The sequence below is a fragment of the Streptomyces sp. NPDC059852 genome (assembly GCF_042731455.1).
GTDB lineage: Bacteria > Actinomycetota > Actinomycetes > Streptomycetales > Streptomycetaceae > Streptomyces.
Genome location: NZ_JBHWJK010000004.1, coordinates 339,701 through 393,200 on the forward strand (window position 1 = coordinate 339,701; position 53,500 = coordinate 393,200).

Here is a 53,500-nt window from a genome sequence, read left to right on the forward strand (position 1 = left end):
CGGACCGATGGCCCGGTTCACGGCGTCCGTGGACGCGGGGGCGAGGATGAAGCCGATCCCGGCGCCCGCGAGCGCCGCGTACGGCCACTGGTCGTGGATCGACAGGTCGGTCAACTCGCCCGCCCACAGGGCGAACCCGACGGCGCCCAGCACACACCCCAGCTTCAGCGCCGGGCGTGCGCCCTGCTTGTCGAGGATGCGGCCGCCCCACTGCGAGGCGATCGCGAAACCGGCGAAGAAGTACAGCAGGAACAACGCCGCCTGGTTCGGCGAGGCGCTCAGGGACACCTGCGCGTACACCGACGCGAAGAAGAACAGCGGCACGAACGCCAGCATCGCGAAGAACAGCACCGCGGCGTCGACACCGAACGCCTTGTCCCGGAACACCCGCAGGTCGATCAGGGGATTCCGCACCCCGAGTTCATAGCGGACGAACACACCGAGGAGCACCAGGCCGCCCACGATGCAGATCCAGGTGGCCGCGCTGTCCCAGCCCCAGGACCACGCCTGCTGGAAGCCCAGCACGCACAGCCCCATGCCGGCCGCGATCAGCACGGCGCCGGGCACGTCCAGGGTGCCCTCCCGCCGGCGGTCCGCGATCCGGGCGGCGGCGACGAGCGCCAGGGCCACGACGGCGACCGGGACGTTGACCCAGAACACCGCCCGCCAGGTCCAGCTCGTGAGCCAGCCGCCCAGGAGCGGCCCGATGGCGGTCAGCGCGCCGGAGATCCCGAAGAACAGGGCCAGGGCCCGGCCCCGCCGCTCACGCGGGAACACCGCCACCACCACCGCCAGCGCGGCCGGGAACAGCAGCGCCGCGCCGAACCCCTGGGTGGCCCGGAACGCGATCAGCCAGCCCTGGGCCGCGTCCCCCTTCGGGACGCAGCCGCACAGGACCGACGAGACGACGAAGACCAGCGTGCCGACGACGACCACCCGGCGCGGGCCGTACAGGTCCGCGAGACGGCCGCCCAGCGCGAAGAACGCCGCCAGGGCCAGCAGGTAGGCGTTGACGACCCACTGCATACCGGAGGAGGACAGACCCAGTTCCCGGACGATGTCGGGGGCCGCGATCGACACGATGGTCTGGTCGATGAACGTCATCGCGACCGCGAACATCATGGCCGCGAGCGCCACGGTCTGTCGTGGTGCCGTCTGGGAGGAGGCCGTGGACGCGCCACGCCCCGTGTACGAGCCACTCACGCGTCCAGTCTGCGCCCGACCGGGCGACCGCGCATCAGCAGCCCGCGCGCACCGAACTGCCCCCGCCGCGCGGCTCAGACGGCGGCCAGCAGCTTCTCCAGCGGGGCCGGGACACGGTCGGTGTCGAGGGCCTCCACGAGCACCCGGCCGTAGTGGATCTTGCGTCCGCTCGTCGTCCCGAAGAAGCGCCGCAGACGCTGCTGCGCGGTGCGGTCCCGCTGCGCCGGCTGCCGCAGGAACGTCGTCAGGGGGCGCAGGTCCCCTTCCGCACGCACGAGTTCCTCCACGCGCCCGATCCCCAGAGCGCGGATCAGCTCGTCCTCCAGGTCCGCCGCGCAGACGAAGAATTCGGGCCGCGCGACCCCCGCGCGCTGCCAACCGCGGGCGTAGAACGGGCTTTCGCGCTCGTCGCACAGCCCGGCCAGGCGGAGCCCCAGACCGGACGGCCCGAGCAGTTCGGCGAAGCGGCCGACGCTCATGGCACCGCCCATCGGCAGGACGCAGACGCCCTCCGCCGCCAGATCCCGTCCGCGGCGCTCGGCCAGCGCGTCGACCGCGGCCGCGTCACTGGGCCCCTCCAGCAGCACCGCCACCCGCACGGGCAGGCGCGCGGCCAGCTCCCGCGCCCGCCCGCCGTCCCCGCCGGCCGCCCACGCGGTCACGGCCTCCTGGAACGCCCCCATGTCACCCATGGCAGGAGTCTGCGCCGGTACCCCGTGCCACGCCAGTGCTTTTCGCCGCCTCCGGCACCCCTGCTCTCACACGGCGCCGACAGGTCCGTCGCCTACCCTCGTGCCTGAGGACGCCGAAGTGGCGTCCGTACGCTGCGAGGAGGCGAGGGTGCGGGGACGGGGCACGCGGTTGTTCGTGGCCGCCATGATCGTGGCCTGCGTGGTGCTCGTGGGCCCCAGCGCGCCCAGCGGGGCCGTCTTCGCCAGGGCGCTGCCCGTGGACGCGGCCGAGGCCGTCGTGCCGAACCGGGTGATGACGTGGAACCTCTGCAACCCCTGCGGGGTCAGCGACGTCGACCGGGCGGCGGAGATCGCCACCTACGCGCCGCAGGTCGTCGGGGTGCAGGAGGCGTGCGACCGGGACGTCGCCCGGATACGGGACTTCCTTGAGGCCTACTACGGCCTGGAGTACCACGTGGCGTACGGGACGGTGCTCGACAGCCTGAGCCGCTGCGGCGGACCGCCGTGGAACCCGGGCGGCTTCGGGCAGGCGATCCTCTCCGCCGCGCCGATGACGGACGTGGTGCGACGGGAGTACCCCGACGGCGGTTCGGAGGACCGCGGCTATCTGGCGGTCACCACCCTCGTGGACGGCCGGCCGATCCGCGTCTTCAACACCCATCTCGCGCAACGGCGTCAGGAGTCCGTCCGGGCGGAACAGGTCCCCGTGCTCGCCCGCGAGGTCGCCCGCTTCGACCGCGCCGTCGTGCTGGGCGACTTCAACGCCGTGCCGGAGGCGCCCGAACTCGGGCCGATGTGGAAGGTGGCCACCGACGTCGACCCCGAGTGCCGCCCCACACCCACGGGCCCGTGCGAGCCGACCACGGACTGGCAGAGCAAGTTCGACTACGTCTTCCTGCGCGGCGTCGACCCGGTCGAGCACGGGGTGCGGCCCACCGTGTACTCCGACCACCACCCGCTGCTCGCCGAGGTGGACGTGCCCTGACGCGGAAATCGTTCGCGTTCCCGCCGGGCGGGCCACTACCCTCCGCCTGTCCGTGAAGCGGCGTGCCCACAGGGGGACATGACCGCGCGGCGGCGCACCGGCGAAGGGGCCAGGCATGGAGATCGGCGGCATGAGGACGGACCGGCTCGGACTGCTGCTCGACCAGTTCGACCGCGCCCGGGAGATGGCGGAGGTCCGGCTGACCGGGCTCACCGACGAGGAGTACCTGTGGGAGCCGGCGCCCGGCTGCTGGTCGATCCGTCCGCGCGGCGAGGCGACGACCCCCAGGGCGTTCGGGCCGGGGGAGTGGGTGCTCGACCTGGGCGCCGCGGACATCCCGGCGAGCGAGTACGCCGAGGTCGCCCGGCAGGTCGCCGACGGCATGAGCGTCGAGAAGGTCGCCGAGGACTGGAGCGTCTCCGTCGAGCGGGTCGAGGAGGTCCTCGCCCACACCGGCCCCGTCGAGCCCGACCGGACGCCGGTCACCACCATCGCCTGGCGGCTGGGCCATCTGCACTACGGCTTCGCCGGGCACTGGGAGTGGGCCTTCGGCGAACGGCGTCAGGACCCGAAGCGGATGGTCGACTTCAGCCCGTCCGCCGCGATCGCGCTCGAGCGCTTCTGGGAGTCGGTCGACCGCTGGCGCCGCGCCGTCGGCTCGGTGACCCAGGAGCAGCTCGACACGATCGGCTTCTCCCAGTACCCGTACGGCTCCGACCCGGACGAGCCGTACGCGGCCGTGCTCTGGGGCGCCAACCTGGAGTTCATCCACCACATGGCGGAGATAGCCCTCCTCCGCGACCTGTGGCAGGCGCGCTCCGCCTGAGCGGACGGGGTCAGCAGGGGGCATCTCTACGTGACCGGTTCCTGTTCGTCTTCGTCCGTCGCCACCAGAGACTGGTTGAGCGCCGTCCGGGACAGGGCGACGATCCCCACCGCGATCAGCGAGACCCCGAGCACCTGCGGAACGAGCCACCAGCCGGAGCGGACGGTCTCCTCGTACAGGGTGATGCCGAGCGCGAGGCTCACCGCCGCGTCGCCCAGGGTGAGCGCGGGCTGGGAGGCGACCAGGGGCCCGGCCTGCATCGCGTTCTCCAGCAGGAACAGCGCGCACACCCCGGTCACGGCGAAGGCGTACGTCTGCCAGGCGGTGAGGAAGGCGACGATCCCGTCCTCGTCGAGAAGATGCGTGGACGCCTTGAGCAGGGCCGCCGTCATCGCGTAGCTGATCGCGGTGGCGGCCCCCAGGCAGGCTGCCCGGGCGGGCCCGCGTGGGCGTCTGAGCGCCATCACGGTGAGGGCGGCGACCAGGCCCGCGCAGACGGCGAGCGCGGGGATCCACCGTTCCAGGGACACCCGGGTGCGATCGCCGGAGGGCGCGGCGGCGGCGAGGGCGACCCCCAGCCCCACGACCACCACGGTCACCGCCACCCAGCCCGCCCCCGGCAGCCGCCGCCGCATCAGCAGGGCCGCCACGATCAGCGTCAGCGGAAGCTCCAGCACGAACAGCGGCTGCACGATCGTCAGCGGCCCGGTCGCCAGCGCGACCGCCTGGCAGACGGCGGCCCCGATGACCGCGAGGATGCCGAACAGCCAGATCGGCCGGCGCAGCAGATCGAGGATCAGCCCGGCCCGCAGCCCCTGCGAGCTGGGCACGGTGAGCGCCGCCTTGCGCTGGAGCACCGTCGCCACGGCGTTGCTCAGGGCGGCACAGACCGCGAAGACGACAGGGAGCACCGTGCCCAGCGTGGCCACCTCCCGAACGCGCCGGTTTCCTGCTCCCGCCATCCTCACCTGGGGCACGGCAGGAGCGCGATCGGAGCGCGCGGGGCGGTGCGCCCGCCGGTGTGCGTTCACCCCGCGCCTCCGCCTCCTGACGGCGGCCGCGCCCCGGACGGCACACGAGGCGGCCCGCATGCGCGGACCCGGCACAGGCCCCACCCTGGTCCCATGGTCAGCGCACAGCCCATCGTCATCTACCCGGCCGCCGAGGACGGCGGCCGGCGCGTCCGTGTGAACGAGCAGTTCGTGGGGATGGCCTACGGCCTGCTGGACATCGTCGAGTTCCTGCGCCTCGCGGGCCTGGACGACGTGGACGACGACTGGGTGCGGCGGTCGGCGCTGATCGAGTGGCGGGGCGACGGCCCCGACGGGTGGCATCCCGCGCGCGAGTGACCCGGGTGGCCCCGGCGGACCGCACCGCCGCGGTGGGTAAGCTCACGGCCGACAGCAGATCCGTGTCGGTGCGCGAGTGAGAGTGGTCGGATGCCGGAGCGCAACCTCGAGTTCGGCAAGTACGGGGCGCAGGGCCTCAAGGGGCACGAGGCGGTCGCCCGCCGGCTCGACACGCTCGCCGGATTCGTCGCCACGCCGATCACCCAGCGCCGTGGTCTGCTCGCCCGCCTGCACTACCTCACCCGCACCGAGCACGCCCGTCTGGCGGCCCGCGCGGCCGGACTGACCGTCACCGACCGGACGCTGAAGGCGTGGCTGGCGGGCCGGCGCAGCCCGTCGCGCAGGAACCTGGAGAACATCGAGGCGGCGTACCGGTCCGTACGCCGCCACAACGTCGCCCGCTACCTGCTGGCCCGCCTGAACCGTGCGGGCCGCGGCACCCGCGTCGAGTTCCACCCGGTGAACCAGTCCCAGGTGGACCGCCCCAGGCAGCGGGTGGTGGAGTACCGGACGCTGAACGTCCGCCACTGGGACCGGATCGTCGAGGCGTGGGCGCGGGACGACTCCGCCGCCCTGGACGAGGCGTGGGTCAACGACGCGACCGTGGACCTCGGTTCCGAATGGGGCCAGTACGAGTACGTGACCAACATCGGCTTCGCCGCCTGACGCAGGCGTTCCACCCAGAGGCACGTGCCGCGTGGCCCACCTCGCTAGCCGGGCACCTTGTCCTCGAACGTCGTGCCCGCCGCCCGGTAGGCGCCGACCTTGGCCGTGACCTGCGCCGGGGTGAGGACCTGGTCCTTGACGTGCAGGACGTAGTCGACCTGTTCGTCGTAGGAGCGGGGCGTGGTGCTGGTCTGGCCGGCGAGGTCGATCAGCCACTGGTTGAAGTTGATCGACATGGGCCGCTCGGGCAGATAGGCGGCGTCGTGGGTGCCGAACAGCTGCCCGTCGACGTAGTACTTGATGGAGCTGTCGTCGATGGTCAGCACCAGGTCGTGCCAGCCGGCGTAACTCTGCCGGGACTCGCTGTGCTGGTTGACGGCCTGCCAGGGGTCGGGGTTGTACGTCTCCCAGGACGTCGTGTACAGGATGTTGGCGGGCTCGCCCCAGCCGCCGTTGGGCAGGTACTCGAAGTCGTACTCCGCGTAGTCGTCGGCCATCGGGGCCTTGAGGTCGTTGATGGTGAAGAACGTCTGCACCAGGCGGTCCCCGTCCGGCCCGGACACCGGCGCGTCGGAGAACCGGACCCGCGCCGCGTAGGTGCCGTTGCGGAACTTCATGGCCTTGGTGAGGACTTCGGTCTGCTTGGTGCTCTCGGGTGTGCCCGCGGTCGAGGTCCGCAGGTTCATCACGGAGTTGCCGCCGGAGGCGGCGAAGGTGACGTTCTCCGGGGCCCAGGTCGCGCCGGGCACGCCGGGGCCGCCCGCGTTGGAGCGCACGTTCCAGCCGTTCGCCGAGATCCTCGGGTCGCTGGACGAGCTGTAGCTGAAGTCGTCGAACAGGCTCTGTCCGCCCGCCGGGGGGTCGGTGGGCGGGTCGGTCGGGGGATCGGTGGGGTCGTCGCCGACGGGAGAGGTGCCCCAGACGGTGCTGCCCGAGACCGAGGCGGTGACCTTCGTCCAGTCCGCGTACGAGGTCTGGGAGGCGCCGAAGGAGTAGTCGTCGCTCTGCCGCAGCGTCTGCCAGTCCGCCCGGTGGAAGCGCAGTTGCATGTCCCCGGTGTCGGCGCCCGGGGCGAGCGTGCCGGCCCCCGCCGTGAAGCCGATCTCCAGGTAACGGTCGGCGGTGGCCGTCGGGTGGGCCGGTGTCCCGAACGTCCCGGTGATGTTGGCGCAGCCCTTCACCGCCCAGGAACAGGCGAAGCGGTAGGCGGTCCCGGCCGCGTCGGCCTTGAAGTAGTAGCGCAGCTTGACGGAGCTCAGCGGCAGGCCCGAGCTGCCGGTGTTCCTGACCTTCAGCCAGGGTTCCGCCTGGTCCGCGGTGGCGCCCGTGGCGCTGGTCCGGTACTGCACGCTCACGCCCGCGGCGGCGGCGCTCGCGGAGCCGGGCAGGGCGGTGAGACCGGCGGTGCCGAGGGCGGCGGCCACGGCTGCCGCCAGGGCGACCCGCAGTCTGCTCGGTGTGGTTCGGGACGTCATGCCGATTCCTTCCGGACGGGATGTGGGGTTCGTCGTGCTCGGAAATCAGGGCCGTGCTGTGGGGGTGCGGTCTCAGGGGTGGCGGGGCACACCGAGCGCGTCGAGGCGCGCGAGGTGCCGGTCGAGACGTGAGCGGAACTCGGTCCAGGGCGTGGGTCCGCTCCAGGCGCGGTCCGCCAGGGCGCACAACCGGGGGTAGGTGAGGTATTCCAGGCGCGCGGGGGTCGTCGCGTACTCCGTCCACACCTGGGCCTGCGCGCCGAGGACATGGGCGGCGGCCTGAGGGGTGGCCGCCTCGGGGACCGGGTCGTGGGCGTGGACGTCCCGGAGCGTGACGACGGCTCCGGGCTGGGCCGGCAGCTCCTGCGCCCCGGCGCGCTGGGGGTGGTCGAGATAGGTGCGGCGGTGGTCGGCGTTGATGACGTCGAGACCGCGTCGCGCGGCGGCGAGGGCGTGCGCCGGGTCGCGCCAGGCCATCACCGTGAACGTGTCCGGGAGTTCGCCGCCGGTCTCGGCCCAGGCGACCGGGCGGCGTCCGTTGCGGACCAGGAACGCGCCGACGCGGGCGAGGAACCAGCCGTGCAGCGCGCCGGGTCCTTCCAGGCCCTCCTCGCGCACGCGGGCCGCGGCCTCGGCGCTCGCCGCCCACTCGGTGACGGGCACCTCGTCGCCGCCGATGTGGACGTAGGGGGAGGGGAAGACATCCATCACCTCGTCCAGCACGGTGTGGCAGAAGTCGAACACCTCGTCGTGCACGCCGAGGACGGTGTCGCAGACCCCCCACCTGGTCCACACGTCCAGGGTCCGGCCGGGCCGGTTGCCCAGATGCGGGTAGGCGGCCAGGGCGGCCCGGACGTGCCCCGGCATCTCGATCTCGGGTACCACGGTGACGCCGCGGGCCGCCGCGTACGCCACGAGGCCCGTGAGCTCGGCCCGGGTGTAGGCGCCGCCGTGCGGCACCCCGTCGTAGGTGTCCCCGTCGACGCCGACGGGGGAGCGGGACCGGTGGCCGCCGATCTCGGTGAGCTTGGGGTACGCCGGCACCGGCATCCGCCAGCCCTGGTCGTCGGTGAGATGCAGATGGAAGACGTTGATCTTGTGCAGGGCGAGCAGGTCGACGTAGCGGCGGAGGTACTCCACCGGCTGGAAGTGCCGGGCCACGTCGAGCATCGCGCCGCGCCACCGGTGGCGCGGGACATCGGTGATCTCGGCGCACGGCAGCGACCAGCGCACCCCGGCCCGCGAGGACGCCGACAGGGCCTCGACCGGCAGGAGCTGACGGATCGTCTGCACGCCGCGCAGCAGCCCGGTGGGCCGCGCCGCGCGCAGCAGCACCGAGCGGGGTCCCACCGTCAGCCCGTACCCCTCGTCGCCGAGCCCGGTGAGCGCGGGGTCGAGCGTCAGGACGACCGCCCCGTCCTCGGCGTGGTGCAGCGGGAGTCCGGTGGCGGGGCCCAGCAGCTCGCGCAGCAGGCGGGCCGCGGGCTCGGCGCCGTCGCCGACGCGTACGCCGGTGCCGGCGTCCAGGGTGAAACGGCCGCCCCGGGCGTGGGCGCGGGTGGGGCGGGGGAGCAGCGGCAGCGCCGGGGGCATGGGTGCGGGCACGGATGTCTCCCGTCTCGGTGGACCTGTGCCGAGCGACTTGACCAGTGGGCCACTGGTGAGGTGACCTCTCACTGGTCGATGAAGGTGGCATAGACCAATTGAGGCGTCAACCCTCCCCGCAGAAGGCGTTGTTGACCGCAGGAATCCCGTACTGCTCCCACTCGGGGGTGACTTGACGGCTACACTGCGTCTGACCAGTGGGTGAACTGGTCAGGTGTGCTGAGCGAGTGCGGGCTGGGGGCGGCGGCATGAAGGCGGGCGATCCGGGGGCGGTGCTCAAACGGGAGCGCGTCCGCGACCACATCCTCGGGCTCATGGAGTCGCTGCGCCCCGGCGACGCCATCCCGTCGGAGCGGACGCTGTGCGCGGCGCTCCAGGTGTCCCGGCCCACCCTGCGTACCGCCGTGGACGAACTCGTCGCCGCCGGGCTGCTGGTGCGTGAGCACGGGCGCGGCATGTTCGTGGCGCCGGAGAAGATCACCCAGGAACTGGTGCCCGACCACCGCACCATGGCCGTCCCCCGCGCGTCCGGCGTCTGGACCAGCCGCCTGCTGGAGTTCACCACCATCGCCGCCGGTGCCCGCGTCGGCCGCAAGCTGCGCCTGTCACCCGCCGCCGAGGTCGTCTACGTGGCCCGGCTGCGCCTGGTCGACGGCGCCCCCATGGCCATCGAGCACCTGCACATCCCGGCCGGACTGGTGCCCGCGCTCACCGAACGCGAACTGGAGGCCGGCGACCTGTACGAGCATCTGCACGACCGGCACGGGGTTCGCGTGAGCGAGGCGGCGCAGACCATGGAGCCGACCGTGGTCAGCCAGGCGGAGGCGAGGATCCTCGGCGTCCCGCATCTGTCGCCCGCGCTCCTCTTCGAGCGCCTCACCTACGACACGGACGGCCGGGCCGTCGAGTACGTCCACTCCCTCTACCGGGGCGACCGCTACCGCATCGTCACCCGGCTCACCCTGGGCGTGCCCGCCCCCGACGAGCACACGGCCCCGACGGGCCCCATCCCCGGCATGCCGCCCGGCGCCTTCCCGCCGCGCGAGGCCGTCGTCGTCACCGCGCGGGGGGACGTGCACGACGAACGGTGAGGCGGGGACGCGCCGCCCCGCGGCACCGATGAGTTCTCCGGCCCCCGGACGTCCATCAGGGCGACACTCGTCACGACGTACCGAGGAGACGGACATGAGCACCCAGCGGAACACCCCGGCCGACGGCTTCTCCTACACCCTCACCCGCACCCTGGACGCGCCCGTGAAGGCCGTGTGGCAGGCGTGGACGATCGCCGACCAGTACGGCCGGTGGGCGGGCGCCGAGCCCGGCTCGGTCGCGATGGACGTCCGCCCGGGCGGGGCGTGGAAGGCCACGATGGTCACGCCGGACGGCAGCAGGTTCCCCCTCACCGGCTCCTACCTCGACGTGGACCCGGACCGGCGGCTGGTCGTCGGCATGGACGTGCCCGGACGGCCCGATCCGGCCGTGATGACGGTCGAGCTCGCCGCCCGCGACGGCGACCGCACCGAGATCGTCGTTCGCCAGACCAGCCCCACCGCCGAGGAGCGCGACATGTCCGAACAGGGCAGCACGATGCTCCTGGACAGCCTCGGCGCCTTCCTGGCCGGCGCGGCGAGGAGCTGAGCGGACCGCGTGCGCGTGTGAGCCCTGTACGCGCCCCCCTTTCCGGAGATTGTCTTACCGGCGGGGCGGGTGGCCGGAACCAGCCGTCCGTGGTCCCGATCCGGATCTCGAGAGAGGCAGGGTGGTGTCGGTGCTGTTGCGTCTGCCCACGTCTGTGGCCGAAGCACGGGAGTGTCTGGCGGAGGGGGCGGTGCCGATCGGCGGGGCCACGCTGCTGTGGGCCACCTGGCAACGGGACGGATTCCCCGGCACCGCGATGTCGCTGCGGGAGGTCCCCGAGGCCAACGTCCTCACGCGCGACGCCGTCGGCGCCGCCGTGGTCCTCGCGCGGATGGACGACCGCGTCCCGGACGTCCTGCGGCTGGCCGCCGGCGGCGTGGGCACCGGAGCGGTCCGCCGCAGCGCGACCGTCGGCGGCAACGTCGTCGGCAGCACCCTGCGCTGTCTGCTCCCCGCGGCCCTCGTCCTGGACGCCCGGGCGACGGTGCTGGAGACCGACGGCGTCCGCGAGACGGACCTGTCCGAGCTGGTGGCCAAGCGCCCGCTGCTGCTCAGCCTCAGCTGGCGCCCCCCGCTCGCCAGCACCTTCCGGAAACTGGACGGTGCGCCGGGCGGGGAGCCGCCGCTGGTGGTCGCCTCGGCCGCGCACGAGGGGGACGGCGGCCGCGTCGCGCTGCGCGTAGCCGTCCGTGACGGCTACGAGGTGGTCGACGCGCAGGCCACCGCGTCGGACGACCCGGCGGAAACCCTGGACGAGCTGCGGGCCACGGCCCTGGACGACCTCCCGGCCCCGGCGTGGGACGTGATCCGCTCACAGGTCACGGCTCTGACGGGCGGACCGCGCCCCTGACACCGGGACCCCTCAGGGCGCGTCCGCGAACGGCGTGAAGTGGGCGGGCGTGTGATCGATGGGCAGGTCGGGCCGCCAGGCGGTGAGGATCTGGGCGCTGCACTCGAACAGGCCGGGCGGCAGCGCGTCCAGGGGCCACCAGCGCCAGTCGCCGACGGACTCGTCGGGCTGGTCGGCCGGCGTTCCCCGCCACGCGGTGACGACGGCGCCGACGGTCATCCGCACGACCCCGCCGACCTGGTCGACCAGCGTGCCGAGGAGCCGTACGTCGGCCGGGTCGGCGACCAGCCCGGTCTCCTCGGCGAGCTCCCGCACCACGGTCTCCCGCAGCGACTCGCCCGGCTCCACGGTGCCGCCGGGCAGCTCCAGGGTGCCCCGCCGGTGCCGGCCCAGGAGCAGTCCTCGCGAACCCAGCACCACGGCTCCGACCCCGATGGCCGCGTGCGGCACGGGCGGGCGCGTGGTCCGGGGCCGGGAGGTGACGCGGGCCGGCCGGCGGGCCTGGAACAGCAGGGAGGAGGCGTGGTCCGCCTCCTCCGGCGTGTCCAGTTCGGTGACGGACTCCACCTCGAACCCGTACCTCAGCAGCAGCTCCGTCCACACGTCGGTGGTCGGCACCCCCGCCTCGCTACCGGGGTCGTGCCCGGCCGCATCGGTGTGCGGGACGGTGAAGCAGAGCCGGCCGCCGGGCTTGAGAGACCTGGCCAGTTCGGGCAGCAGCCGGTGCGGGTCCATGGAGGGCAGGGTGTCAACGGCGTGGACGACGTCGTACGGGTCCGCCGTCCGCAGGTGCTCCACGGCGTCCGCGCACACCAGGGTGAGCCCGGGCAGATCGCCGTAGCGGGCCCGGGCGCGTTCGATCCCTGAGGGCGAGGAGTCCACGGCGTCCACGCGCGCGCCCCGGTCGCGCACGAGGTGGGCGGCGTGCCGGGCCGTTCCACAGCCGAGGTCGAGGACCCGCAGCCCGCGCAGGTCGCCGAGCGGCGCGTCGACGGGCCACGGTCGGGAGTCGTCCGGGCTGGTGGTCTGCGGCATCGAGAAACCTCCGGTACGGCGAACAAGGTGAGGCGGCGTAAGGGACGCGTCAAAGATCTCCCGGCCGCCGTAAGGGACCCGTCAACGGTGGCCGAATCCGGCCGGCGCGGAGTTTTCCTTTCCTCGTCCGATGTACCGCCGAATCTCATCCAGGAGTTCGCGATGGCCGATGTGGCCTTCGTCGTCACCACGATCGCGGTGTTCGCGCTGGTGGCTCTCATCGCCAAGGGGGTGACGAAGCTGTGACCGCCGAGAACGTCGTCGGCCTGATCGTGGCCGTCGCCCTGCTGGGCTGTCTCGTCCTCGCCCTGATCTTCCCGGAGAGGTTCTGAGAGCCGACATGGGTCCCGTACTCGCCGGCGTGCTCCAACTGCTCGCCCTCACAGCGGCACTGGCGCTCGCCCACCGTCCCCTCGGCGACCACATGGCCAGGGTCTACTCCTCCGACCGGCACTGGCGCGTGGAGAAGTGGATCTACAAGGCCATCGGCGCCGACCCCGGCGCGCAGATGCGCTGGCCCGCCTACCTGCGCGGGGTGCTCGCCTTCTCCGCCGCAGGCGTCCTGTTCCTCTATCTGCTGCAGCGGCTGCAGGGCGTGCTGCCGGGCTCGCTCGGCTTCTCCGCCATCGACCCGGACCAGGCGTTCAACACCGCGGCGTCCTTCGTGTCGAACACCAACTGGCAGTCGTACTACGGCGAGCAGGCCATGGGCCACGTCGTGCAGACCGCCGGACTCGCGGTGCAGAACTTCGTCTCCGCCGCCGTCGGCATGGCCGTCGCCGTGGCGCTCGTACGGGGCTTCGCGCGCTCGCGCAGCGGTGAGCTGGGCAACTTCTGGGCCGACATGGTGCGCGGGGTGACCCGCATCCTGGTGCCCATCGCGGCTGTCGCCGCGATCGTGCTGGTCGCGTGCGGCGTGATCCAGAACTTCTCCGGCATCCACGAGGTCGGCCAGTTCATGGGCGGAGCGCAGCAGTGGAACGGCGGCGCGGTCGCCTCCCAGGAGGCCATCAAGGAGCTCGGCACGAACGGCGGCGGCTACTTCAACGCGAACTCCGCCCACCCCTTCGAGAACCCGAGCCCGTTCTCCAACCTCTTCGAGATCTTCCTGATCCTGGTCATCCCGTTCTCGCTGACCCGGACCTTCGGCCGGATGGTCGGTTCCCCGCGGCAGGGGTACGCGATCCTCGGCACGATGGCCACGATCTGGCTGGGCTTCACCGCGCTGATGATGTGGACCGAGTTCGCCCACCCGGGACCCGCCTTCGACCTGGCGGGCGGCGCCATGGAGGGCAAGGAGGTGCGGCTCGGCGTCGGTGCCTCGTCGATCTGGGCTGTCGCCACGACCCTCACCTCGACCGGTGCGGTCAACTCCGCCCAGTCCTCCTTCACGGGCTTCGGCGGCGGCATCCAACTGCTGGGCATGCAGCTCGGTGAGATAGCACCCGGTGGTGTGGGCTCCGGCCTGTACGGCATGCTGATCATGGCCGTCATCGCGGTGTTCGTCGCGGGTCTGATGGTGGGCCGTACGCCGGAGTACCTGGGCAAGAAGATCGGCACCCGCGAGATCAAGCTGGCCGCCTGCTACATCCTGGTCACCCCGGCCCTGGTGCTCGTCCTCACCGCAGCCGCGATGGCTCTCCCGACGCCGGGCCACTCGATGACCAACTCCGGCGCGCACGGTTTCAGCGAGATCCTCTACGCCTACAGCTCGGGCGCCAACAACAACGGCTCGGCCTTCGCCGGCCTGAACGCGGACACCCAGTGGTTCAACACCACGATCGGCCTCGCGATGCTGCTCGGCCGGTTCCTGCCGATGGTGTTCGTCCTGGCGCTGGCGGGCTCGCTCGCCGGGCAGCGGCCGATCCCGGCGACGCCGGGCACCCTGCGCACCGAGAAGCCCCTGTTCACGGGCCTGCTGGTGGGCACGATCCTGATCATCACCGGTCTGACGTATTTCCCGGCGCTCGCGCTGGGCCCGCTCGCCGAAGGGCTGGCGGCATGACCACGCGTACACAGAAGCAAGAGGACACGATGTCCACAGCCACCACTCCGACCCGGGCGCCGCACAGCGACGCGCCCCCGGAGCACCCGATCCCCCGAGGCCGCGTGGGCGCGGGCCTCTTCGACCCCCGCCGGCTCGTCACCTCCCTGCCGGACGCGTTCCGCAAGCTCGACCCGCGGGTGATGATCAAGTCGCCCGTCATGTTCGTGGTCCTGGTCGGCTCCGTCCTGACCACCGCCTTCTCCTTCACGGACCCCGGTGACTGGTTCGGCTGGACCATCAGTGCCTGGCTGTGGCTGACGGTCGTCTTCGCCAACCTGGCGGAGGCCGTCGCCGAGGGCCGCGGCAAAGCGCAGGCCGACACCCTGCGCAAGGCCAAGACCGGAACGGTGGCCCGGCGGCTCCTCCCGGACGGCTCTCAGGAGCAGGTCCCCGGCACGGATCTGAGGATCGGCGACCGCGTGGTCTGCGAGGCCGGCGACGTCATCCCCGGCGACGGCGACGTCGTCGAGGGCGTCGCGTCCGTCGACGAGTCGGCGGTCACCGGTGAGTCGGCTCCGGTCATCCGCGAGTCCGGCGGCGACCGTTCGGCGGTCACCGGTGGCACCAAGGTCCTCTCCGACCGCATCGTCGTAAAGATCACGACGAAGCCCGGCGAGACCTTCATCGACCGGATGATCAACCTGGTCGAGGGCGCGGCCCGGCAGAAGACGCCGAACGAGATCGCCCTCAACATCCTCCTGGCCTCGCTGACCATCGTCTTCCTGCTGGCCTGTGCCACGTTGCCGCCCCTGGCGGACTACGCGGGCACGCACCTGACGATGGTCGTGCTCGTCGCCCTGCTGGTCTGCCTGATCCCGACCACGATCGGTGCCCTGCTCTCCGCGATCGGCATCGCGGGCATGGACCGCCTGGTCCAGCGCAACGTGCTGGCCATGTCGGGCCGGGCGGTCGAGGCCGCCGGCGACGTCTCCACCCTGCTGCTGGACAAGACCGGCACCATCACGCTGGGCAACCGGCAGGCCGCCGAGTTCGTGCCCGTGCGCGGCACGACCGAGGCACAGGTCGCCGACGCGGCGCAGCTGTCGTCGCTGGCCGACGAGACACCCGAAGGACGCTCCATCGTGGTCCTCGCCAAGGAGAAGTACGGGTTGCGCGAGCGCCACCAGGGCGAGCTGGTGGGTGCCGAGTGGATCGCCTTCACCGCCCAGACCCGCATGTCGGGGGTGGACGTCGACGGGCGCAAGATCCGCAAGGGCGCGGCCGGTTCGGTCGTCTCCTGGGTCCAGGAGCAGGGCGGCACCGTCGCCGAGGACGCCGACGAGATCGCCAACCACATCTCCGAGGCGGGCGGTACGCCCCTGCTCGTCGCGGTCGAGGACGCGCGAGGGGCCCGTGTCCTGGGCGTCGTCCACCTCAAGGACGTCGTCAAGGACGGCATGCGGGAGCGGTTCGAGGAGCTGCGTCGCATGGGCATCAAGACCGTCATGATCACGGGCGACAACCCGCTCACCGCCAAGGCCATCGCCGAGGAGGCGGGCGTCGACGACTTCCTCGCGGAGGCCACCCCCGAGGACAAGATGGCCCTCATCAAGCGGGAGCAGGCGGGCGGCAAGCTCGTCGCGATGACCGGTGACGGCACCAACGACGCCCCGGCACTCGCGCAGGCGGACGTGGGCGTGGCGATGAACACCGGCACGTCGGCCGCCAAGGAGGCCGGCAACATGGTCGACCTCGACTCCGACCCCACCAAGCTCATCGAGATCGTCGAGATCGGCAAACAGCTGCTGATCACACGGGGCGCGTTGACGACGTTCTCCATCGCCAACGACGTGGCCAAGTACTTCGCGATCATCCCCGCGCTGTTCGCGGCCGTCTACCCCGGCCTGGACAAGCTCAACATCATGGGCCTGTCCTCACCGGACTCCGCGATCCTGTCCGCGGTGATCTTCAACGCGCTGATCATCATCGCCCTGGTGCCGCTGTCCCTGAAGGGCGTGCAGTACCGGCCGGTCAGCGCCGACAGGCTGCTGCGGCGCAACCTGACGATCTACGGCCTCGGCGGCCTGGTGGCTCCGTTCATCGGCATCAAGATCATCGATGCGCTCGTCTCCCTCATCCCCGGAATCGGTTGAAGGCCATGAACAACTCCGTATCGAACACCGCCCGGCTGCTCGGAGCGGGCCTGCGCGCCCTCCTCGTGCTGACCCTGGTGACCGGTGTCCTCTATCCGCTGGTCGTCACCGGCATCGCGCAAGGGCTGTTCCACGACCGGGCGAACGGCTCCGAGGCGAAGGCGGACGGCAGAGTCGTCGGCTCGTCCCTCATCGGCCAGGCGTACAACCTGCCGCTGAAGAAGGGCCAGGAAACCCCGGAGCCCGACCTGAAGTGGTTCCAGGGCCGCCCGCAGAACGGCCTCGGCACCAACAGCGTCAACACCCGGTACAAGCTCATCCTGTCCGGCGCGACCAACCGCTCCGGCGACAACGAAGAGCTCATCCAGTGGGTGAAGGACGCCAAGGCCGCCGTCGTCAAGGACAACTCCACGCGCACCTACAAGGTGAAGCCGTCCCAGGTGCCCGCGGACGCGGTCACCTCCTCCGGCTCCGGACTCGACCCGGACATCTCCCCGCAGTACGCGGACATCCAGGTCCACCGGGTCGCCGAGAAGAACGGCCTGTCCAGCGCGCAGGTGCACAAGCTCGTCGACGAGCACACCGAGGGCCGCACGCTCGGCTTCATGGGCGAGCCGCGCGTGAACGTCCTGCAACTCAACATCGCGCTCAGGGAACTCCTGGCGAAGGGCTGACGGGGCCGCCCGGCCCGGCTCCGCCGCACACTGGAGGAGGGTGTCACCACCTCCGCCACCTCCTCACCGTCCGGGGACGGGCCCCCGCCCGAGGCGTGAGCCCGTCCCCCACCCCTGCCGGAACCGCACACGAGAGCCGACGAGAGCAGAGACGAGAACATGGCACGCGGGAAGCTCAGGATCTACCTCGGTGCCGCACCGGGCGTCGGCAAGACGTACGCCATGCTGTCCGAGGCACACCGCCGGACCGAACGCGGCACCGACTGCGTGGTGGCCTTCGTGCAGCACCACGGGCGGCCGCGCACCGAGGTCATGCTGCACGGCCTGGAGGAGATCCCCCGCCGGGAGCTGGAGTACCGCGGCACCCTCTTCACCGAGATGGACGTCGACGCGGTCCTGGCGCGGCGTCCGCGGGTGGCGCTGGTGGACGAGCTCGCCCACACCAACGTGCCCGGTGCGCGCAACGCCAAGCGCTGGCAGGACGTGGAGGAACTGCTGGCGGCCGGTGTCGACGTGATATCGACGGTGAACATCCAGCACCTGGAGTCCCTCGGCGACGTCGTGGAGTCGATCACGGGAGTGCGGCAGCGCGAGACCGTCCCGGACGAAGTGGTCCGGCGCGCGGACGAGATCGAGCTGGTCGACATGTCGCCGCAGGCGCTGCGGCGGCGGATGGCGCACGGCAACGTCTACACGCCGGACAAGGTGGACGCGGCACTTTCCCAGTACTTCCGGCCCGGCAACCTCACCGCCCTGCGGGAGCTGGCCCTGCTGTGGGTGGCCGACCGGGTCGACGAGTACCTGACCCAGTACCGCAACGAGCACCGGGTGTCGAGGATCTGGGGCTCGCGCGAGCGCATCGTGGTCGGTCTGACCGGCGGGCCCGAGGGCCGCACCCTCATCCGACGGGCGGTCCGCCTGGCGGAGAAGGGCGCGGGCGGCGAGGTGCTGGCCGTCTACGTCGCCGGCGGTGACGGGCTGACCGCGGCCTCGCCCAAGGAGCTGGCCGTCCAGCGCACCCTGGTGGAGGACCTGGGCGGCACCTTCCACCACGTGGTGGGTGAGGACGTCCCGGCGGCCCTGCTGGACTTCGCGCGGGGGGTGAACGCGACCCAGATCATGCTGGGTGTCTCGCGCCGCAAGAGCTGGCAGTACGTGTTCGGACCGGGCGTGGGCGCGACGGTGGCCCGGGAGTCGGGTCCCGACCTGGACGTGCACCTGATCACGCACGACGAGGCGGGCAAAGGGCGCGGGCTGCCCGTGGCGCGGGGCGCGCGGCTGGGCAGGACACGGGTCCTGTGGGGCTGGCTCGCCGGAGTCGTGGGACCCGTACTGCTCACCCTGCTGCTCTCGGTGTCCGACGCCGGCCTGGCCAACGACATGCTGCTGTTCCTGACGCTGACCGTGGCGGCGGCCCTGCTCGGCGGCCTGTACCCGGCACTGGCCTCGGCGGTGGTGGGCTCCGCCCTGCTGAACTGGTTCTTCACGCCGCCCTTCCACACGCTCACGATCGCCGACCCGAAGAACATCGTCGCCATAGTGATCTTCGTCGGTGTCGCGGTGTCGGTGGCGTCGGTGGTGGACCTGGCGGCCCGGCGCACCCAGCAGGCCGCCCGGCTGCGTGCCGAGTCGGAGATCCTGTCCTACCTGGCCGGCAGCGTGCTGCGCGGCGAGACCAGCCTGGAGGCGCTGCTGGAGCGCGTCCGGGAGACCTTCGGCATGGAGTCGGCGGCCCTGCTGGAGAGGAGCAGCGACATCGACCCCTGGACCTGTGCGGGCAGTGCGGGGCCGCGTCCCGCCCGGAGCCCCGAGGACGCGGACGTCGACATGCCCGTGGGCGACCACATGGCCCTCGCGCTGTCCGGGCGGGTGCTGCCGGCGTCCGACCGCCGGGTGCTGGCCGCGTTCGCGGCCCAGGCCGCCGTGGTCCTGGACCGCCGGCGGCTGCAGCAGGAGGCGGAGCGGGCCAAGGTCCTGGCCGAGGGCAACCGGATCCGCACCGCGCTGCTGGCAGCCGTCAGCCACGATCTGCGCACCCCGCTCGCCGGGATCAAGGCGTCGGTGTCGTCCCTGCGCTCGGACGACGTGGAGTGGTCCGAGGAGGACCGGGCCGAGCTGCTGGCCGCCATCGAGGAGGGCGCCGACCGGCTCGACCACCTGGTCGGCAACCTCCTCGACATGTCGCGCCTGCAGACCGGCACCGTCACCCCGCTGATCCGTGACATCGACCTGGACGAGGTGGTCCCCGTGGCGATGGGCGGCATACCGGACGCCGGGTCGGCCGTCGTCCTGGACGTGCCGGAGAGTCTGCCCATGGTCGCCACCGACAAGGGCCTGCTCGAGCGGGTCGTCGCCAACGTCGTCGAGAACGCCGTCAAGTACAGTCCGGCGGGCGAGCCCGTCCTGGTCTCGGCCAGCGCCCTGGGCGAGAGGGTGGAGGTCCGGGTGGTGGACCGCGGTCCCGGGGTCCCCGACGAGGCCAAGGAACGCATCTTCGCGCCCTTCCAGCGCCACGGCGACGCCCCGCGCGGCAACGGAGTCGGCCTCGGCCTCGCGGTCGCCCGCGGCTTCACCGAGGCCATGGGCGGCACCCTCACCGCCGAGGACACCCCCGGCGGCGGCCTGACGATGGTCCTCACCCTGCGTGCCGGAGGGACGGGCAGGGGGCGTCCCCAGCCCGTTCCGGCCGGGACCGCACAGGCGCACCACCCCGTACACACCGAGAGGCGGACTCCATGACCCGGGTGCTCGTAGTCGAGGACGAGCCACAGATCGTGCGCGCGCTCGTGATCAATCTCAAGGCGCGCAAGTACGACGTCGACGCGGCCCACGACGGTGCCACCGCCCTTCAGCTCGCCGCCGCCCGCCACCCCGACGTGGTGCTCCTCGACCTGGGACTGCCCGACATGGACGGGGTCGAGGTGATCAAGGGCCTGCGCGGTTGGACCCGGGTGCCGATCATCGTGCTGTCCGCCCGGCACACCTCCGACGAGAAGGTCGAGGCGCTCGACGCGGGCGCCGACGACTACGTCACCAAGCCCTTCGGCATGGACGAGCTGCTCGCCCGGCTGCGCGCAGCGGTCCGTCGCGCCGAACCCACCGGCGGAGGCGAGGGCGACGTCGTCGTGGAGACCGCCGCGTTCACCGTGGACCTGGCCGCCAAGAAGGTCCACCGCGGCGGTGCGGACGTCCGGCTCACCCCCACCGAGTGGCAGCTGCTGGAAGTGCTCGTACGCAACACCGGTCGCCTGGTCGGCCAGAAGCAGCTGCTCCAGGAGGTCTGGGGGCCGTCGTACGGAAAGGAGACGAACTACCTCCGCGTCTACATGGCCCAGCTGCGCCGGAAGCTGGAGGCGGACCCGTCGCATCCGAAGCACTTCATCACGGAGCCCGGAATGGGGTACCGCTTCGAGAAGTGAGGCGTGGAGGAAGGGAGCGCCGGCCCCCGGGACGGCCCCGTGTCATATGCCCGGGGGGCAGGCTGAGACACTGGCCGGTATGGATGTAGTGCGCAGGAACAACGTCACCGTCACCGGCAACCCGCAGGGGCGCACGGTGGTGCTTGCGCATGGGTTCGGCTGCGACCAGAACATGTGGCGGCTGACCGTGCCCGCGCTCGTGGACGACTACCGCGTGGTGCTCTTCGACTACGTCGGCGCGGGACGCTCCGACGCGTCCGCGTTCTCCGAGGACCGCTACGGGTCCCTGGACGGCTACGCCCAGGACGTCGTCGAGGTCTGCGAGGCGCTCGACCTGCGCGACGCGGTCTTCGTCGGGCACTCCGTCAGCGCGATGGTCGGCGTCCTCGCCGCCGACCGCGCCCCGGAGCGCATCGGCGCCCTGGTGATGGTCGCGCCCTCTCCGCGCTACATCGACGACGACGGCTACCGCGGCGGCTTCAGCGAGGACGACATCGACGAGCTGCTGGGCTCCCTGGAGTCCAACTACCTCGGCTGGTCGGCGGCCATGGCCCCGGTGATCATGGGCAACGCAGACCGCCCCGAGCTCGGCGAGGAGCTGCGCAACAGCTTCTGCGCCACCGACCCCGACATGGCCCGGATCTTCGCCCGGACCACGTTCCTGTCCGACTCGCGCGACGATCTGAAGCGGGTGCGGGTGCCCACCCTCGTGCTGGAGTGCACCCAGGACGTGATCGCCCCGCGGGAGGTCGGCGCGTACGTGCACCGGGAGATCTCCGGCTCCACGCTGGTGACACTCGACGCCACCGGGCACTGCCCCCACCTGTCCGCGCCGGAGGCCACCAACGAGGCCATCGCCGCGTTCCTGGCCGGACTAGGATGATGGCGCGGGCCGGGCAGCACTCCGACCCCCACGACGCCGACGACGACAAGACGGCGCAGGCCGCCTTCGCCGCCCTGCTGGAGGACAGTGCCGAGGACTTGTACGAGAGCGCACCGTGCGGCTACCTGTCCACACTGATGGACGGGACGATCGCCAAGATCAACAGCACGCTGCTGGACTGGCTCGGCCTGGCCCGGCAGGACGTGGTCGGCCGTCTGCGCTTCACCGACCTGCTGACCGTCGGCGGCAAGCTCTACCACGAGACGCACTTCGCGCCGCTGCTGCGCATGCAGGGCCAGATCAACGGCATCGCCCTGGAGATCAAGCAGGCCGGCGGGGGCCGGATGCCCGTCCTGGTGTCCTCCGTCGTCAAGCACGGCACCACCGGTGAGCCGCTGCTGATCCGCACGACCGTCTTCGACGCCCGGGACCGGCGCGCCTACGAGGAGGAGCTGCTGCGCCGGCAGCGGGCCGCCGACGAGGCCCGCCGGCAGGCGGAGGCCGACCGGGCCAGACTGCAGGACACCATCGCCGTGCTCCAGCAGTCGCTGCTCCCCACCACCTTGCCGGAACTGCCCGGAGCGGAGACGGCCGCGCACTACCACACCGCCTCCCCGGACCGGCTCGGCGGCGACTTCTACGACGTCTTCCCCCTGGACGGCAAGCGCTACGGCTTCTTCCTCGGCGACGTGTGCGGCAAGGGCTCCCAGGCGGCGGCCCTCACCTCGCTCACCCGCTACACCCTGCGCGCCGCCGCCCTGCACGACCCGGACCCCGTCGCGGCGCTCACCACGCTCAACCATGTGCTGCACGAGCGGTACGCCGCGGGCGGCGACCCGCGCTACTGCACCGCCATATTCGGCACGATCGACCCCGACCCGGCCACCGGACGCCTCACCGTCCACCTCGCCTCCGGCGGCCACCCGCCCGCCGTGGTGCTGCGCGCCGACGGCACCGCCGCGTACCTGCCCACGCCGGGCGGGCTGCTCGTCGGTGTGCTGCCCAGCGCGGCCTTCACCGCCGCCAGTACCACCCTCGGCCCCGGCGACACCCTGCTGCTCTACACTGACGGGCTGACCGAGGCCCGTACCGGCAAGGACCGCACCAGCCTCTACGGCGACGAGGCCCTCCTGGCCTTCGCCGCGACGCAGGCCGGCCGGGCCCCGCACGCCGTCATCGAGGCCCTCGGCGGCCTGCTGACGGGGTTCGGGGACGGCCTCGACGACGACACCGCCCTTCTCGCGATCGGCGTCCCCTCCTCCTACGACCCGACCAGCGAAACCTGACGAGCAGCACACGATGAACGCACTGAAGATCAGCACCCGAGACGCCGCGACCGGACCGGTCCTGGAGGTCGCCGGAGACCTGGACTACGTCAACGCCGGGGAGCTCCGCGACCTGCTCCCGACGATCACCGTCCGGCCCGGTCAGCGCCTTGTCGTCGACCTGGGCGCCCTGGAGTTCTGCGACTCCAGCGGCATCACCGCCCTGATCGCCGCGCACCACCACGCGCAGTCCGCCGGAGGGCAGCTGGTGCTGGCCGCAGTACCGGCCAATACGCTGCGCATCCTGAGTATCGTCGGGCTGGACCAGATCCTCACCATCCACCCCGACAGCGAGGTCGCCACCAGCGCCTGACACGTCGTGGACACGCCCCTGATCCCGGAACGTCGCGTTCCGGAGGTCTGAGGCGATATGACCGGTCATCAAAGATGACCAGAAACCGGCGCGTGTCCCCGCGCCGGACCGGTTCAGACCAGTGGCAGTCGCACCGGGTCACCCCATCCGTCCCACGGGCCTGTCTCCTCCTCCGTGACCTGCGGCGAAGAGATCACGGCGACCCCGGCGGAGGCCGGCCGCGAACGCCCGGGCACACGGACCGACCCCGTCGGCGGTGACCGGCGAACCTGCGGTTTTCCGTCAGGTTCCCCGGCAAGAGCACGAAAGCTCCACAGATACCTCACTATTTGACGCGACGGATGCGTCGACGACCGGTCTCTGAGGGGGAAGCCGGCGTCACGCGCGGGGGTGCGTCGCTCTGCGGAGCCGTGCTCACCCCTGCACGGGGAGGGGACAGCACCGCATGAAGCGGACCTTGAGCACCACCGTGCTGACGACGGGCGCGCTGATAGCCGCCCTCGGCGTACCGGCCGCCCACGCGGCGGAGCCGGAGCCCCGCATCGATCTGCGGGTGCTCGTCGTCAGCGACGGAGGCCCGGCCACCGATGCCATCGCCGCCGAACTGGGGACCGCCGGAACGCCGTACACGGAGATCGACCTGAACCGGTCCGACCGCCCCGTGATCGACGCCGGCTATCTCGCGGACACCGTGGACGGCCGGCCGCGCGCCAAGTTCCAGGCGGTCGTCCTGCCCAACGACAACCCGTTCCCGGCCGGCTCGGCGGAGATGGCCGCCCTCGCGGCCTACGAGCAGGAGTACGCCGTCCCGCAGGTCGACGCCTACACCTACGCCCGGCCCGAGAACGGACTGCAGTACCCCGTGAACGGCGGTTACTCCGGCAGCGTCGACGGGGTACGGGCCGAGGTGACGGACGCCGGGCGGTCCGGGCCGTTCGGCTACCTCGACGGACCGGTGCCCTTCGAGGACAACGCGCCCGACGTCGGCGAGAGCTACGCCTTCCTGGCCGGCCCCGCCGAGGGCGCCGACTTCACGCCGTACGTCCAGGCGCCCATCCCCGGCTCCGACCGGCAGGGCTCCCTGGTGGGGGAGTACCGGCACGACGGGCGGCGCGAACTCGTCGTCACCTTCGTGTACAACCGCCACCAGCAGCAGTTCCGGCTGCTGGCCCGCGGCATCGTCGCCTGGATGACCGGCGGCGTGCACCTCGGCGCCTCCCGCAACTACTTCGCCGTCCACGTCGACGACGTCCTCGCGGGCGACGACCGCTGGAACTCCACCCTCGACTGCACGCCCGGCGACGTCGACTGCGCCGACCCGGACGCCACACCCGACCCGATCCGGATGACCGCCGCCGACGTCGACCACGCCGTCACCTGGCAGCAGGAACACGGCTTCACGCTCGACCTCGCCTACAACGCGGCCGGCAGCGTCGACCACCGCGAGGACCACGCCGGCGCCGACCCGCTCGCCGACCGCCTCGTGGAACGGCGCGACGCCTTCCGCTGGATCAACCACACCTACACGCACGCCTTCCTCGGCTGCGAGCAGGACACCTCGGTGGTGCCCTGGCGCTGCGCCACCGACGCCGCCGGCAGCACCAAGTGGGTCGGCCGGAACGACATCGCCGACGAGATCGCCCACAACCGCGCCTGGGGACGGTCCGCCGGACTCCCGCTGGACGACGACGAGTTGGTCACCGGCGAGCACTCCGGGCTCAAGGTGCTGCCCCAGCAGCCCGCCGACAACCCCAACCTGGCGCTCGCCCTCGCCGACACCGGCGTCACCTGGCTCGCCTCGGACAACTCCCGCGAACCCGGCCGGCGCCAGGTCGGCCCCGCCACCACGGTCCCGCGCTACCCGATGAACGTCTTCTACAACGCGGGCCGCGCCGCCGAACAGGTCGACGAGTACAACTGGATCTACACCAGCCGCGCCCAGGGCGGCAGCGGCATCTGCGAGGACAACCCCGCCACCACCACCTGCCTGCCCGCACCCCTCGACCCGGACACCGGCTACACCGAGCACATCGTGCCGCTGGAACGGCAGATCGCCCTCGGCCACGTCCTCGCCAACGACCCCAAGCCGCACTTCATCCACCAGTCCAACCTGGCCGAGGAACGCATCGCCTACCCGGTCCTCGACGGCGTCCTCGACGCCTACGAGGACCTGTTCACGGCCGACACCCCGCTGGTCAACCTGCGGATGAAGGCCATCGGCGAGGAAATGGGTCGCCGCGCCGCCTGGCGGACCGCCCTGGACGGCGGACAGGTCACCGCCTACCGGATCGGCGACACGGTCACCGTCGACGTCCCCGCCGGCGTCGCCATCCCCGCCACCATGCCCGACGGCACCACCCGCTCCGGCACCGCCTTCGGCCAGACGTACGCCGGACACCGCTCCGGCTGGGCGGCCCCGGCCACCGGTCCGCTCACCCTCACCCTGCCCGCCTCCACGGCACCCGCCGCACCCGGCGGCCCGGACGGCTCCGCACCCGCCACCGCCCCGGCCCCGGACGCCCCCGTCCCCGCGGGTGTGGCGGAGCACGTCCCGCCCACGGGGAGCTGACCGCCACCCGCAGCGAGGTCCCGGCCGCACGCGCCGGGGCCGGCACCCCTCACCACACCTCGGCCGTGGAGCACATCCATGCACGTTCACCACGCCGCGCGGCGGGCCGCCGCCGCGCGCGTCACCCTGCTCACCGAAGGCACCTATCCGCACAGCCATGGCGGCGTCAGCGTCTGGTGCGACCAGCTCGTCACCGGCATGCCCGACATCGAGTTCGACGTCATCGCCGTCACCGGCACCGGACGGGAACCCCTCGTCTGGGACCTGCCCGGCCATGTCCGCGAGGTCCTGTCCGTGCCCATGTGGGGCGCCACCCCCGACGGCCGGCCCCCGCGCGGCCGGTCCCGCCGCCGACTCGCCACCGCCTACGAACGGTTCCTGACCGCGCTCGTCGACCCCGGCGCCGAGGACGGCTTCGCACCCGCCCTGCACGCCCTGGCCCACGCGGCCGCCGCCGCCGAACTCAGCCCGTTCCTGCGGGGCGACACCGCCCTGCGCATCCTCACCGCCGTATGGACCCGCCCCGGCCTGGCCGTCCGCGAGGCACGGCCGACCCTGCACGACGCGCTCACCGCCACCGCCCTGCTGGAACACGCGCTGCGCCCGCTCGCCGCGCCGCCCCCGCGGGACGGCGTCGCACACGCCGTCAGCGGGGGGGTCGCCGTCCTGCCCGGCCTCGCCGCACGCGAACGGTACGGCGTCCCGCTGCTGCTCACCGAGCACGGCGTCTACCTGCGCGAGCGGTACCTGGGCTACCGCACCGCGGCCTACCGCTGGCCCGTCAAGGCGGTCGTCCTCGGCTTCTTCCGGCTGCTCGCGCAGGAGAGCTACCGGCAGGCGGCCCTGATCACCCCGGGCAACCGCTACAACCGGCTCTGGGAGGAACAGGGCGGCGCCGACCCCACCGCGATCCGCACCGTCTACAACGGCGTCGACCCGGCCGCCTTCCCGCCGGCCGGCCCCGAACCCGAGACCCCCACCCTCAGCTGGGCCGGACGCGTCGACCCGATCAAGGACCTGGAGACCCTGATCCGCGCCTTCGCCCTCGTCCGGGACCAACGCCCCGACGTACGGCTGCGGTTGTTCGGCGGCACCCCGCGCGGCGGCGAGGCGTACCGCGAACGCTGCGAAGCCCTCGCCGCCGAACTCGGGCACGCCGACGCGGTCACCTTCGAAGGCCGCGTCGACGACATCAAGGACGCCTACGCCGCCGGCACGGTCGTCATGCTGTCCAGCATCAGCGAAGGCTTCCCCTTCACCCTGATCGAGGCCATGTCGTGCGGCCGGGCCACCGTCTCCACCGACGTCGGCGGCGTCCGCGAGGCCGTCGGCGACACCGGACTCGTCGTACCGCCGCGCGACCCGGCCGCCATGGCCGCCGCCGCGCTCGAACTCCTCGGCGCCCCCGGACGCCGCCGGGCCATGGGGGAGGCGGCACGGCTGCGGGTCATCGAGCAGTTCACCCTGCGGCAGACCATCGACACCTTCCGCGGCATCTACCACGAACTGGCCACCGGGACGCCACCCACGCCGGCCCGCGTCGTCCTGCCCGCCCCGGCGGTCACCGGCACCGGGAGCCTCACCGGATGAGCGGCCCCCTGTCCCTCGAACCCGGCGACGGGCACGACACGCTCGCCCTGCGGCTCGCCACGCCCCGCCCGCCGCGCCGCCGCCCGCGCTGGGCCCTCGACGACGCGACCCTCGCCATCCTGCTGCCCGGAGCGGGCCCCGACGAGGAGGCGGTCAGCACCCTGGCCGCCGAACTCGCCGACGCCATAGGGCCCGCCGTCCACCCCTACGAGGTCGCCGCCCTGCTGGAGGCCGAGGGCCTGTCCGCGTCCGTCATCAAGGAGCGGTACGGACACCCCGACCTGTTCTCCCTGGCGACCGCCCTCTACGAACGGGTGCCCCGGACGTTCCCCGAACCGCCCCCCGCCCCCGACCCGTGGCGGCCCGACACCCTGCGCTGCCTGCTGCGCGGCGTCCTGTTCGCGCTGCCCGCCCTCGCCCATCTGCTGACCGCCCCGCTGTGGCCGCTCACCCGGTACGCGCCCGTGCTGATCGTCGCGGGCATCGCCTCCTGGGCGTGGGGACAGGCCCTCGGCCACCGCGCCCATCTGCGGCTCGTGACGGGACGCCGGGAGGCGTCCGGCACCCTGCTCACCGGGTCCCTGCTGGGCGCGGCCACGGCGACGGCCCTCGCGCTGGTCCCCGGCCCCGACGCCCTGGCCCTCGCGGTCGCCGCCGGCCAGTCGCTGTACCTGGCCGCCGCGGGCGTCCTCCTCGTGCTCGCCCGGGAGAGGCTGCTGCTCGCCGCGCTCAGCCCGCTCGTCGGCGGGGCCGCCGTCCTGCCGTGGTGGGAACCGGGAACCCTCGTACGGGCCGGGCTGCCCCTGCTCGCGCTGCTGGCCACCCTGGCCGCCGCCGGGCACGTCCTGTGGCGGGGCCGCACCGGCCCACCCGCCCCGCACGCACCGCGCATCCCCGTACACGCCTCCCTGCCATACGGCCTGTTCGGGCTCGCCGCCGCCGTGCTCGTCGTCCTCACCGGCCGCCAGCAGCCGTACGCCGTCATCGCGTTGACCCTCAGCATGGGGCCCGCCGAATGGCTGCTGTACCGCTACCGCGGCTGGTCCGTGGCCGCGCTGCGCACCAGCGCGACCCCGGGCTGGTTCCTGCTGCGCTCCGCCGGAGTCCTCACCGGCTGCATCGGCGCCTACCTGCTGCTGTTGCTGCCCGCCGCACTGCTCACCGGCACGGACCCGGCCACCCCGCTGCTGCTCGCGGCCACCCTGTGGACCGCGCTGCTGCTGCAGGCGTTCGGCACGGCCTGGCCGCCCGCCCTGATCTGCCTCACCGCCGCCGCGGCAGCCGGCGCGGTGACCGCCCTGGACCTGCCGCCCGCGCCCGTCGTCCTGCCCGCGGTGTGTGCCGCGGCCGCGCTCTGTCTCGCGGTCTGCGCGCTGCGCCTGCTCGGCCGGCCCTCCCCGCACGCCTGACCCTCATCGTCACTCCATCGGACCGCCCGAGCCCGCGTCCCGACCGCACCGGGCCCGCGTTCGACCACCACTACGAAGGGACCGACAGTTGACCTCCGCACCGCTCGCCGCCGTCACCGGAGCCGAAGGCTTCATCGGATCGCACCTCACCGAGGCACTCGTCGCCTCCGGCCACCGCGTGCGCGCCATGGCCCAGTACAACTCGTTCTCCTCCTACGGCTGGCTGGAGACCCTGCCGGCCGACGTGCTGGACCAGGTCGAGATCGTCCTCGGCGACGTACGCGACCCCGGCTCGGTGCGCGGCCTGCTGGACGGCGCCGACTGCGCCTACCACCTCGCCGCGCTCATCGCGATCCCGTACTCCTACCAGGCCCCGCACAGCTACGTGGACACCAACGTCACCGGCACCCTCAACGTGCTGGAGGCCGTCCGCGCCCTCGGCACCCCGCGCCTGGTGCACACCTCCACCAGCGAGACGTACGGCACCGCGCAGACCGTGCCGATCACCGAGGACCACCCCATCAACACGCAGTCCCCGTACGCCGCTTCGAAGGCGGGCGGCGACCGGCTCGCCGACAGCTACCACGCCAGCTTCGGCACCCCGGTGGTGACGCTGCGCCCGTTCAACACGTTCGGCCCCCGCCAGTCGATGCGCGCCGTGATCCCCACCGTCATCGGGCAGGTGGCCGCCGGGGAACGCACGATCACCCTCGGCGACCTGCGGCCCACCCGTGACTTCACCTTCGTCGAGGACACCGCGCGGGCCTTCCTCGCCGTCGGCACCGCACCGGCCGAGCAGGTCGTCGGCCGCACCTTCAACGCCGGGACCGGCGGCGAGATCTCCGTCGGCGACCTGGTCGCGCTGATCGGCAAGGTCCTGGACGCCCCCCTCGACGTCCAGGAGGACCCGGCGCGGCTGCGGCCCGCCAACTCCGAGGTGATGCGGCTCGTCGCCGACGCGAGCCGGCTCGCCGCGGCCACCGGCTGGTCGCCGGAGAACACGCTCGAGGAGGGACTGGCGCGCACCGCGCGGTGGTTCACCGACCCCGCCAACCTGGCCCGCTACAAGACCGGCATCTACAACATCTGACCCGCCCGGCTCGTACCGCAGGAGGTATGCCATGCACGCAGTGATCCTCGCCGGTGGCAAGGGCGTCCGGTTGCGGCCGTACACCACGGCGCTGCCCAAGCCGCTCGTCCCCATCGGCGACCAGCACGCCATCCTGGAGATCGTGCTGCGCCAGCTGTCCACGTCCGGCTTCACCCGCTGCACCCTCGCCATCGGCCACCTCGGCGAGATCATCCGCGCCTATGTCGGCGACGGCTCCCAGTGGGGCATGAACGTCGACTACGCCACCGAGGAGAGCCCGCTCGGCACCATGGGCCCGCTGCTCGCCCTGCGCGACCGCCTCCCCGAGCACTTCCTCGTCATGAACGGCGACGTCCTCACCGACCTCGACTACGCCGACGTCCTGCGCTCCCACGAGGCGTCCGGCACCCCGCTGACGATCGCCACGTACGCGCGCAAGGTGCACATCGACTTCGGGGTCCTGACGACCGACGCCAGCCGGGTGGTCGCCTTCACCGAGAAGCCCAGCATCGACTACCGGGTGTCCATGGGCGTCTACGGTGTCTCCCGGGCCACCCTCGACGGCTACACCCCCGGACTGCCCCTCGGCTTCGACGAGCTCGTCACGGACCTGCTCGCCGCCGGACGCCCGCCGCACGCCTACGAGTTCGACGGCTACTGGCTCGACATCGGCCGCCCCGACGACTACGACCGCGCCAACGCGGAGTTCACCAGCCGCAAGTCGCTCCTGCTCAAGGGGGCCTGAACCACCATGCACGTCCTCGTACTCGGCGCCACCGGCTACCTCGGCACCCATGTCGCCGAGGAGCTGCGCGGGCTGCCCGGCGCCCGGGTCCTCGTCGCCGGACGCTCCCTCGCCGCCGACGTCACCGTCGACCTCGCCGCCGCCCGCCCACGGGACCTGGCGGTGGCGCTGGCCGAGGTCGCGCCCGACGCCGTCGTCAACTGCGCGGGCGCGACCGGCGGCGACGCCGTCACCCTGGCCGAGGTGAACGCCCGCGGCCCGGCCGTGCTGTGCGCGGCGCTGCGGGAGGCGGCACCGGGGGCACGCCTGGTCCATCTGGGCTCGGCCGCCGAGTACGGTCCCACGGAACCCGGCGTGCGCGTCACGGAGTCGGCGGCCACCCGGCCCGCCGGCCCGTACGGCGCGACCAAGCTGGCGGGCACGGTCGCGGTGACCGCGTCCGGCCTGGACGCGGTGGTTCTGCGGGTGGGCAACCCGGTGGGCGCGGGAGCCCCGCCCACCGGGCTGCCCGGCCGGGTCGCGGCCCTCCTCGCGGAGGCGGGCGACGACCCGGAGGCGGCACTGCGGCTCGGGGACCTGTCCGCCCACCGCGACTTCGTGGACGTCCGCGACGTGGCCCGGGCGGCCGCGCTGGCCGCCACCGCCGGGGGGCCGCTGCCGCCCGTGCTGAACATCGGCGGCGGCGACGCCCGGCCCGTCCGCGACCTCGTCCGCGCCCTCGCCGACGCGGCCGGGTTCCGGGGCCGGATCGCCGAGGCCGGGTCGGGCGGCTCCACCCGGTCCGCGCAGGTGTCCTGGCAGTGCTCGGACATCACCGCCGCCCGCGACGCCCTCGGCTGGACCCCGGAGCACCCCCTCACCGCGTCCGTGACCGCGCTGTGGGAGGCCGCCGGCCGCCGCCCCGAGGAGGTACGGGCACGGTGAACCTGCTGATCCCGCTGTACGTGCACCCGGCCGAGGACCCGGGCGCCTGGCACCGGCTCATCACCTGCGCGTCCCGCACCTACGGGGTCGTACTGAACCCGGCGAACGGCCCCGGCACCACCCCCGACCCGGCGTTCGCCAGGGCGGCCGAGGCGCTGCGCTCGGCGGGCGCCCGCCTCCTCGGCTACCTGGACACGGACTACGGGGCCCGCGAACCCGCCGAGATCACCGCCGACCTGCGCCGCCACCAGGAGTGGTACGGCGTCGACGGCTGCTTCCTCGACCAGACCCCGGCGGCCCCGGAGGCCCTGCCCGAGTGCCGCCGCCTGGTCCGCGCGGTCCGCCGCCTCGGCGCCTCGACGGTCGTGCTCAACCCGGGCGTCCACCCGGCCCCCGGCTACGCCCGCCTCGCCGACCTCACGGTCACCTTCGAGGGCCCCTGGTCCCGGTACGTCGCGGACTTCACCCGCCCCGCCTGGACGGAACGCGTCCCCGCCGACCGTCTGTGCCACCTGGTCTACGGCGTCCCGCACCCCCTGGTCCCCCTCGCCCTGCGCACGGCGGCGGAACGAGGCGCGGGCGTCTGCGGCCCGGTGACGGGCGATCTGCCCAACCCGTGGGCGGGGCTGACACCGGCGTTGGCGGAGCGGTGAGCACGCTGTCGCCGGGTCAGACGGTGAAACCACCGTCGACGGGCAGGGACGCCCCGGTGATGTAGGCGCCGTCCGCACCGGCCACATGGGCGACGGTGGCCGCGATCTCGGACGCCCGTGCATAGCGGCCCACCGCGGTGAACCCGGCGATCGCCTCGGCGTTCGGACCGTCGGCCGGGTTGGCGGCGGTGTCGGTGGGGCCGGGGATCACCAGATTGACGGTGATCCCCCGCGGGCCGAGCTCCCGCGCCAGCCCCTTCGTCATCCCCACCAGAGCCGACTTGCTCATCGCGTACAGCGCCAGTCCGGGGAAGACCGCGCGCTCGGCGACATTGCTGCCGATGCTGATGATGCGCCCGCCCGCCCCCATGTGGCGCGCGGCCGCCCGGCTTGCCGCGAACGGCGCCCGGACGTTCACCGCCAGGGTGCGCTCGACCTCGTCCGGTCCCAGTTCCTCGAGCGGGCCGACGAGGAAGACGCCGGCGTTGTTGACCAGGATGTCGAGTCCGCCGAACATCTCCACGGCCTCGTCCACGGCGGCGGTGACCTCCTCCGGGCGGGCGCTGTCGGCCCGTACGGCCAGCGCCCGGCGCCCCGCCGCCTCGATCCGCTCCACCACCTCCGTGGCCGCTCGCTCGTCGCTCTCGTAGGTCAGCACGACATCGGCGCCTTCTTCGGCCAGGCGTGTCGCCACGGCGGCACCGATGCCCCGGCTGCCGCCCGTCACCAGGGCCACGTTTCCCTCAAGTCGGTTCATGGCGTCGAGCATGGTGCGTGCCTCCGCCGGCGGCTGGCGCTCGAACGACGTCGACCTCCCAGGCTGCCCCGTCCCTCGGCGTCGCGCCCGGCCCCGAGCGGCGGTCACCCGTTCAGGCGACGTCAGCCCTGGACGAGTCCCTCCACGAGCATCCCCAGCGCCGACCTCGGCACGCCGTCGCCGGTCCCGCCCGACGACGGCGGCCAGGCCGGCCCCGCGTCGGTGGTCGTGGAGCCCTTGGTGTCGTTGACCCCCTGGAAGAGACCGAAGTCGACGGGCCCGTCGTCCGCCGAGGCGGGGAGGGCGGCGGCGAGCAGAGCGGCGCCGGCGAGCGCGGCACAGGCGATGATCCTCATGCCGGGTGCAACGACGGACCCGCCGCCCGGATGTCCGCGTCCACGCCGACGGAGCATTCTTCCCGGGTCCGCAGGTACGCCTCCAGCGCGGCGGCCCCGCTCAGCAGGGCCCGCCCGCGCGCCGAGAGCCGGCCGTGCCAGTCGCGCAGGGTGCCCTCCAGCGGCTCCAGCCCGCCCGCCGCCCGCACCTGGGTGATCAGCGGCGCGATCTGCTCCAGCAGGTAGCCCCCGCGCCGTAGTTGGCTGATCAGCCGGGCGTCGCGTACGTCCGCCCCGTCGTACACCCGGTACCCGGTCAGCGGGTCGCGGCGCGGGCGCACCAGCCCGGCGCGCTCCCACGCGCGCAGCGTCGCGGGCCGCACCCCGAGCTGCCGCGCGAGCGGGCCTACGAAGAGCCCACCCTCTCCCGGACCGGCCGGAGGCGCGGGCTCCAGGTCACCCAGCGCCCGCTCCACGGCCGACAGCGTCGCCCGGTCCTCGAGGAGTTGGGCGTGGGTTCCGGCGATGAGCCGGAACGCCTCCTCCGGCGCGTCCTGCCCGACGGCCCGCATGATCGCCGTCGCCGTGGCGTGCCCGTGGCCGGGGAGCAGGGCGAGGAAGGCGCGCAGGGCCGCCGCGTGCGTCTCGGTGTAGACCCGGTAGCCGGACGGGGTGCGGGCCGCGGGCGGCAGGATGCCGGCCTCCTCGTAGTTCCGGACCGCCTGCGTGGACAGACCGGCCCCGCGCGCCAGGTCGATCGGCCGCAGACGCCCACCCGTTTGAAGGTTGAGACCCATGACGGCAACGATATCGGGGCTCCCAGTGGCCCAAGTCTCCACCGGATCTTCAACGATAGCGTTGAAGGCATGGCTTCCGACCTCAAGGACCTCACCCACCCCCTCGACGCCTCGGCCCTCCTGGAGCAGCTTCCCGTCCGGCCCCGGATCCTCGCCCTGGGCGAGCCCACGCACGGTGAGGAGGCCCTGCTCGCCGTCCGCAACCGCCTCTTCCGGCAGCTCGTCGAACAGGAGGGCTTCCGCACGATCACGCTCGAGAGCGACTGCCTGCGGGCCCTTGCCGTGGACGCGTACGTCACCACGGGGGAGGGCACGCTCGACCAGGCCATGGAGCAGGGGCTCAGCCACGGCTGGGGCGCCTACGCCGGCAACCGCGACCTCGTGGGGTGGATGCGGGCCCACAACGAGCACCGGCCCTCCGGCGAGCACGTCCGCTTCGCCGGGTTCGACGGCCCACTGGAGATCACCGCCGCCTCCTCCCCGCGCCGGGCCCTCCTGGAACTGCACGCCCTGCTCTCCGCTCATGTGGACCCGGGCCTGCTGCCGTGCACCGCCGAGACCCTGGACCGGCTGCTCGGCGACGACGGGGGCTGGACCGACCCCGACGCCATGACGGACCCCGGCCGTTGCACGGGCCGGTCCGCCGAGGCCCGCCAACTCCGCCTGCTCACCGACGAACTGGTGGCCCTGTTCGACACGCAGGCACCGCACCTGGCCGCCGCCCTGACGCCCGACGCCTGGGACCGCGCCCGCCTGTACGCGCGGACCGCGACGGGCCTGCTGCGCTACCACCACGCCATGGCGGACGACTCACCCGCCCGGATGACCCGGCTGTGCGCGCTGCGGGACCTGATGATGGCGCAGAACCTCCTGGCCCTCGCGGAACGGGGGCCGGTGCTCGTCGCCGCCCACAACTCCCATCTCCAGCGCCCCAGGAGCAGCATGACGATGTGGCAGGGCCGCGTCGAGTGGTGGAGCGCAGGCGCGCTCGTGGAGGCCCGGCTCGGCTCCGGGTACGCCGTCGTGGCCACGGCGGTCGGGACCCTGCGGCACCGGGGCGTGGAGGCCCCGCCGCCCGAGACCGTCGAGGGGTTGTTGTACGGGCTCACCGAGGAGCCCTGCCTCGTCGACGTCGACGGGCTGACCGCCACCCTCGGTGATCCGTCGCCCCGCGTGTCCTCCTGGTTCGGCTACGCGCCGGTGGACCCGGCGCACCTGGCCGCCCTCGACGGTCTGGTGTACGTCAAGGACGTCGTCCCGGGGACGTAGAGGGAAGGGCGCGCCCGGCAGATCCTGGGCGCGCCCCGTTCACTACAGCGGTTGGACCCAGATGTTGCGGTACCGCACCTTGTTGCCGTGGTCCTGGAGGCGGATGGCGCCCGCCGACGCGGCCTCCGGCCGGCCGCCTCCGGTCGGGCCGTCGATCGCGACGTCGTCATGGACCTTCCTGCCGTTCCAGACGACGGTGACGCGCGCGTCGGCCGTCTTGGTGCCGTCGGTGTCGTAACGGGCCGCGCGGAAGGTGATGTCGTACGACTGCCAGGTCTCCGGCGCGGTTGCCGCGTTGACGTCCGGCGCCTTCTTCTCGTAGATCGCGCCGGCCTCGTTCGTGTCGAGCGTCGTGTCACCGTACGAGTCGAGGATCTGGACCTCGTAGCGGTCCTGGAGGTAGACGCCGCTGTTGCCCCGGTCCTGGCCCGTGACGTCGTCGGGCAGGTGCGGCACCCGGAACTCCACATGCAGTGCGAAGTCCTGGTACGCCTCCTTGCTGCGCAGGTCGCCGCAGCACACCTCCATCGACTTCCCCTCGGTGAGGGGCCATTCGGTGACGCGTCCGTCGGTGTGCTGCCACTGGCTCTGCGACGCGGCGGTGCCGTCGAAGAGGGTGACGCGCGCGCCGTGCGGGCGGACCGTGATCAGGTCCAGGTTGACGTGCCCGTCGTCACCGGCGTCGAAGCGGTACGCGACGGTGTTGTGCCCCTTCTTCAGGGTGACCCGTTCCGTCCGGGTGGACCAGGTCTCCCAGTCGCCGGTCGAGGGAAGCCTCGTCTGGCGCAGCTTCTTGCCGTTGGCGTACAGGGAGAGGGCCTTGGTGCCCTGGAAGGGGTTGGGGCCGTTGGAGTAGCGCAGGTTGACGTCGTAGTCGCCGGCCCTGGGCACCGTCACGTCGAACGTGGTCGCCGCCTTGCCCTCGGTGCCGTACCGGTCGACGAAGCCGCTGCCCGAGTAGCCGCCGTGGTCCCGGTTCACCCCGGCCGTCCCGGTCAGGCGTGCCTCCTCCGCCTCGTACAGCGTGGCGGGCGGCGGCTGTTCGCCCGGCAGGGCGTTGAGCGTGTACCAGGCCTCGGTGCTCCACAGCTTCTCGCCGGACGCGGAGGCGAACGGCCGCGGGGAGCGCACGTGTACGACACGGCCGGGTTTCAGTCCGTCGAGGCGTAGCCGGACGGTCCGTCCGTTCTTGGCGAGGGTCGCCGAGCCGACCGTGAGCCGCTCCTCCGCGATCTTCGGGCCGCCGTAGTCGGATGTCGGGGTGTACCGCCACTGTTCGGCCTGGTAGCGGGAGGCGAGCTTGTCCACGGTCTCCTGCGACAGGGGCTGGGTGTACTCCAGGTCGAAGCCGCCGGGGACGGCCCGCATCTCCTTGATGTCGAAGGTGTTGCCGCCGTTGGGGGTGAGCTTCTGCAGCCCGAACTTCAGCTTGCCCTCCTGTCCCCAGTTGCCGTCGGCGCCGAGCCCGCCCGCGTAGACGGCGCCGTCGGGGCCCAGCGTGATCCGGTTGACGCCGGCTTCGAGTCCCTGTGTGTAGCGGAAGACGGCGCCCTGGTACTGGCCCTTCACCTTCTCCAGGTAGGCGCGCTGGAGTCCGCCGTAGGTGACGTCGCCGATGAGCATCTGCCCGGCGAACCGGCCCTTGGTGAGATACAGCGGCGTACTGGGGGAGTTGGCGATCTCGTTCTGCGGCAGCCACAGCACGGGTTCGGTGACGGGCCGGTCGTCGAAGGGGCCGGACGGCTCGGTGTAGTGGTTGAAGAAGCGGTCCTGCTTGATGTGGACCAGCTTGGAGGCGGGCAGCCAGCCGCCCTGGTTGTCGGTGGTGAAGATGTCGCCGCCGGGCCCCCAGCCGATGCCGTTGGGGGTGCGCAGACCGCCCGCGATCGGCTGGATCTTCCCGGTCTTACGGTTGATCCGGTACGTGGTGCCCCGGCCGGGCGCCGGCTGCGGGGTGGTCGTCGCGCCGCCGTAGTCGATGGCGACGGACAGGTTCACGTAGAAGTAGCCGTCGCGGTACAGCAGGCCGAACGCGAACTCGTGGAAGTTCCCGCCGTACGGCCAGGTCGCCACCGTGCGGTACTCGTCCGTCACCGAGTCACGGTTCTTGTCGACGAGCCGGGTCAGCTCGTGTTTCTGCGACACGTACAGGGAGCCGTCGACGTACTTGATGCCCATGGGCTCGCGCAGACCGCTCGCCACCTTCTTGACGGTCACCTTGTCGCGGCTGGTCTCCCCGGTGACGTTGCCCAGCAGGTACACCTCGCCGGTCGTGGTCTCCGAGCCGCCCCAGGTGCTGATGGCCAGGCGTCCGTCGGGCAGCCAGTCCATGCCGGTGACCTGCGGTTCGAAGCCGTCGGGGCGCAGGTCGGTGAGGGTGAGGTCGGGCCGTACGTCCGTCAGGGGCAGCCCGTCGCCGGGGCTGTCCGCGCCGGACTCGCACTCCTTGCGGCCGGGGGCGGTCACCCGGACCACGCCGGCGTCCGTGCTCAGCGCCTCCGTCGGCACGATGGTGAAGTCGCTCGCGGAGGGTGGTTTCCAGGCCAGTGCGAGGCGCTGGTCGCCGCCCCGCTCGAAGTAGTCGATGCGGAACGGGTGCGAACCGGCGGTGAGCTGGACCGATCCGTCCTTCGGCTCGGCTCCGTGCAGACCGTCGTGGTCGACGACGGTCCGGTCGTCGATGGTCAGCCGTGAGCCGTCGTCGCTGGTGAGCCGGAAGGCGTAGGAGCCGTCGTCCGGGATCACGAGGTAACCGGACACCACTGCCGAGAAGTTGTCGGCGAAGCCGCCGAAGTCGCCGGTCGTGGACCAGTCCACGGTCGGCATCAGCTTGTCGTGGTTCGGTGTCTGGCCGGGCTTGAGGGTGCACAGCTTGCTGAGCGGGACCTGGGTGTCGAACACCCGCAGGGTCACGCCCGGTTCCTGTGGCGGGATGTCGGCGGGGACGGCGGCGGACGGGGGCGCCGCCACGACGCCTCCGACCAGCAGGGCGCCGAGGAGAAGGGGAGTGAGTCTTCTTCGGGCACGGCGGAACAACCGTGGATGCATCGGTCCTCCAGAACGGACCGGAGGCCGCCGGATCGCTCTCCGGTCGAGTGACCCTCTGCGCGGGAGACGCGCAGAGGCGGTACTCGTTGCGGTTGCGCCGTTACCGTAGGGGACTTTCTCCGCGCACGTCCATACTTTGTCATCAGTGAGTTCAAAGTCCGGCCGGCTGGACGACCCGTCATGTTCGTACACGGGGAGAGGCCGGGCGCACGGCCCCTGCGGGTGCGGCGTGGCCGCCCAGGGCGCACGCTGTTGTACGGGCGTACCCCCGAGCGCGCGAGGCGACTGGACCTCGGAGGTGGATGCAACCCTTGGGCAACGATCCCCTCGGCCATGTCGACCAGGCGGCGGCCTCGATGCTGGAGGCACTGTTCACCCAGTCCCCGATCGGGCTGCACCTCGTCGACCCCGACCTGCGCGTGGTCCGCGTCAACACCGCGGCGCCCTGGATGCGCGGCGTCAGCCTCGACGAGATCCGGGGGCAGCGGGCCAGGGACGTCTACCACCTCGTCGACGCCGACGTCGAGGCGCTTCTGAAGGACGTCCTCGACACCGGCACGCCCCTGCTCAGCCATGTCGTACGGGCCCTGGTCGACGAGGCACCCGTGGAGCGCACGTTCGAGGTCAACGCGCTGCGACTGCAGGGAGCCGAGGGGAAGGTGCTCGGGGTCGGCGTCATCGCCGTCGACGTCACCGAGCGGGAGCGGGCCCACGCCAGGACCCGCATGCTCGACCGGGTACGGGAACGCGTCGGCCGGACCCTGGACCCGGTCGTCATCGGCGAGGAGCTCGCCGCGATCCTGGTGCCCGACTTCGCGGACCTGGTGACCGTCGAGGTGGAGGACGCCGTCATCCGCGGCGACGACCCGCCCCTGGCCACCGCCCCCATCGGCACCCTGGTGATGCGCACCGCCTTCCGCAGCGCGGTCGCGGGCGCGGTGCCGCAGATCCACGCGGTGGGCGACGTCCGCCGCCTCACGGACCCGACGCCGTTCACCCAGGCCCTGGCCGACCTGAGCCCCCGGATGGTCCGGCTCGGCCCGGACACCCCCTGGCTCGCCGCCGACCCCGCCCTCGCGCTGGCTGTGGACGCCGCGCGGGGCCACTCGCTCCTCGTCGTCCCGCTGGCGCTGCGGGACGCGGCCCTCGGCCTCGTCAGCCTCTACCGCGCCGACCGCTCACCCGTCTTCGACGAGGAGGACCGGGCCCTCGCCATGGAGGTGGGCACCCACACCGCGCTGTGCCTCGACAACGCGCGGCGCTACACGCGCGAGCACACGATCGCCGCCACGGTCCAACGGCAACTGCTGCCCCGCCGCCCCGAGGCCCAGGCATGGCTGGAGACCGCCTACCTCTCCCTCACCGGAGCCGATCCGGGCGCCTGGTACGACACGACGGCCCTGTCCAGCGCCCGCACCGCCATCGTCGTGGGCAAGGTGTCCGGGCGCGGCCTGGAGGCGGCCGCCACCATGGGCCAGCTGCGCACGGCCATCCGCTCCCTGTCGGCGTTCGACCTGACCCCGGACGAACTGCTCGCCCGGCTCCACGACACCGCGTCCCGGCTCGCCGCCGAACGGGCGCGGCTGCCCCTCGGCGACCCCCTGCGCCAGGAGGAGCTGACCGCCGACTGCGTGTACGCGGTCCACGACCCGCTGACCGGAAGCTGCACGGCGGCCGCCGCCGGCCACCTGGCCCCGCTGGTCGTCCGGCCGGACGGCACGGTCTCGCTGCTCGACACCCCGGCCGGGCCACGCCTCGGGAGCGCGGAGGGTGCCCCGTTCGCGGCCGTCGACGTCGGCGTACCGGCCGGCAGCGTCCTGGTGTTCACCAGCGACCCGCTGCTCACCGCGTACCTCGCCGAGCGCCCCGGCCCGCTGGCCTCGGTGTCCCGCTACGGCGACCGCCCGCTGCAGGACCTGTGCGACGACCTCGTCTACGCACTCCCGGCCGGGATGGGTGTCCGGGACGCCGCCGTGATCGTCGCGCGGACCCGGGCCTTCCCGGCCGACCAGTGCGCGATCTGGCCGCTCGAACCCGACCCGACGGCCGTCTCCGTGGTCCGGCGCCGCACACGCGAGCAGCTCACCACGTGGGGCGTGGACGAGGAGACCGCCTACAACACGCAGCTCATCGCCAGCGAACTCGTCACCAACGCCCTGCGGTACGGACGTCCGCCCATCGAGCTGCGCCTGATCCGTGGCCGCACCCTCACCTGCGAGGTGCGGGACGCCGACACGGCCGCCCCGCACCTGCGCCACGCGGGCACCGTCGACGAGGGCGGGCGCGGCCTGTTCATCGTCGCCCAGCTGGCGCAGGCGTGGGGGACCCGGCCTGCCGCACCCGGCAAGACGATCTGGGCCGAGCAGACCCTGTGACGGCGCCCCCGTCGGGGGTCAGCGCCGGCGGCCGCGCGCCGCCCAGCCGCTGCCTATCCCCGCGACGTGCAGGGCGAGCAGCATGAGACCGATCAGCATGAAGTTGACCGACGTGAAGACGTCGTTGGTGGCGATGTCCGCCGCGTTGATCAGGAAGGAGATGAAGAACAGAACCGCCGCGATGATGCCCAGCACGTGGTGCCTCCTCGAAAGTAGGGATTCGCCGGTGGGGGTGGCTCCCCGCGTATGCCCCGGCCCGGCGTCCTCACGCACGGCGACCGTGCGCCACCCCGCGTGGCCGGTAGATGGCCCGTACAGTTGAATCGGCGGCCTCGGCGGGGCCGAGCCCGGCATCCTCAGCGGCCGACCCCCACGGCGAGCGAACGGAAGCACCCATGCACCACGCCTCCGGCCTCCCGGACGACGACTCCGGCACCCTGTTCGGGCTGGACGCGCTCGGACCGGCCCCCGCCCCGGCCGAGCGGCACTCCGCGTTCCGGACCTCCGCCGGCGCCCGCCGCCTGCTGCCCGTCCGGGAGATCTACGCCGAGCCGGCCGCCGCGGCCTCCCCGCGCGGACGGCAGATCATCGCCCGGTACCCCGACGCCGAGGTGATCCCGGTCGACTCGCACTGGCGCATCCCGGGCCTGCACGGCAACGAGGGCAACATCGACCGCTGGGTGCGGGTCAAGGGCGAGACGCTCGTGCTCGGCGAGAAGAAGACCCTCACCACCCGGCCCAACGGCCGGTCGGCGGACTGGATCGCCCCCGGCCCCTCCAACGGCTGCGCGATGGCCTGCGCCTACTGCTACGTGCCCCGCCGCAAGGGCTACGCCAATCCCATCACCGTCTTCACCAACATCGACCGGATCATCGCCCACCTGGCCCGGCACGTCACCAGGCAGGGACCCAAGCCCGAGCCGAACCAGTGCGACGCCGAGGCCTGGGTGTACGACATCGGCGAGAACGGCGACTGCTCCGTGGACGCCCTGATCTGCGACAACACCGCCGACCTGGTGCACGCCTTCCGGCAGTGGCCCACCGCCAAGGCGTCCTTCGCCACCAAGTTCGTCAACCCCGACCTGCTGGCCCTCGACCCCCGCGGCCGTACCCGCGTCCGCTTCTCGGTGATGCCGCCGGACGACTCCCGGCTCCTCGACGTGCGCACCTCGCCCGTCGCCGACCGGATCGCCGCCGCGGCGGACTTCCTCGACGCCGGGTACGAGGTGCACTTCAACCTCTCACCCGTCGTCGTACGGCCCGGCTGGGAGGACGCCTGGGCCGACCTGCTGCGCCATCTGGACGACGTGCTGCCCGCGCGGGTCAAGGAGCAGGCCGCCGCCGAGGTGATCATGCTGACCCACAACGAGGAGCTGCACGAGGTCAACCTCGGCTGGCACCCTCGTGCCGAGGACGTCCTGTGGCGGCCGGACATCCAGCAGGCCAAGCGGTCGCAGAACGGCGCCCGCAACGTCCGCTACCGCAACGGGATCAAGGGGGATTCCGTGGCGGCGCTGCGTGCCCTGATCGGCCGGCACGCCCCGTGGCTGCGGGTGCGCTACGCCTTCTAGTTAGACCCCGCGTCCGAGGGGTAGTCGGGTGGCCCGTACGGGAACGGCTCATCCGGCGCCCCCTCCGCCGGTGGGCCGTCCTCGTGTGGCAGGACACGGCGAGGCGCCTGACGATGGGTGGGCCATGCACAGTATCGAGCAGACGATCGAGATCGCGGTGCCCGTGCGCACCGCGTACAACCAGTGGACCCAGTTCCAGCACTTCCCGCGCTTCATGACCACGGTGCGCGAGGTGGACCAGATCAAGCCGTCCCTGACCTCGTGGACGCTCGCCGCCGGTCCGCTGCGCGGGACCTTCCAGGCCGAGATCGTGGAGCAGGAACCCGACTCGCACCTCGTCTGGCGCAGCCTCGACGAACGGCCCGGGCACCGGGGGCGCGTCTCGTTCGCGCCCACCCCGGACGGCGGTACGGCCCTCACCGTGCGGATGGAGATCGGCCTGAACGGCCCCGCCGGGCTGGTCCCCGGCGTCTCCCCGCTCGCCGGCCGGGTCGTGGCCGCCGAGCTGCGGCACTTCAAGGAGTACATCGAGGGGCTGGGGCAGGAGAGCGGGGCCTGGCGGGGCACCATCCGCGACGGCCGCCTGCGGCGCGCCGAGGCCGAGCGGAACGTCAGCGGAGTGCCCTGCTGGCCCCACGGCTGAGCCCCCGAGAACCGTACGACTGAGAGGCGACTCGCGATGAAGAAGGCGCCCGGCGACGAGCCGGACGAGGACCTGACCGTCACTCCGCCCAAGAAGTGGGCCGCGGGCGTCCCCGCGGTGGCCCACGCCCTGGAGTACTCCCTGGAGGAGACGTCGGCCCGGCGCACCGGCACGACCCTGCTGACCATGAACCAGGTCGACGGCATCGACTGCCCCGGCTGCGCCTGGGCGGATCCGGCCCCGGGCCACCGGCATCGCAACGAGTACTGCGAGAACGGCGCCAAGCACATCAACGACGAGGCGACCACCCGGCGCATCGGCGCGGACTTCTTCCGCGAGCACTCCGTGCCGGACCTCGCCGGCCGCTCCGACGCCTGGCTGAACCAGCAGGGCCGGCTGACCGAGCCGATGGTCAAGCGGCCGGGCTCGGACCACTACGAGCCGATCAGCTGGAACGACGCCGTCGGGCTGATGGCCGAGGAGCTGACCTCGCTCGACACCCCCGACGAGGCCGTGTTCTACACCTCGGGGCGGGCGAGCAACGAGGCGGCGTTCGTCCTGCAGCTGTTCGCCCGCGCGCTCGGCACCAACAACCTGCCCGACTGCAGCAACCTCTGCCACGAGTCCAGCGGATACGCCCTGCACGAGACGCTGGGCACCGGCAAGGGCACGGTCAGCCTCCACGACCTGCACCACGCCGACCTGATCTTCCTGGTGGGCCAGAACCCCGGCTCCAACCATCCGCGCCAGCTGTCCGCCCTCGAACAGGCCAAGCGCAACGGCGCCCGCATCATCGCCGTCAACCCGCTCCCCGAGGCCGGGCTGCTGCGGTTCAAGAACCCGCAGAAGCCCCGCGGCGTCATCGGCCCGGGCACGCAGATCGCCGACCGCTTCCTGCGCATCCGCAACGGCGGTGACCTCGCCCTCTTCCAGGCCGTCAACCGGCTGCTCCTGGAGGCCGAGGACGCCCGGCCCGGCGAGGTGCTCGACCACGACTTCATCGACGCCGACACCACCGGCTTCGAGGAGTTCGCCCGGCACGTCCGCGGCGTCGAGTGGGACGACGTCCTCGCCGCCACCGGCCTGACCCGCGACGAGATCGAGCAGGTCCGCGACGAGGTGCTGCGCAGCGAGCGCGTCGTCGTCTGCTGGGCGATGGGCCTCACCCAGCACAAGCACGCCGTACCCACGATCCGCGAGATCGTGAATTTCCTGCTGCTGCGCGGCAACGTCGGCCGGGCCGGCACCGGCGCCTGCCCGGTGCGCGGGCACAGCAATGTGCAGGGCGACCGCACCATGGGCATCTGGGAGCAGATGCCGGACTCGTTCCTCGACGCGCTCAAGGAGGAGTTCGGCTTCGACCCGCCGCGCGCCCACGGCTACGACTCGGTCAACGCGATCCGGGCGATGCGCGAGGGCAAGGTGAAGTTCTTCCTCGGGCTGGCCGGCAACTTCGTGCGCGCCACCCCCGACAGCACGGTCACCGAGGAGGCCGTACGCCGCTGCCGGCTGACGGCGCACATCTCCACCAAGCTCAACCGCTCCCACACGGTGTGCGGCGACACCGCGCTCATCCTGCCCGCCCTCGGCCGCACCGAACGGGACGTGCAGGCGACCGGCGAGCAGTTCGTGACCGTGGAGAACTCGATGAGCGAGGTGCACACCTCACGGGGACGGCTGCGGCCCGCGTCCTCCCTGCTGCTCAGCGACATCGCCATCCTGTGCCGGCTGGCCCGCCGCACCCTCGGCGACAAGCCCGACATCGCCTGGGAGCGGTTCGAGGCCGACTACGGCGTGATCCGCGACCACATCGCCCGGATCGTCCCCGGCTTCGAGGACTACAACCGGCGGGTGTCCCGCCCCGGCGGCATCCAGCTGATGAACCCGGTCAACGAGGGCGTCTACTCCACCGGCACCGGCCGGGCCCTGTTCACCTCCAACAGCGCCGAGGCGCCCCGCGTGCCCGAGGGACACCTGCTGCTGCAGACCCTGCGCTCGCACGACCAGTGGAACACCGTGCCGTACACGTCCAACGACCGGTACCGGGGCATCCACGGCAGCCGCCGTGTCGTCCTCGTCAACCCGGACGACGTGCGCGCGCTGGGACTCGGCGACGGCGAGCGCGTCGACCTGGTGAGCGTCTGGTCCGACGACGTCGAGCGGCGCGCCGAGGACTTCCGCGTCGTGCCGTACCCGACGGCCCGGGGCTGCGCCGCCGCGTACTACCCGGAGACGAATCTGCTGGTGCCGCTGGACAGCGTGGCCGACCACAGCAACCAACCGACCTTCAAGTCGATCGTCGTCCGGCTGGAGCCGGCGCGGGTGGGCGCCGAGCAGGCCTGACACACGACGGCCCCGGACGCGATCACCGCGTCCGGGGCCGTCGTGTCTCCTGATTCAGTTGCGGGCGCCCAGGTTGCGCCGGAAGGAGCCCGGGGTGCGCAGGGCCCGTTCGATCTCCTCCAGCGACCGGTTGCGGGTCTCGGGGACCTTGAGGGCCACGAAGATCACGCAGAGCACGTTCATGGCGGCGTACACGAAGAACGTGCCCGAGCGGCCGATCGTGTTGATCGCGGTGAGCGCGGTGACGGCGATCAGGAGGTCGAAGCCCCACACGGACACCGTGGCCAGGCTGGTCGCCGGGCCCCGCACGCCCAGCGGCAGGATCTCCGGGGCGATCACCCACACCACCGACTGCATGCCGATGCCGTTGAACAGGATGTAGGCGAACAGCGAGAGGATGACCACCCACCGCTGCACGGGCGAGTCGCCCGCGAGGAACGCCAGCCCCAGCACGGCCATGGACAGCCCCGACAGCGGCAGGAACCACAGCATGGTGCGCCGCCGGCCCACCGCGTCCAGCGCTACCGCGCCGACGATGCCGGCCACCACCAGCATGGCGCCGATGCCGATGCCGGTGAGCAGCGCGACCGAGGTGCCGAAGCCCGCGTCGGAGAGGATCGCCGGGGCGTAGTAGACGACCGCGTTGATGCCGGTGAGCTGGGAGAAGGCGGCGACGCCCACGGCGATCAGCAGCGCGGGGCGCACCCAGGGCCGGCGCACGGCCCGCCAGCCGTCCCGCGTCGGCGCCGACGACACCTCGCCGATCGCGGTGATCTCCGCGTCGACGTCCGTGCCGGGGGACCGCAGACCGCGCAGCACCCGGCGCGCCTCCTCACGGCGCCCCTGCTCCACGAGCCAGCGAGGGCCCTCGGGCAGCCGCACGATGCCGAACGCCAGGACGGCCGCGGGCACGGTCGCCAGCCCGAACATCAGCCGCCAGCCTCCGGTGTCGGCCAGCAGCCAGCCGCAGAAGAAGGAGACCAGCTGCCCGATCGCCACCATGAGCTGGAACAGCACCATCAGCCGGCCGCGGATGGCGGGCGGGGCGACCTCCGCGATGTAGACCGGCACCATGTTCGACGCCCCGCCGACGGCGAGACCGAGGACGAACCGTGCCGCGATCAGCGTGCCGGTGCCCGGGGCGACGGCGGCCGCCGCGGCCCCGGCCGCGAACACGACCGCCACCCACAGCACGACCCGGCGCCGGCCGTGCCGGGCGGCGAGCCGCCCCGAGCACAGGGCACCGACCATGGCGCCGACCAGGATGACGCTGACGACGATCTCCTGCCCCCGGGAGGACAGACCGAGGTCCTCCCGCAGATGCAGCAGCGCGCCGGAGATGATGCCGGTGTCGTAGCCGAACAGCAGGCCGCCGAGCGCGGCGACGGCCGCCACCGCGTACACCTGACGCGGCGGACGGGCCGGCGCCGCCGGCTCGGTGAGCGTGGCGGTGGCCGCCTCAGGCATCGCCCATGACCAGACCCTCGATGGTGTGCTTCTGCGTGACGGGCGTCAGCTCGTCCACGACGGCGACGTCCAGGTGCCGGCGCACCCGCTCGGGCAGCGCCTCCCAGTAGCCGCGCGTGACGGCGGCGTCGTGCCGCTCGCCGTTGGTGGCCTCCGGTCCGTCGACGCCGAGGACCAGGACCGGACGCGACTTGCTCGACTGGTTGGCCGTGCCGCGGTGGATGGTCAGGGCGCTGCGGGCGGAGATGTCACCGCGCTGAGGGTACTTGCGCACGGCGCGCCCGGCGTACCGCGGGTAGTGCGAGCGGGGCGGGAACATGCCGTGCCCGAACTCCGGGCTGTCGTCCCACTGGGTGCCCGGGGCTATCTCGAAGGGCCCCATGTCCTCGGCGGTGTCCACGGTGGTGACGTTGAAGGCCAGCGAGGTCAGCCGGCGCTCGCGCCGCGTCTCCTCCGGCATGGGGAAGTCCCGGTGCCAGGGCTGGTTCACGGCGCCCTCCAGCGGGACGTCGAAGCCGAGCTCCACGATGCGGTAGTCGGGGCCGAGCACCGCGGCGCACACCGAGCGGACCCACGGGTGGTCGACCAGCTCGACGAAGCCCCGGATCTGCTCGGGGTGGATCTCGACGTAGTAGCGGTGGGGGCCGCGCCCCACGGCACCGCCCGGGCGGGACAGCGCCTCCTGGAAGGCCGCGTCGACGTCCTCGCGCAGCCGGTCCGCCCACGCGACGGAGAAGGCGCCCTTGCGGGCGGTGATCCCGTCGCCGTAGAGCGCCTCGACGTCGGGACGGACGTCGACGTCGAGAGCGGCCGGGTCGACGCCGGGGTACAGGTGCGCGGTCATTCGGTGCCTCCTTGCACTGCGATGGATCCCCCTCATCGTGCAGCGTTGCATGCAACGTTGCAATACCCTGCGGGGAACCTTGTCGGATCGCCCCGGACGCGTGGGAGGATGGCCACCGTGAGTAGTCGCCTGAAAGATGTCGCCGCCCTCGCGGGCGTCTCGGTCCGGACCGTGTCGAACGTCGTCAGCGGATCGGGCAACGTCGCCGAGGCCACGCGGCAGCGTGTCCAGCAAGCCCTCGACGAACTCGGTTACCGGCCCAACCTCGCCGCACGCAACCTCCGGGCGGGCCGCACCGGACTCATAGGCCTCGTCGTCCCCGAGCTGTACTCGCCCTACTTCGGCGAACTGGCCAGCCTCATCGTGGAGGCCGCGCAGCAGCGCTCCTGGACCGTGATCATCGACCAGACCTTCGGCGACGCCGAGGCCGAACGGCGCCTCCTCGACGGCACCCAGGGGCGGCTGGTGGACGGCCTGATCATCAGCCCCTGGGCCCTCGGCCCCGAGGAGGTCACCACCCACGCGCGCAACGCGCCCGTGGTCCTCCTCGGCGAGCGCCCGCCCCGCGGACTCGCCGACCGGGTCGCCGTCGACAACGTCGCCGCCGCCGACGAGGCCACCACCCACCTCCTCGAAGCCGGCCGCCGCCGTATCGCCGCCATCGGCCTCCAGCCCCACCTGCGCAACGGCACCGCCGACCAGCGCCTGGCCGGCTACCGCGACGCCCTGCGCCGCGCGGGCGCGGTCGTCGACGACGCGCTGGAACGCCCCGTCCGCGAGCTCCACCGCGAGGACGGCGCGCAGGCCATGGCCGCCCTCCTCGACGACCCCTCGGCGGCACCCGACGCCGTCTTCGCGTTCACCGACGAACTCGCGCTCGGCGCACTCCACGTGGCCCACGAACGCGGACTGCGCGTGCCCGAGGACCTGGCCGTCGTCGGCTTCGACGACATCGAGGACGGGCGCTACGCCCAGCCGCCCCTCACCACCGTCGCCCCCGACAAGCGGCAGCTCGCCGAACGCGCCCTGCAGTGCCTCGCCGACCGCATCTACAGCCCCGACAACGGCGTGCCCCCGCTGGACGTCGTCGTGCCGCACCACCTCGAAGTGCGGGGGAGCAGTGCTCGCAAGACATGAGCGCCCGGCTGCCCCTTCCCCGTGTGGGGCGCGGAAGCGGCGGGTACTCGCGGCGCGTCCGCACCCGACCCGACTCACGAGGAGGCCGCGATGCCCGGCACCGAGGACCAGGACAAGACCCACCCGCTCGAGGAGGTCACCGGCGAGCGTGACGTCCCCCCGGAGGAGGACGAGGACAGGAAGCGGGACGAGGACCCGGCACAGCACGGCGACGACTCCGAGGGCCGGTAGAACCGAGCCGGCGGGGGCGTCGCCGGTACGCAGGGGAGTGGTGATGACCAGGACCATCGCGGAGCAGACGGAGGAGCAACTCGGCGGCCCGGACGGCATTCTGGCGCGGCAGCGCCGGGACCACCGGGAGATGACCCGGCTGATGGACCGCTACCGGGAGGCCGGGCCGGGCGACGACGGGGAGCGCGCGCTCAAGGACGTCGTCCAGCTCGTCTTCAGTCACGCGTTCGCCGAGGAGTCCGTGCTCTGGCCGGCCGTACGGCGCTCGGTCCCGGACGGGGAGGAGCTGACCTCCCGGGTGGAGGAGGAGCACCAGCAGATCAACGACCTGTTCACCGACATCGAGCGCCTGGCCCCCGGCAGCCCCGAGCGCGAGGACGGGATCGCGCGGGCGTTCGCGCTCATCGAGCAGGACATCAGGGACGAGGAGGACCTTCTGCTGCCCCGCCTCCAGGAGGCGGTCGACACCCCGCGGCAGCGCCGGCTCGGCACCGCCTGGGAGGCCGTCCGCAAGACGGCGCCGACCCATCCCCACCCCGTCGTCCCGCGTCGCCCACCCGGCAACGCGATCGCGGGCGTACCCCTGAGCGTCTACGACCGAGCCCGGGACGCCCTAGGTCGTGTCCCCTCGACATCGGCGTGGCGGACGCTCGCCGTCCCGGGCGCGCTGCTCGCGGCGGCGGTGCTGGTGGGGGCGTGGCGCAGGCGACGCTGAGCCGTGTCCGGTTCCTTGCGGCGAAGCGAGTCGTGACCCCGCCGCGTGACATCATCCGCCCATGAGCAGCGATCTGGGAGTAAGCGCTCTGGCGATCAACGTCGTGATCCCCGAGGAGCTCCGCTGGACGGACACCCGGCGCGGGGAGACGTTCATGCTGACCACGCTCAACGTGAGGCTCCTCCCCGACGGGCACCTCGCCGTGAAGGCCTACGGCAGACCGGTCGCGGGTGGTCGCGGCGCCTACGTCTCCTTCCCGGTGCCCGACAGGCCGGAGTTGGCGGCCCTGATCTCCGAAGCGGGCAGCCGCGCGGGGGAGTTGTGGGCCGCCCATCGCGGTCTCGGCTGATCTCCGGCCCCTGCGCCCCCGCCCGCCCCGTGCACACCCCTTGTCGCGGCGCACAGCCCGCCCATAGGATCCGTAGGCAATGGATTGAATCGTTTCAGTGAAATGCCGGGCAGTCAACTCCACCTCAAGTGGGGGGAGTTGTCGATGCGACCAAAGGAGCGAGCATGCCGGGAAGCTGGGACCGCAGAACCTTTCTCCGCGCCACCGCGGGCACGGTAGGGGCGGGCGTGCCCCTCCTGTCCGTCGCGGGCACGGCGTCCGCGTCCGCAGCGCCGGCCGGTCAGGGCGGCGGCACCGGCCTGCGCGTCGTCCGCACCACCGTGGAGCACAAGGAGAACCTCCTCGGGACCGACATGGCGCGCCCGATGCTCGCCTGGGAGGCGGAGTCGCCGGGGCACGGCGCACGCCAGAGCGCCTACCGCGTCCAGGTGCGGACCGGCGGCAAGGACTGGAGGCGCTCGCTCGTCTGGGACTCGGGCAAGGTGACCTCCGCGAACAGTGTGGGCGTGCCCTACGGCGGCCCTGCCCTCGCGCCCCGCACCCGCTACGAGTGGCGGGTCAGGATCTGGGACGGAGAGGGCAGGGCGTCCGGCTGGAGCGCCCCGCGCTGGTTCGAGACAACGATGTCACCCGAGGAGTGGGGCGCCCACTGGATCGGTGAGGCCACACCCCGCCCGCCCGACCTCACCGGCGCCTCGTGGATCTGGGCCACCGGCGCCACCACCCAGAACGCCCCCGTCGGCCCGCGCCGGTTCCGGGGACGCCTCCCGCTGCCCGACGGAACCGACGTGGTGAGCGCCGTCGTCGTGGCGACCGCCGACGACGACTTCACCCTCCACCTCGACGGCCGCCGCGTGCTCCACGCCCCCGAGCAGCAGGACGGCTGGCGGGCCGGCCGCACCGCCGACGTCACCGAAGAGGCCGTGGAGGCGGTCCGCGCGGGCCGGGACCTGGTGCTCGCCGTCGAGGCCACCAACCGTCCGGGACCGTCCGTCAATCCGGCCGGACTCGTCGTCCGGCTCATCGTCGGGACGGCGTCGGGGCAGACGCACGAACTGCGCACCGGCGCCGGCTGGCGCGCCGCCGAGAGCGAGCAGGAGGACTGGCAGAGCCCCGGGTTCGACGACTCCGGCTGGCCGGCCGCCGTGGTGCTCGCCCCCTACGGCCAGGGCCCCTGGGGCGACGACGTCGCCGTCACCACACCCGAACTGCCCGCGCCCCTGCTGCGCAGGGAGTTCCAGGTGCGCCGCCCCGTGCTCCGGGCCCGTCTGCGGATCAGCGGTCTCGCGTACCACGAGGCCGAGATCAACGGGCGGCGCGTCGGACGCCAGGTGCTCGACCCCGGTTTCACCGACTACGACGAGACGGTGCTGTACGCCGTCCACGACGTCACCGACCTCGTCCGCCGGGGCACCAACGCCATCGGCGTGACCCTGGGCCGCGGGTTCTACGGCATGACCACCCCGAACGCGTGGAACTGGAACCGGGCGCCCTGGCACTCCGAGCCCCGCCTCATCGCCCGCCTGGAGATCGACCACCCCGACGGGTCCACCACGACCGTCGTCACCGACGAGCGATGGCGCATCACGGAGGGGCCCACCCTCTCCAACTCCCTGTACGCGGGGGAGACGTACGACGCACGCCGTGCGCCCGGCGGCTGGACGCGTCCCGGCTTCGACGACTCCGCCTGGCGTGCCGCCGAGGTCCGGGACGCGCCGAAGGGGCGGCTGAAGGCTCAGCCCCACGACGGCATCGAGATCGTCGAGTCGTTCCGGCCGGAGCGGATCACCCGGCACGCCTCCGGCGACCACGTCGTGGACATGGGCCGCACCATGGCCGGCTGGGCGCGGATCACCGTGCGGAACCTCCCGGCCGGCACCCGCGTCACCCTCACCTACGGCGAGAAACTGAAGGACGACGGCACCGTCTTCGCCGAGAACCCCCTGGTCCCCGGGCGCTTCCAGCGCGACGAATACGTCTGCGCAGGCCGGGACGAGGAGACCTGGGAACCCTCGTTCTCGTACAAGGGCTTCCGGTACGTCCAGATCGGCGGGCTGCCGGGCGCGCTCCGCACCGACCAGATCCTGGGACGGCTCGTGCACACCCCGTTGGAGGAGGTCAGCTCCTTCGCGTGCTCGGAGCCGTTCTACGAGTGGCTCGACGGGGCCATGCGCCGGACGATCCTCAACAACATGCACGGCATCCCGACCGACACCCCCGTGTACGAGAAGAACGGCTGGACCGGCGACGCCCAGCTCGGCACCCCGGTGATGACGTACGCCTTCGCGATGCACCGCATGCTCGCGAAGTGGCTCGGCGACCTCGCCGACAGCCAGACCTCCGCCGGGCAGCTCCCGGTGATCGTGCCGAGCGGCGGCTGGGGGTACGGGGACCTCGGCCCGTCCCCCGAGTGGACGACGGTGTACCCCTTCGTCGTCCGCGAGCTGTACCGGGTGTACGGCGACGAGCGCATCGCGCGCGAGCACTGGTCGGCGCTGACCCGCTACCTGGACTGGGAACTGGCCAGGCTCCGCGACGGCCTCGCCGTGACCGCGCTGGGTGACTACCTGGCCCCGGGGTACGGCGGCAACCCGCCGGAGGACACCCGGCTCACCGCGACGGCGTATCTGCACCGGGCGCTGGTGGTCACCGCCGAGATGGCCGACGTGCTGCACGACGACGCGGTGGCCACGCGCTACCGGGACGCGGCCGGGCGGCTGAAGGACGCCCTGAACGCGGAGTTCCTGGGCCCGGAGGGCCACTACCGCACGGCCAAGGACCCCGGTTACCGGCAGACCTCGAACGCGATCCCCCTCGCCTTCGGCCTGGTACCCAAGGACGCCCGCTCCTCGGTGTTCGCCAGCCTGGTGCGGGACATCGAGGCGCGCGGCAACCACCTCGACACGGGCGCGCTCGGCACCAGTGTGCTGCTGCGGGTGCTGTGCGACGGCGGGCGGCCGGACGTCGCCCACGCGGTGGCCACCCAGCGCACCTACCCCGGCTGGGGGTACTGGCAGGAGAACGGCGCGGACACCATGTGGGAGATGTGGCCGCGGGACTCCCGCTCCCGCGACCACTACTTCCAGGGCACCGTGGCGCAGTGGCTGTACGAGAACGTGGCCGGTCTGCGGCCGGGCGACGCCGGGTACGCCACCTTCTCCGTACGGCCGGACGCCCGGACGGGCCTCGAGTGGGCCCGCACGTCGATCCGCACCGTCCGGGGCACCGCGGGCGTCTCGTGGAAGCGGACGGCGACCGGTTTCCGGATGGAGGTGGAGGTACCGGTGGGCGCGGTCGCCGAGGTCCACGTCCCGGCGGCCGGCCCGGACGACGTGACGGCACCGCAGGGGGCCCGGTACCTGCGGATGGACCGGGGCTTCGCGGTCCACCGGGTCGCGCACGGCACCTGGGGCTTCCGGGCCCGCGTCTGAGCACGGGTGAAGGGGGGCCGGGGGGGGGGGGGGGGGGGGCCCCCCCCCCCCCCCCGGGGCGGGGGGCCCCCCCCCCCCCCGGGGGGCCGCGCTGAGTGGGCCCGCCGGGGGGGGGTGGGTTAAAAAAAAA

General features: G+C 72.8%; 47 protein-coding genes (1 of these 47 only partly in view). 34 read left to right on the forward strand and 13 right to left on the reverse strand.

Annotated elements, in window-relative coordinates; translation table 11 throughout:
* Together ACFV46_RS07740 and ACFV46_RS07745 are read right to left on the reverse strand one after the other, a co-directional pair.
* A protein-coding gene (locus ACFV46_RS07740; protein ID WP_385497425.1) for an MFS transporter crosses the window boundary here: on the reverse strand, positions 1 to 1,122 show its 5' portion. Its footprint begins 441 nt before the window's first position; the window shows 1,122 of its 1,563 coding nt (coding positions 1–1,122); its start codon is at positions 1,120 to 1,122; its stop codon lies beyond the left edge, outside the window.
* 155 nt (positions 1,123 to 1,277) lie between these two features.
* Positions 1,278 to 1,895: a TOPRIM nucleotidyl transferase/hydrolase domain-containing protein gene (locus tag ACFV46_RS07745; RefSeq protein WP_385497385.1), complete on the reverse strand. Its 618-nt coding sequence runs from the start codon at positions 1,893 to 1,895 to the stop codon at positions 1,278 to 1,280.
* Positions 1,896 to 2,079: 184 nt separating this feature from the next.
* Here ACFV46_RS07745 and ACFV46_RS07750 point away from each other — a divergent pair, with 184 nt between their 5' ends.
* Both ACFV46_RS07750 and ACFV46_RS07755 read left to right on the forward strand, forming a co-directional pair.
* Complete coding sequence (locus ACFV46_RS07750; RefSeq protein WP_385497426.1) at positions 2,080 to 2,880, forward strand: endonuclease/exonuclease/phosphatase family protein; 801 nt, start codon at positions 2,080 to 2,082, stop codon at positions 2,878 to 2,880.
* Positions 2,881 to 2,995: 115 nt separating this feature from the next.
* A complete protein-coding gene (locus ACFV46_RS07755; RefSeq protein WP_361933163.1) occupies positions 2,996 to 3,706 on the forward strand; it encodes a DinB family protein in 711 nt (236 codons plus the stop codon).
* 26 nt (positions 3,707 to 3,732) lie between these two features.
* On the opposite strand, the gene ACFV46_RS07760 is transcribed toward ACFV46_RS07755, so the two are convergent.
* Positions 3,733 to 4,668, reverse strand: a complete 936-nt coding sequence (locus ACFV46_RS07760; RefSeq protein ID WP_376726101.1) for a DMT family transporter — start codon at positions 4,666 to 4,668, stop codon at positions 3,733 to 3,735.
* 162 nt (positions 4,669 to 4,830) lie between these two features.
* Here ACFV46_RS07760 and ACFV46_RS07765 point away from each other — a divergent pair, with 162 nt between their 5' ends.
* Positions 4,831 to 5,055 carry a hypothetical protein gene (locus ACFV46_RS07765; RefSeq protein ID WP_385497386.1) on the forward strand — a complete coding sequence of 75 codons (225 nt, stop codon included), beginning with the start codon at positions 4,831 to 4,833 and terminating at the stop codon, positions 5,053 to 5,055.
* Positions 5,056 to 5,145: 90 nt separating this feature from the next.
* Entirely contained in the window at positions 5,146 to 5,721 is a 576-nt protein-coding gene (locus tag ACFV46_RS07770) for a transcriptional regulator (RefSeq protein WP_283289021.1), read from the forward strand.
* Positions 5,722 to 5,765: 44 nt separating this feature from the next.
* Here the strand turns inward: ACFV46_RS07770 and ACFV46_RS07775 are convergent, their stop codons facing one another.
* Both ACFV46_RS07775 and ACFV46_RS07780 read right to left on the reverse strand, forming a co-directional pair.
* Positions 5,766 to 7,196, reverse strand: coding sequence for a cellulose binding domain-containing protein (locus ACFV46_RS07775; RefSeq protein ID WP_361933169.1), 1,431 nt, complete (start codon positions 7,194 to 7,196; stop codon positions 5,766 to 5,768).
* Positions 7,197 to 7,268: 72 nt separating this feature from the next.
* A complete protein-coding gene (locus ACFV46_RS07780) occupies positions 7,269 to 8,789 on the reverse strand; it encodes a beta-N-acetylhexosaminidase (RefSeq protein ID WP_376726507.1) in 1,521 nt (506 codons plus the stop codon).
* 260 nt (positions 8,790 to 9,049) lie between these two features.
* Here ACFV46_RS07780 and ACFV46_RS07785 point away from each other — a divergent pair, with 260 nt between their 5' ends.
* The 3 genes from ACFV46_RS07785 (at position 9,050) to ACFV46_RS07795 (ending at position 11,289) form a co-directional block, all read left to right on the forward strand.
* Positions 9,050 to 9,892, forward strand: coding sequence for a GntR family transcriptional regulator (locus ACFV46_RS07785; RefSeq protein WP_385497387.1), 843 nt, complete (start codon positions 9,050 to 9,052; stop codon positions 9,890 to 9,892).
* Positions 9,893 to 9,986: 94 nt separating this feature from the next.
* A complete protein-coding gene (locus ACFV46_RS07790) occupies positions 9,987 to 10,439 on the forward strand; it encodes an SRPBCC domain-containing protein (RefSeq protein ID WP_376726104.1) in 453 nt (150 codons plus the stop codon).
* A 130-nt stretch (positions 10,440 to 10,569) separates the two neighbouring features.
* Positions 10,570 to 11,289, forward strand: coding sequence for an FAD binding domain-containing protein (locus tag ACFV46_RS07795; protein ID WP_361933173.1), 720 nt, complete (start codon positions 10,570 to 10,572; stop codon positions 11,287 to 11,289).
* Between the two features lie 12 nt (positions 11,290 to 11,301).
* On the opposite strand, the gene ACFV46_RS07800 is transcribed toward ACFV46_RS07795, so the two are convergent.
* Positions 11,302 to 12,324 carry an NUDIX domain-containing protein gene (locus ACFV46_RS07800; RefSeq protein ID WP_385497388.1) on the reverse strand — a complete coding sequence of 341 codons (1,023 nt, stop codon included), beginning with the start codon at positions 12,322 to 12,324 and terminating at the stop codon, positions 11,302 to 11,304.
* 87 nt (positions 12,325 to 12,411) lie between these two features.
* Between ACFV46_RS07800 and ACFV46_RS07805 the strand changes: the two genes are divergently transcribed.
* The 17 genes from ACFV46_RS07805 to ACFV46_RS07885 all read left to right on the forward strand — a co-directional run bounded on the left by ACFV46_RS07805 (position 12,412) and on the right by ACFV46_RS07885 (position 32,058).
* Positions 12,412 to 12,570, forward strand: coding sequence for a hypothetical protein (locus ACFV46_RS07805; RefSeq protein ID WP_283289009.1), 159 nt, complete (start codon positions 12,412 to 12,414; stop codon positions 12,568 to 12,570).
* On the forward strand, positions 12,567 to 12,656 hold the full coding sequence (kdpF, locus tag ACFV46_RS07810) for a K(+)-transporting ATPase subunit F (protein WP_151782486.1): 90 nt from the start codon (positions 12,567 to 12,569) through the stop codon (positions 12,654 to 12,656). The genes ACFV46_RS07805 and kdpF overlap by 4 nt, the downstream gene beginning before the upstream one ends.
* Positions 12,657 to 12,664: 8 nt before the next feature.
* Positions 12,665 to 14,329: a potassium-transporting ATPase subunit KdpA gene (kdpA, locus tag ACFV46_RS07815; RefSeq protein WP_385497390.1), complete on the forward strand. Its 1,665-nt coding sequence runs from the start codon at positions 12,665 to 12,667 to the stop codon at positions 14,327 to 14,329.
* Entirely contained in the window at positions 14,326 to 16,464 is a 2,139-nt protein-coding gene (kdpB, locus tag ACFV46_RS07820; RefSeq protein WP_385497391.1) for a potassium-transporting ATPase subunit KdpB, read from the forward strand. The genes kdpA and kdpB overlap by 4 nt, the downstream gene beginning before the upstream one ends.
* Positions 16,465 to 16,469: 5 nt before the next feature.
* Entirely contained in the window at positions 16,470 to 17,138 is a 669-nt protein-coding gene (locus ACFV46_RS07825; RefSeq protein WP_385497392.1) for a potassium-transporting ATPase subunit C, read from the forward strand.
* Between the two features lie 159 nt (positions 17,139 to 17,297).
* Complete coding sequence (locus ACFV46_RS07830; protein ID WP_376726110.1) at positions 17,298 to 19,877, forward strand: ATP-binding protein; 2,580 nt, start codon at positions 17,298 to 17,300, stop codon at positions 19,875 to 19,877.
* Complete coding sequence (locus ACFV46_RS07835; RefSeq protein WP_151782481.1) at positions 19,874 to 20,557, forward strand: response regulator; 684 nt, start codon at positions 19,874 to 19,876, stop codon at positions 20,555 to 20,557. Before ACFV46_RS07830 ends, ACFV46_RS07835 begins: the two co-directional genes overlap by 4 nt.
* 79 nt (positions 20,558 to 20,636) lie before the next feature.
* Positions 20,637 to 21,440 (forward strand): alpha/beta fold hydrolase, encoded by an 804-nt coding sequence (locus ACFV46_RS07840; protein ID WP_385497394.1) that lies wholly within the window; start codon positions 20,637 to 20,639, stop codon positions 21,438 to 21,440.
* On the forward strand, positions 21,440 to 22,726 hold the full coding sequence (locus ACFV46_RS07845; protein WP_385497395.1) for a PP2C family protein-serine/threonine phosphatase: 1,287 nt from the start codon (positions 21,440 to 21,442) through the stop codon (positions 22,724 to 22,726). The genes ACFV46_RS07840 and ACFV46_RS07845 overlap by 1 nt, the downstream gene beginning before the upstream one ends.
* Positions 22,727 to 22,739: 13 nt before the next feature.
* Positions 22,740 to 23,078, forward strand: a complete 339-nt coding sequence (locus tag ACFV46_RS07850) for an STAS domain-containing protein (protein ID WP_361933201.1) — start codon at positions 22,740 to 22,742, stop codon at positions 23,076 to 23,078.
* 445 nt (positions 23,079 to 23,523) lie between these two features.
* Complete coding sequence (locus ACFV46_RS07855) at positions 23,524 to 25,647, forward strand: hypothetical protein (protein WP_385497396.1); 2,124 nt, start codon at positions 23,524 to 23,526, stop codon at positions 25,645 to 25,647.
* A gap of 78 nt (positions 25,648 to 25,725) precedes the next feature.
* Entirely contained in the window at positions 25,726 to 27,237 is a 1,512-nt protein-coding gene (gene pelF, locus ACFV46_RS07860; protein WP_385497397.1) for a GT4 family glycosyltransferase PelF, read from the forward strand.
* Positions 27,234 to 28,646 (forward strand): hypothetical protein, encoded by a 1,413-nt coding sequence (locus ACFV46_RS07865; RefSeq protein ID WP_385497399.1) that lies wholly within the window; start codon positions 27,234 to 27,236, stop codon positions 28,644 to 28,646. The genes pelF and ACFV46_RS07865 overlap by 4 nt, the downstream gene beginning before the upstream one ends.
* An 88-nt stretch (positions 28,647 to 28,734) precedes the next feature.
* Positions 28,735 to 29,736 (forward strand): GDP-mannose 4,6-dehydratase, encoded by a 1,002-nt coding sequence (locus tag ACFV46_RS07870; RefSeq protein WP_385497401.1) that lies wholly within the window; start codon positions 28,735 to 28,737, stop codon positions 29,734 to 29,736.
* Between the two features lie 31 nt (positions 29,737 to 29,767).
* Positions 29,768 to 30,481 carry an NDP-sugar synthase gene (locus tag ACFV46_RS07875; protein WP_376726117.1) on the forward strand — a complete coding sequence of 238 codons (714 nt, stop codon included), beginning with the start codon at positions 29,768 to 29,770 and terminating at the stop codon, positions 30,479 to 30,481.
* Between the two features lie 6 nt (positions 30,482 to 30,487).
* Positions 30,488 to 31,405: an NAD-dependent epimerase/dehydratase family protein gene (locus ACFV46_RS07880; RefSeq protein WP_385497403.1), complete on the forward strand. Its 918-nt coding sequence runs from the start codon at positions 30,488 to 30,490 to the stop codon at positions 31,403 to 31,405.
* Positions 31,402 to 32,058: a spherulation-specific family 4 protein gene (locus ACFV46_RS07885; protein WP_376726119.1), complete on the forward strand. Its 657-nt coding sequence runs from the start codon at positions 31,402 to 31,404 to the stop codon at positions 32,056 to 32,058. Before ACFV46_RS07880 ends, ACFV46_RS07885 begins: the two co-directional genes overlap by 4 nt.
* A gap of 16 nt (positions 32,059 to 32,074) precedes the next feature.
* Here ACFV46_RS07885 and ACFV46_RS07890 read toward each other — a convergent pair whose 3' ends face one another.
* From ACFV46_RS07890 to ACFV46_RS07900, 3 genes are all read right to left on the reverse strand, one after another.
* On the reverse strand, positions 32,075 to 32,815 hold the full coding sequence (locus ACFV46_RS07890; RefSeq protein WP_361936382.1) for an SDR family oxidoreductase: 741 nt from the start codon (positions 32,813 to 32,815) through the stop codon (positions 32,075 to 32,077).
* 122 nt (positions 32,816 to 32,937) lie between these two features.
* The gene (locus tag ACFV46_RS07895) at positions 32,938 to 33,171 is read right to left on the reverse strand and encodes a hypothetical protein (protein WP_361936379.1); all 234 of its coding nucleotides are present in this window, start codon (positions 33,169 to 33,171) and stop codon (positions 32,938 to 32,940) included.
* Positions 33,168 to 33,947 (reverse strand): TioE family transcriptional regulator, encoded by a 780-nt coding sequence (locus ACFV46_RS07900; protein WP_385497405.1) that lies wholly within the window; start codon positions 33,945 to 33,947, stop codon positions 33,168 to 33,170. Before ACFV46_RS07900 ends, ACFV46_RS07895 begins: the two co-directional genes overlap by 4 nt.
* Positions 33,948 to 34,016: 69 nt before the next feature.
* Here ACFV46_RS07900 and ACFV46_RS07905 point away from each other — a divergent pair, with 69 nt between their 5' ends.
* Positions 34,017 to 35,216: an erythromycin esterase family protein gene (locus ACFV46_RS07905; RefSeq protein ID WP_385497407.1), complete on the forward strand. Its 1,200-nt coding sequence runs from the start codon at positions 34,017 to 34,019 to the stop codon at positions 35,214 to 35,216.
* Positions 35,217 to 35,258: 42 nt separating this feature from the next.
* Here ACFV46_RS07905 and ACFV46_RS07910 read toward each other — a convergent pair whose 3' ends face one another.
* Positions 35,259 to 38,264: a family 16 glycoside hydrolase gene (locus ACFV46_RS07910; protein ID WP_385497409.1), complete on the reverse strand. Its 3,006-nt coding sequence runs from the start codon at positions 38,262 to 38,264 to the stop codon at positions 35,259 to 35,261.
* Positions 38,265 to 38,566: 302 nt separating this feature from the next.
* Between ACFV46_RS07910 and ACFV46_RS07915 the strand changes: the two genes are divergently transcribed.
* Positions 38,567 to 40,639, forward strand: a complete 2,073-nt coding sequence (locus ACFV46_RS07915) for a SpoIIE family protein phosphatase (RefSeq protein ID WP_385497410.1) — start codon at positions 38,567 to 38,569, stop codon at positions 40,637 to 40,639.
* 18 nt (positions 40,640 to 40,657) lie between these two features.
* Here the strand turns inward: ACFV46_RS07915 and ACFV46_RS07920 are convergent, their stop codons facing one another.
* Entirely contained in the window at positions 40,658 to 40,834 is a 177-nt protein-coding gene (locus ACFV46_RS07920; RefSeq protein ID WP_151782464.1) for a hypothetical protein, read from the reverse strand.
* A gap of 200 nt (positions 40,835 to 41,034) precedes the next feature.
* On the opposite strand from ACFV46_RS07920, the gene ACFV46_RS07925 reads away from it, so the two are divergent.
* From ACFV46_RS07925 to ACFV46_RS07935, 3 genes are all read left to right on the forward strand, one after another.
* Entirely contained in the window at positions 41,035 to 42,210 is a 1,176-nt protein-coding gene (locus tag ACFV46_RS07925) for a spore photoproduct lyase family protein (protein WP_361936365.1), read from the forward strand.
* A 124-nt stretch (positions 42,211 to 42,334) separates the two neighbouring features.
* On the forward strand, positions 42,335 to 42,853 hold the full coding sequence (locus ACFV46_RS07930) for an SRPBCC family protein (protein ID WP_376726125.1): 519 nt from the start codon (positions 42,335 to 42,337) through the stop codon (positions 42,851 to 42,853).
* 36 nt (positions 42,854 to 42,889) lie between these two features.
* Positions 42,890 to 45,196 (forward strand): FdhF/YdeP family oxidoreductase, encoded by a 2,307-nt coding sequence (locus ACFV46_RS07935; RefSeq protein WP_376726126.1) that lies wholly within the window; start codon positions 42,890 to 42,892, stop codon positions 45,194 to 45,196.
* Positions 45,197 to 45,250: 54 nt separating this feature from the next.
* On the opposite strand, the gene ACFV46_RS07940 is transcribed toward ACFV46_RS07935, so the two are convergent.
* Together ACFV46_RS07940 and ACFV46_RS07945 are read right to left on the reverse strand one after the other, a co-directional pair.
* On the reverse strand, positions 45,251 to 46,663 hold the full coding sequence (locus tag ACFV46_RS07940; RefSeq protein ID WP_385497413.1) for a sugar porter family MFS transporter: 1,413 nt from the start codon (positions 46,661 to 46,663) through the stop codon (positions 45,251 to 45,253).
* Positions 46,656 to 47,507, reverse strand: coding sequence for a phytanoyl-CoA dioxygenase family protein (locus tag ACFV46_RS07945; protein WP_361936354.1), 852 nt, complete (start codon positions 47,505 to 47,507; stop codon positions 46,656 to 46,658). The genes ACFV46_RS07940 and ACFV46_RS07945 overlap by 8 nt, the downstream gene beginning before the upstream one ends.
* A gap of 117 nt (positions 47,508 to 47,624) precedes the next feature.
* Between ACFV46_RS07945 and ACFV46_RS07950 the strand changes: the two genes are divergently transcribed.
* The 5 genes from ACFV46_RS07950 to ACFV46_RS07970 all read left to right on the forward strand — a co-directional run bounded on the left by ACFV46_RS07950 (position 47,625) and on the right by ACFV46_RS07970 (position 53,370).
* Positions 47,625 to 48,644, forward strand: a complete 1,020-nt coding sequence (locus tag ACFV46_RS07950) for a LacI family DNA-binding transcriptional regulator (RefSeq protein WP_376726128.1) — start codon at positions 47,625 to 47,627, stop codon at positions 48,642 to 48,644.
* A 90-nt stretch (positions 48,645 to 48,734) separates the two neighbouring features.
* Positions 48,735 to 48,875 (forward strand): hypothetical protein, encoded by a 141-nt coding sequence (locus ACFV46_RS07955; protein WP_361936350.1) that lies wholly within the window; start codon positions 48,735 to 48,737, stop codon positions 48,873 to 48,875.
* A 43-nt stretch (positions 48,876 to 48,918) separates the two neighbouring features.
* On the forward strand, positions 48,919 to 49,590 hold the full coding sequence (locus tag ACFV46_RS07960) for a hemerythrin domain-containing protein (RefSeq protein ID WP_385497415.1): 672 nt from the start codon (positions 48,919 to 48,921) through the stop codon (positions 49,588 to 49,590).
* A 61-nt stretch (positions 49,591 to 49,651) separates the two neighbouring features.
* On the forward strand, positions 49,652 to 49,939 hold the full coding sequence (locus ACFV46_RS07965; RefSeq protein ID WP_376726130.1) for a hypothetical protein: 288 nt from the start codon (positions 49,652 to 49,654) through the stop codon (positions 49,937 to 49,939).
* Between the two features lie 227 nt (positions 49,940 to 50,166).
* Positions 50,167 to 53,370: a family 78 glycoside hydrolase catalytic domain gene (locus ACFV46_RS07970; RefSeq protein ID WP_385497417.1), complete on the forward strand. Its 3,204-nt coding sequence runs from the start codon at positions 50,167 to 50,169 to the stop codon at positions 53,368 to 53,370.
* Positions 53,371 to 53,500 lie beyond the last annotated feature (130 nt).

Excerpts from the sequence above, each read along its gene's own strand:
- ACFV46_RS07745 (WP_385497385.1), bottom strand. The coding sequence starts at position 1,895 with ATGGGTGACATGGGGGCGTTCCAGGAGGCCGTGACCGCGTGGGCGGCC.
- ACFV46_RS07750 (WP_385497426.1), top strand. The coding sequence starts at position 2,080 with ATGATCGTGGCCTGCGTGGTGCTCGTGGGCCCCAGCGCGCCCAGCGGG.
- ACFV46_RS07755 (WP_361933163.1), top strand. The coding sequence starts at position 2,996 with ATGGAGATCGGCGGCATGAGGACGGACCGGCTCGGACTGCTGCTCGAC.
- ACFV46_RS07760 (WP_376726101.1), bottom strand. The coding sequence starts at position 4,668 with ATGGCGGGAGCAGGAAACCGGCGCGTTCGGGAGGTGGCCACGCTGGGC.
- ACFV46_RS07765 (WP_385497386.1), top strand. The coding sequence starts at position 4,831 with ATGGTCAGCGCACAGCCCATCGTCATCTACCCGGCCGCCGAGGACGGC.
- ACFV46_RS07770 (WP_283289021.1), top strand. The coding sequence starts at position 5,146 with ATGCCGGAGCGCAACCTCGAGTTCGGCAAGTACGGGGCGCAGGGCCTC.
- ACFV46_RS07775 (WP_361933169.1), bottom strand. The coding sequence starts at position 7,196 with ATGACGTCCCGAACCACACCGAGCAGACTGCGGGTCGCCCTGGCGGCA.
- ACFV46_RS07780 (WP_376726507.1), bottom strand. The coding sequence starts at position 8,789 with ATGCCCCCGGCGCTGCCGCTGCTCCCCCGCCCCACCCGCGCCCACGCC.
- ACFV46_RS07785 (WP_385497387.1), top strand. The coding sequence starts at position 9,050 with ATGAAGGCGGGCGATCCGGGGGCGGTGCTCAAACGGGAGCGCGTCCGC.
- ACFV46_RS07790 (WP_376726104.1), top strand. The coding sequence starts at position 9,987 with ATGAGCACCCAGCGGAACACCCCGGCCGACGGCTTCTCCTACACCCTC.
- ACFV46_RS07800 (WP_385497388.1), bottom strand. The coding sequence starts at position 12,324 with ATGCCGCAGACCACCAGCCCGGACGACTCCCGACCGTGGCCCGTCGAC.
- kdpA (WP_385497390.1), top strand. The coding sequence starts at position 12,665 with ATGGGTCCCGTACTCGCCGGCGTGCTCCAACTGCTCGCCCTCACAGCG.
- kdpB (WP_385497391.1), top strand. The coding sequence starts at position 14,326 with ATGACCACGCGTACACAGAAGCAAGAGGACACGATGTCCACAGCCACC.
- ACFV46_RS07825 (WP_385497392.1), top strand. The coding sequence starts at position 16,470 with ATGAACAACTCCGTATCGAACACCGCCCGGCTGCTCGGAGCGGGCCTG.
- ACFV46_RS07830 (WP_376726110.1), top strand. The coding sequence starts at position 17,298 with ATGGCACGCGGGAAGCTCAGGATCTACCTCGGTGCCGCACCGGGCGTC.
- ACFV46_RS07835 (WP_151782481.1), top strand. The coding sequence starts at position 19,874 with ATGACCCGGGTGCTCGTAGTCGAGGACGAGCCACAGATCGTGCGCGCG.
- ACFV46_RS07840 (WP_385497394.1), top strand. The coding sequence starts at position 20,637 with ATGGATGTAGTGCGCAGGAACAACGTCACCGTCACCGGCAACCCGCAG.
- ACFV46_RS07845 (WP_385497395.1), top strand. The coding sequence starts at position 21,440 with ATGGCGCGGGCCGGGCAGCACTCCGACCCCCACGACGCCGACGACGAC.
- ACFV46_RS07850 (WP_361933201.1), top strand. The coding sequence starts at position 22,740 with ATGAACGCACTGAAGATCAGCACCCGAGACGCCGCGACCGGACCGGTC.
- ACFV46_RS07855 (WP_385497396.1), top strand. The coding sequence starts at position 23,524 with ATGAAGCGGACCTTGAGCACCACCGTGCTGACGACGGGCGCGCTGATA.
- pelF (WP_385497397.1), top strand. The coding sequence starts at position 25,726 with ATGCACGTTCACCACGCCGCGCGGCGGGCCGCCGCCGCGCGCGTCACC.
- ACFV46_RS07865 (WP_385497399.1), top strand. The coding sequence starts at position 27,234 with ATGAGCGGCCCCCTGTCCCTCGAACCCGGCGACGGGCACGACACGCTC.
- ACFV46_RS07875 (WP_376726117.1), top strand. The coding sequence starts at position 29,768 with ATGCACGCAGTGATCCTCGCCGGTGGCAAGGGCGTCCGGTTGCGGCCG.
- ACFV46_RS07880 (WP_385497403.1), top strand. The coding sequence starts at position 30,488 with ATGCACGTCCTCGTACTCGGCGCCACCGGCTACCTCGGCACCCATGTC.
- ACFV46_RS07890 (WP_361936382.1), bottom strand. The coding sequence starts at position 32,815 with ATGAACCGACTTGAGGGAAACGTGGCCCTGGTGACGGGCGGCAGCCGG.
- ACFV46_RS07895 (WP_361936379.1), bottom strand. The coding sequence starts at position 33,171 with ATGAGGATCATCGCCTGTGCCGCGCTCGCCGGCGCCGCTCTGCTCGCC.
- ACFV46_RS07900 (WP_385497405.1), bottom strand. The coding sequence starts at position 33,947 with ATGGGTCTCAACCTTCAAACGGGTGGGCGTCTGCGGCCGATCGACCTG.
- ACFV46_RS07905 (WP_385497407.1), top strand. The coding sequence starts at position 34,017 with ATGGCTTCCGACCTCAAGGACCTCACCCACCCCCTCGACGCCTCGGCC.
- ACFV46_RS07910 (WP_385497409.1), bottom strand. The coding sequence starts at position 38,264 with ATGCATCCACGGTTGTTCCGCCGTGCCCGAAGAAGACTCACTCCCCTT.
- ACFV46_RS07915 (WP_385497410.1), top strand. The coding sequence starts at position 38,567 with ATGCAACCCTTGGGCAACGATCCCCTCGGCCATGTCGACCAGGCGGCG.
- ACFV46_RS07925 (WP_361936365.1), top strand. The coding sequence starts at position 41,035 with ATGCACCACGCCTCCGGCCTCCCGGACGACGACTCCGGCACCCTGTTC.
- ACFV46_RS07930 (WP_376726125.1), top strand. The coding sequence starts at position 42,335 with ATGCACAGTATCGAGCAGACGATCGAGATCGCGGTGCCCGTGCGCACC.
- ACFV46_RS07935 (WP_376726126.1), top strand. The coding sequence starts at position 42,890 with ATGAAGAAGGCGCCCGGCGACGAGCCGGACGAGGACCTGACCGTCACT.
- ACFV46_RS07940 (WP_385497413.1), bottom strand. The coding sequence starts at position 46,663 with ATGCCTGAGGCGGCCACCGCCACGCTCACCGAGCCGGCGGCGCCGGCC.
- ACFV46_RS07945 (WP_361936354.1), bottom strand. The coding sequence starts at position 47,507 with ATGACCGCGCACCTGTACCCCGGCGTCGACCCGGCCGCTCTCGACGTC.
- ACFV46_RS07955 (WP_361936350.1), top strand. The coding sequence starts at position 48,735 with ATGCCCGGCACCGAGGACCAGGACAAGACCCACCCGCTCGAGGAGGTC.
- ACFV46_RS07960 (WP_385497415.1), top strand. The coding sequence starts at position 48,919 with ATGACCAGGACCATCGCGGAGCAGACGGAGGAGCAACTCGGCGGCCCG.
- ACFV46_RS07965 (WP_376726130.1), top strand. The coding sequence starts at position 49,652 with ATGAGCAGCGATCTGGGAGTAAGCGCTCTGGCGATCAACGTCGTGATC.